General features: G+C 74.2%; 54 protein-coding genes and 2 tRNA genes (1 of these 56 running past the window's edge). 34 read left to right on the top strand and 22 right to left on the bottom strand.

Going from position 1 to position 57,671, the window contains the following annotated elements:
* Window positions 1–125: 125 nt before the first annotated feature.
* The 7 genes from ACI795_RS04460 to rpsF all read right to left on the bottom strand — a co-directional run bounded on the left by ACI795_RS04460 (window position 126) and on the right by rpsF (window position 5,116).
* Window positions 126–734, bottom strand: coding sequence for a hypothetical protein (locus tag ACI795_RS04460; protein WP_457074014.1), 609 nt, complete (start codon window positions 732–734; stop codon window positions 126–128).
* An 86-nt stretch (window positions 735–820) separates the two neighbouring features.
* A complete protein-coding gene (locus ACI795_RS04465; protein ID WP_457074015.1) occupies window positions 821–1,369 on the bottom strand; it encodes a GNAT family N-acetyltransferase in 549 nt (182 codons plus the stop codon).
* Between the two features lie 5 nt (window positions 1,370–1,374).
* Window positions 1,375–2,745, bottom strand: a complete 1,371-nt coding sequence (gene dnaB, locus ACI795_RS04470; protein WP_457074016.1) for a replicative DNA helicase — start codon at window positions 2,743–2,745, stop codon at window positions 1,375–1,377.
* A gap of 802 nt (window positions 2,746–3,547) precedes the next feature.
* The gene (gene rplI / locus ACI795_RS04475; RefSeq protein ID WP_457074017.1) at window positions 3,548–3,994 is read right to left on the bottom strand and encodes a 50S ribosomal protein L9; all 447 of its coding nucleotides are present in this window, start codon (window positions 3,992–3,994) and stop codon (window positions 3,548–3,550) included.
* Between the two features lie 11 nt (window positions 3,995–4,005).
* On the bottom strand, window positions 4,006–4,242 hold the full coding sequence (gene rpsR / locus ACI795_RS04480) for a 30S ribosomal protein S18 (protein WP_089305905.1): 237 nt from the start codon (window positions 4,240–4,242) through the stop codon (window positions 4,006–4,008).
* Between the two features lie 98 nt (window positions 4,243–4,340).
* Complete coding sequence (locus ACI795_RS04485) at window positions 4,341–4,826, bottom strand: single-stranded DNA-binding protein (protein ID WP_457074018.1); 486 nt, start codon at window positions 4,824–4,826, stop codon at window positions 4,341–4,343.
* Between the two features lie 2 nt (window positions 4,827–4,828).
* Window positions 4,829–5,116 (bottom strand): 30S ribosomal protein S6, encoded by a 288-nt coding sequence (gene rpsF / locus ACI795_RS04490; RefSeq protein ID WP_457074019.1) that lies wholly within the window; start codon window positions 5,114–5,116, stop codon window positions 4,829–4,831.
* A gap of 168 nt (window positions 5,117–5,284) precedes the next feature.
* Here rpsF and ACI795_RS04495 point away from each other — a divergent pair, with 168 nt between their 5' ends.
* Window positions 5,285–6,097 carry a deoxyribonuclease IV gene (locus ACI795_RS04495; RefSeq protein ID WP_457074020.1) on the top strand — a complete coding sequence of 271 codons (813 nt, stop codon included), beginning with the start codon at window positions 5,285–5,287 and terminating at the stop codon, window positions 6,095–6,097.
* A gap of 47 nt (window positions 6,098–6,144) precedes the next feature.
* On the opposite strand, the gene ACI795_RS04500 is transcribed toward ACI795_RS04495, so the two are convergent.
* The 3 genes from ACI795_RS04500 to ACI795_RS04510 all read right to left on the bottom strand — a co-directional run bounded on the left by ACI795_RS04500 (window position 6,145) and on the right by ACI795_RS04510 (window position 10,804).
* The gene (locus ACI795_RS04500) at window positions 6,145–7,665 is read right to left on the bottom strand and encodes a glycosyltransferase family 87 protein (protein ID WP_457074021.1); all 1,521 of its coding nucleotides are present in this window, start codon (window positions 7,663–7,665) and stop codon (window positions 6,145–6,147) included.
* A 22-nt stretch (window positions 7,666–7,687) separates the two neighbouring features.
* On the bottom strand, window positions 7,688–10,258 hold the full coding sequence (locus ACI795_RS04505) for a transglycosylase domain-containing protein (RefSeq protein WP_457074022.1): 2,571 nt from the start codon (window positions 10,256–10,258) through the stop codon (window positions 7,688–7,690).
* A gap of 132 nt (window positions 10,259–10,390) precedes the next feature.
* The gene (locus tag ACI795_RS04510; RefSeq protein WP_457074023.1) at window positions 10,391–10,804 is read right to left on the bottom strand and encodes a DUF5318 family protein; all 414 of its coding nucleotides are present in this window, start codon (window positions 10,802–10,804) and stop codon (window positions 10,391–10,393) included.
* Between the two features lie 158 nt (window positions 10,805–10,962).
* On the opposite strand from ACI795_RS04510, the gene ACI795_RS04515 reads away from it, so the two are divergent.
* The 3 genes from ACI795_RS04515 (at window position 10,963) to ACI795_RS04525 (ending at window position 13,624) form a co-directional block, all read left to right on the top strand.
* Window positions 10,963–11,580, top strand: a complete 618-nt coding sequence (locus ACI795_RS04515) for a PadR family transcriptional regulator (protein ID WP_457074024.1) — start codon at window positions 10,963–10,965, stop codon at window positions 11,578–11,580.
* Between the two features lie 71 nt (window positions 11,581–11,651).
* A complete protein-coding gene (locus ACI795_RS04520) occupies window positions 11,652–12,722 on the top strand; it encodes an inositol-3-phosphate synthase (protein ID WP_457074025.1) in 1,071 nt (356 codons plus the stop codon).
* A 122-nt stretch (window positions 12,723–12,844) separates the two neighbouring features.
* The gene (locus ACI795_RS04525) at window positions 12,845–13,624 is read left to right on the top strand and encodes a hypothetical protein (protein ID WP_457074026.1); all 780 of its coding nucleotides are present in this window, start codon (window positions 12,845–12,847) and stop codon (window positions 13,622–13,624) included.
* Between the two features lie 119 nt (window positions 13,625–13,743).
* On the opposite strand, the gene ACI795_RS04530 is transcribed toward ACI795_RS04525, so the two are convergent.
* Window positions 13,744–14,415, bottom strand: a complete 672-nt coding sequence (locus ACI795_RS04530; RefSeq protein ID WP_457074027.1) for a YqgE/AlgH family protein — start codon at window positions 14,413–14,415, stop codon at window positions 13,744–13,746.
* Between the two features lie 74 nt (window positions 14,416–14,489).
* Here ACI795_RS04530 and ACI795_RS04535 point away from each other — a divergent pair, with 74 nt between their 5' ends.
* Window positions 14,490–15,875, top strand: a complete 1,386-nt coding sequence (locus ACI795_RS04535; protein ID WP_457074028.1) for an MFS transporter — start codon at window positions 14,490–14,492, stop codon at window positions 15,873–15,875.
* On the opposite strand, the gene ACI795_RS04540 is transcribed toward ACI795_RS04535, so the two are convergent.
* Window positions 15,850–17,334 (bottom strand): CCA tRNA nucleotidyltransferase, encoded by a 1,485-nt coding sequence (locus ACI795_RS04540; RefSeq protein ID WP_457074029.1) that lies wholly within the window; start codon window positions 17,332–17,334, stop codon window positions 15,850–15,852. The two genes, ACI795_RS04535 and ACI795_RS04540, sit on opposite strands and share 26 nt — an antisense overlap.
* A 57-nt stretch (window positions 17,335–17,391) precedes the next feature.
* Here ACI795_RS04540 and ACI795_RS04545 point away from each other — a divergent pair, with 57 nt between their 5' ends.
* From ACI795_RS04545 to ACI795_RS04585, 9 genes are all read left to right on the top strand, one after another.
* On the top strand, window positions 17,392–17,868 hold the full coding sequence (locus ACI795_RS04545; RefSeq protein WP_457074030.1) for an NUDIX hydrolase: 477 nt from the start codon (window positions 17,392–17,394) through the stop codon (window positions 17,866–17,868).
* Complete coding sequence (locus tag ACI795_RS04550) at window positions 17,865–20,252, top strand: DUF6049 family protein (RefSeq protein ID WP_457074031.1); 2,388 nt, start codon at window positions 17,865–17,867, stop codon at window positions 20,250–20,252. Before ACI795_RS04545 ends, ACI795_RS04550 begins: the two co-directional genes overlap by 4 nt.
* On the top strand, window positions 20,249–22,330 hold the full coding sequence (gene murJ, locus ACI795_RS04555; protein WP_457074032.1) for a murein biosynthesis integral membrane protein MurJ: 2,082 nt from the start codon (window positions 20,249–20,251) through the stop codon (window positions 22,328–22,330). Before ACI795_RS04550 ends, murJ begins: the two co-directional genes overlap by 4 nt.
* Window positions 22,331–22,381: 51 nt before the next feature.
* Entirely contained in the window at window positions 22,382–24,025 is a 1,644-nt protein-coding gene (locus ACI795_RS04560; RefSeq protein WP_457074033.1) for a hypothetical protein, read from the top strand.
* Window positions 24,026–24,101: 76 nt separating this feature from the next.
* Entirely contained in the window at window positions 24,102–25,121 is a 1,020-nt protein-coding gene (gene trxB, locus ACI795_RS04565) for a thioredoxin-disulfide reductase (RefSeq protein WP_457074034.1), read from the top strand.
* A 74-nt stretch (window positions 25,122–25,195) separates the two neighbouring features.
* A complete protein-coding gene (gene trxA, locus ACI795_RS04570; RefSeq protein WP_222195707.1) occupies window positions 25,196–25,525 on the top strand; it encodes a thioredoxin in 330 nt (109 codons plus the stop codon).
* A gap of 248 nt (window positions 25,526–25,773) precedes the next feature.
* A complete protein-coding gene (locus ACI795_RS04575; RefSeq protein ID WP_457074035.1) occupies window positions 25,774–26,886 on the top strand; it encodes an N-acetylmuramoyl-L-alanine amidase in 1,113 nt (370 codons plus the stop codon).
* A 46-nt stretch (window positions 26,887–26,932) separates the two neighbouring features.
* Complete coding sequence (locus ACI795_RS04580; protein ID WP_457074036.1) at window positions 26,933–28,333, top strand: aminotransferase-like domain-containing protein; 1,401 nt, start codon at window positions 26,933–26,935, stop codon at window positions 28,331–28,333.
* Window positions 28,330–29,322 (top strand): D-alanine--D-alanine ligase family protein, encoded by a 993-nt coding sequence (locus ACI795_RS04585; RefSeq protein WP_457074037.1) that lies wholly within the window; start codon window positions 28,330–28,332, stop codon window positions 29,320–29,322. Before ACI795_RS04580 ends, ACI795_RS04585 begins: the two co-directional genes overlap by 4 nt.
* A gap of 98 nt (window positions 29,323–29,420) precedes the next feature.
* On the opposite strand, the gene ACI795_RS04590 is transcribed toward ACI795_RS04585, so the two are convergent.
* From ACI795_RS04590 to rpmH, 8 genes are all read right to left on the bottom strand, one after another.
* Window positions 29,421–30,461 (bottom strand): ParB/RepB/Spo0J family partition protein, encoded by a 1,041-nt coding sequence (locus ACI795_RS04590; protein ID WP_457074038.1) that lies wholly within the window; start codon window positions 30,459–30,461, stop codon window positions 29,421–29,423.
* A 106-nt stretch (window positions 30,462–30,567) separates the two neighbouring features.
* The gene (locus tag ACI795_RS04595; protein WP_457074039.1) at window positions 30,568–31,659 is read right to left on the bottom strand and encodes a ParA family protein; all 1,092 of its coding nucleotides are present in this window, start codon (window positions 31,657–31,659) and stop codon (window positions 30,568–30,570) included.
* A gap of 85 nt (window positions 31,660–31,744) precedes the next feature.
* The gene (rsmG, locus tag ACI795_RS04600) at window positions 31,745–32,374 is read right to left on the bottom strand and encodes a 16S rRNA (guanine(527)-N(7))-methyltransferase RsmG (protein WP_457074040.1); all 630 of its coding nucleotides are present in this window, start codon (window positions 32,372–32,374) and stop codon (window positions 31,745–31,747) included.
* A gap of 65 nt (window positions 32,375–32,439) precedes the next feature.
* Window positions 32,440–33,093, bottom strand: a complete 654-nt coding sequence (locus ACI795_RS04605; protein WP_457074041.1) for a Jag family protein — start codon at window positions 33,091–33,093, stop codon at window positions 32,440–32,442.
* Between the two features lie 94 nt (window positions 33,094–33,187).
* Complete coding sequence (gene yidC, locus ACI795_RS04610) at window positions 33,188–34,291, bottom strand: membrane protein insertase YidC (RefSeq protein ID WP_457074042.1); 1,104 nt, start codon at window positions 34,289–34,291, stop codon at window positions 33,188–33,190.
* Window positions 34,284–34,670, bottom strand: a complete 387-nt coding sequence (gene yidD / locus ACI795_RS04615; protein WP_457074043.1) for a membrane protein insertion efficiency factor YidD — start codon at window positions 34,668–34,670, stop codon at window positions 34,284–34,286. Before yidD ends, yidC begins: the two co-directional genes overlap by 8 nt.
* Window positions 34,667–35,044 (bottom strand): ribonuclease P protein component, encoded by a 378-nt coding sequence (rnpA, locus tag ACI795_RS04620; protein ID WP_457074044.1) that lies wholly within the window; start codon window positions 35,042–35,044, stop codon window positions 34,667–34,669. Before rnpA ends, yidD begins: the two co-directional genes overlap by 4 nt.
* Before the next feature lies 1 nt (window position 35,045).
* On the bottom strand, window positions 35,046–35,183 hold the full coding sequence (gene rpmH / locus ACI795_RS04625; RefSeq protein ID WP_056296149.1) for a 50S ribosomal protein L34: 138 nt from the start codon (window positions 35,181–35,183) through the stop codon (window positions 35,046–35,048).
* A 620-nt stretch (window positions 35,184–35,803) separates the two neighbouring features.
* Between rpmH and dnaA the strand changes: the two genes are divergently transcribed.
* The 15 genes from dnaA (at window position 35,804) to ACI795_RS04700 (ending at window position 53,260) form a co-directional block, all read left to right on the top strand.
* The gene (dnaA, locus tag ACI795_RS04630) at window positions 35,804–37,648 is read left to right on the top strand and encodes a chromosomal replication initiator protein DnaA (RefSeq protein WP_457074045.1); all 1,845 of its coding nucleotides are present in this window, start codon (window positions 35,804–35,806) and stop codon (window positions 37,646–37,648) included.
* A gap of 767 nt (window positions 37,649–38,415) precedes the next feature.
* Complete coding sequence (gene dnaN / locus ACI795_RS04635; protein ID WP_457074046.1) at window positions 38,416–39,576, top strand: DNA polymerase III subunit beta; 1,161 nt, start codon at window positions 38,416–38,418, stop codon at window positions 39,574–39,576.
* A 171-nt stretch (window positions 39,577–39,747) separates the two neighbouring features.
* On the top strand, window positions 39,748–40,671 hold the full coding sequence (gene gnd, locus ACI795_RS04640) for a phosphogluconate dehydrogenase (NAD(+)-dependent, decarboxylating) (protein ID WP_457074047.1): 924 nt from the start codon (window positions 39,748–39,750) through the stop codon (window positions 40,669–40,671).
* A gap of 148 nt (window positions 40,672–40,819) precedes the next feature.
* Window positions 40,820–42,004 carry a DNA replication/repair protein RecF gene (gene recF / locus ACI795_RS04645; protein ID WP_457074048.1) on the top strand — a complete coding sequence of 395 codons (1,185 nt, stop codon included), beginning with the start codon at window positions 40,820–40,822 and terminating at the stop codon, window positions 42,002–42,004.
* The gene (locus tag ACI795_RS04650) at window positions 41,997–42,509 is read left to right on the top strand and encodes a DUF721 domain-containing protein (protein WP_457074049.1); all 513 of its coding nucleotides are present in this window, start codon (window positions 41,997–41,999) and stop codon (window positions 42,507–42,509) included. Before recF ends, ACI795_RS04650 begins: the two co-directional genes overlap by 8 nt.
* Before the next feature lie 47 nt (window positions 42,510–42,556).
* Window positions 42,557–43,561, top strand: coding sequence for a hypothetical protein (locus ACI795_RS04655; protein ID WP_457074050.1), 1,005 nt, complete (start codon window positions 42,557–42,559; stop codon window positions 43,559–43,561).
* Between the two features lie 20 nt (window positions 43,562–43,581).
* Entirely contained in the window at window positions 43,582–45,366 is a 1,785-nt protein-coding gene (locus ACI795_RS04660; protein ID WP_457074051.1) for an ABC transporter ATP-binding protein, read from the top strand.
* A gap of 265 nt (window positions 45,367–45,631) precedes the next feature.
* Window positions 45,632–47,665: a DNA topoisomerase (ATP-hydrolyzing) subunit B gene (gene gyrB / locus ACI795_RS04665; RefSeq protein WP_457074052.1), complete on the top strand. Its 2,034-nt coding sequence runs from the start codon at window positions 45,632–45,634 to the stop codon at window positions 47,663–47,665.
* Window positions 47,666–47,765: 100 nt separating this feature from the next.
* The gene (gene gyrA, locus ACI795_RS04670) at window positions 47,766–50,234 is read left to right on the top strand and encodes a DNA gyrase subunit A (protein WP_457074053.1); all 2,469 of its coding nucleotides are present in this window, start codon (window positions 47,766–47,768) and stop codon (window positions 50,232–50,234) included.
* A 155-nt stretch (window positions 50,235–50,389) separates the two neighbouring features.
* Window positions 50,390–51,205: a DUF3566 domain-containing protein gene (locus tag ACI795_RS04675; RefSeq protein ID WP_457074054.1), complete on the top strand. Its 816-nt coding sequence runs from the start codon at window positions 50,390–50,392 to the stop codon at window positions 51,203–51,205.
* Window positions 51,206–51,318: 113 nt separating this feature from the next.
* Window positions 51,319–51,392: transfer RNA gene (locus ACI795_RS04680), tRNA-Ile, on the top strand.
* A 102-nt stretch (window positions 51,393–51,494) separates the two neighbouring features.
* Window positions 51,495–51,638 carry a DLW-39 family protein gene (locus tag ACI795_RS04685; RefSeq protein ID WP_457074055.1) on the top strand — a complete coding sequence of 48 codons (144 nt, stop codon included), beginning with the start codon at window positions 51,495–51,497 and terminating at the stop codon, window positions 51,636–51,638.
* A gap of 27 nt (window positions 51,639–51,665) precedes the next feature.
* Window positions 51,666–51,738, top strand: a tRNA-Ala gene (locus tag ACI795_RS04690).
* A gap of 104 nt (window positions 51,739–51,842) precedes the next feature.
* On the top strand, window positions 51,843–52,379 hold the full coding sequence (locus ACI795_RS04695; protein ID WP_457074056.1) for a peptidylprolyl isomerase: 537 nt from the start codon (window positions 51,843–51,845) through the stop codon (window positions 52,377–52,379).
* A gap of 137 nt (window positions 52,380–52,516) precedes the next feature.
* The gene (locus ACI795_RS04700; RefSeq protein WP_457074057.1) at window positions 52,517–53,260 is read left to right on the top strand and encodes a rhomboid family intramembrane serine protease; all 744 of its coding nucleotides are present in this window, start codon (window positions 52,517–52,519) and stop codon (window positions 53,258–53,260) included.
* On the opposite strand, the gene ACI795_RS04705 is transcribed toward ACI795_RS04700, so the two are convergent.
* Window positions 53,257–53,658, bottom strand: coding sequence for a PH domain-containing protein (locus ACI795_RS04705; protein ID WP_457074058.1), 402 nt, complete (start codon window positions 53,656–53,658; stop codon window positions 53,257–53,259). The genes ACI795_RS04700 and ACI795_RS04705 overlap by 4 nt on opposite strands.
* Before the next feature lie 121 nt (window positions 53,659–53,779).
* Here ACI795_RS04705 and ACI795_RS04710 point away from each other — a divergent pair, with 121 nt between their 5' ends.
* Window positions 53,780–54,940, top strand: coding sequence for a thiolase family protein (locus ACI795_RS04710; RefSeq protein ID WP_457074059.1), 1,161 nt, complete (start codon window positions 53,780–53,782; stop codon window positions 54,938–54,940).
* Window positions 54,941–55,488: 548 nt separating this feature from the next.
* Here the strand turns inward: ACI795_RS04710 and crgA are convergent.
* Complete coding sequence (gene crgA, locus ACI795_RS04715) at window positions 55,489–55,761, bottom strand: cell division protein CrgA (RefSeq protein ID WP_457074060.1); 273 nt, start codon at window positions 55,759–55,761, stop codon at window positions 55,489–55,491.
* Window positions 55,762–55,904: 143 nt separating this feature from the next.
* Here crgA and ACI795_RS04720 point away from each other — a divergent pair, with 143 nt between their 5' ends.
* The 4 genes in view from ACI795_RS04720 to ACI795_RS04735 are tightly spaced (at most 20 nt apart) and all read left to right on the top strand, a layout consistent with a single transcriptional unit that may run on beyond the window.
* Window positions 55,905–56,648 (top strand): DUF881 domain-containing protein, encoded by a 744-nt coding sequence (locus ACI795_RS04720; protein WP_457074061.1) that lies wholly within the window; start codon window positions 55,905–55,907, stop codon window positions 56,646–56,648.
* Window positions 56,648–57,409, top strand: coding sequence for a class E sortase (locus ACI795_RS04725; protein WP_457074062.1), 762 nt, complete (start codon window positions 56,648–56,650; stop codon window positions 57,407–57,409). The genes ACI795_RS04720 and ACI795_RS04725 overlap by 1 nt, the downstream gene beginning before the upstream one ends.
* A 20-nt stretch (window positions 57,410–57,429) precedes the next feature.
* Window positions 57,430–57,609, top strand: a complete 180-nt coding sequence (locus ACI795_RS04730; protein WP_457074063.1) for a hypothetical protein — start codon at window positions 57,430–57,432, stop codon at window positions 57,607–57,609.
* A protein-coding gene (locus ACI795_RS04735; RefSeq protein ID WP_457074064.1) for an aminodeoxychorismate/anthranilate synthase component II crosses the window boundary here: on the top strand, window positions 57,606–57,671 show its beginning. 618 nt of this gene lie beyond the right edge of the window; the window shows 66 of its 684 coding nt (coding positions 1–66); its start codon is at window positions 57,606–57,608; its stop codon lies beyond the right edge, outside the window. Before ACI795_RS04730 ends, ACI795_RS04735 begins: the two co-directional genes overlap by 4 nt.

Consider the following 57,671-nt stretch of genomic DNA (forward strand, 5'->3'; position numbering starts at 1 on the left):
CGCGCCCCCGCCCGCCGCGCGGCCGGCCGCGCGGGCGCGCGGGGGGGGGGCGGCGCCGCGCCGCCCCCCCCCCCCCCCCCCCCCCCCCCCCCCCCCCCCCCCCCCCCCCCCCCCCCCGCGGCGGGTCAGCCCTGGCGGCCGCGCCCGTTGCCGTTGCCGTTGCCGGCCTGGTCGACGGTGGCCGGCTGCGGAGCCACCTCCGCGGTGTCCTCGCCGGCTGCCGGTGCCGGTGCGGGGGCCGGAGCAGGGGCCGGGTTCTTCGTGCCGGCGTGCTGCCGGGCGGCAGAGGAGACCGCCTGGCCGTGCTCGCGTCCGGACTCGAAGCTCTGGCGGGCGACCTCGGAGACCGCCTCGCCGTGGTTCCGCGGAGCCGGCGCGACCGCATCGTCGGAGGGCACCGTCTCCTCGGTGGCCTCCGGCTCCTCGGTGGCCGGCTCCTCGGTGGCGGGCTCCTCGGTGGCGGGTTCCTCGGCGGCCGGCTCCTCGGTGGCCGGCTCCTCGGTGAGGTCCACCGGCGTGGTCGGCGCCTCCTCGGTCGGCTCCGGGGCGGTGGACGGCACGGGGGCATCGGACACCGGAGCGGGCTGCTCCACGGCGGCCGGCGACTCGAGCGCCTGCGCGGTGACCGCGGTGCCGCCGCCGGCGACGACGACCGCGGCCGCACCCGCCGTCAGCTTCACGCCCAGGCCGGCCGAGGCGACCTTGGCGAGCAGGGCAGGAACCAGTTCGAGCATGCGGGCACTCCTCATCGAGAACGGACGTTCTCGGAAGTGATCGGCAGCCCGGTTCGCTCCTTGAGGCAGGTCACCCGATCGGCTGGTCAGTCCGCCGCGCCGTCCGACGGCACCGTGGGGACCCAGTACCGGCGGGTGCGGCCCAGTTCGGTGTCCCGGACGTCGTCCAGCACGCCGCCGGCCCCCTCGATGACCCGGGCCGAGGCGACGTTCCCGTCGGCGCAGGTGATCAGCACCCGGTCAAACCCCAGCCGGGCAGCCCGGGTCAGCACCTCGCGCAGCGCCCACGTCGCCAGACCGCGCCGGCGGGCCGAGGGGCGGATGCCGTACCCGATGTGGCCGCCGGCCCGGAGCAGGAAGTCGTTGAGCTGGTGGCGCAGCGCGATGGCCCCCAGCACGGTGTCGTCCTCGACGATCCACCAGCAGGTGCCGTGCACCCGCCCCTCCGCCAGCGGCACCGTGGGGTCGGACTCACCCCGCAGCCGCGCCACCCAGGCCGCGAACCCCGCCGGGGTCTCGACCTCGTCTCCCGGCCGGAGGCCGGCACCGTCCTCGTGGACCCCGGCTCCCCACTCCCGGTGCGCCGCCAGCCAGGCGGAGTGCAGCCGGGTGGTCGGCGCGACGAGCTCGGGCACGGCGGTCAGTTCGCCATGTCCACGAAGCGGGAGTAGTGGCCCTGGAAGGCGACGGTGACGTTGGCGGTCGGGCCGTTGCGGTGCTTGACCAGCATGATGTCGGCCTCGCCGGCCCGCGGGGACTCCTTCTCGTACATGTCCTCGCGGTGGATCATCATCACCATGTCGGCGTCCTGCTCGATCGAGCCGGACTCACGGAGGTCGGACAGCATCGGCTTCTTGTCCTGACGCTGCTCCGAGCCTCGGTTCAGCTGGCTCATCGCGATGACCGGCACCTCGAGCTCCTTGGCCAGCAGCTTGAGCGCACGCGAGAACTCCGAGACCTCCTGCTGACGGCTCTCGACCTTCTTGCCCGACGTCATCAGCTGCAGGTAGTCGATGACCACGAGCTTGAGGTCGTTGCGCTGCTTGAGCCGCCGGGCCTTGGCCCGGATCTCCATCATCGTCATGTTCGGTGAGTCGTCGATGTAGAGCGGTGCGTCGGCGATCTCGCCCATCCGGCGGGCCAGCTTCGACCAGTCCTCGTCGGACAGCGAGCCGGCGCGCATGTGGTGCAGCGGCACCTTCGCCTCCGCCGACAGCAGACGCATGGTGATCTCGTGCTTGCTCATCTCGAGCGAGAAGATCACCGCCGGCATGTGGTGGTGCACCGTGGCCGACCGGGCGATGTCGAGCCCCAGGGTGCTCTTGCCGACACCCGGACGGGCCGCGATGACGACCATCTGCCCGGCCTGCAGCCCGTTGGTCAGCTCGTCGAGGTCGCGGATGCCGGTGGGCACACCGCGGGCCGTTCCGCCCCGTGACGCAATGGCGTCCAGCTCGTCCATCGTCGGCTGCAGGACGTCCTCGAGGCGCGAGTAGTCCTCGCTCATCCGCTTCTCGGTGACGTCGTAGATCTCCTGCTGGGCGCGGTCGACGATGTCGTCGACGTCGCCCTTGCCACCGGCCGCGCCGTAGCCCAGCTGCACGACCCGGGTGCCGGCCTCGACCAGCCGCCGCAGCACCGCCTGCTCGGCGACGATCGCGGCGTAGTAGCCGGCGTTGGCCGCGGTCGGGGTGGAGGCGATCAGCGTGTGCAGGTAGACCGCACCGCCCATCTTGGACAGCTGGTCGGTGCGGTTGAGCTCCGCGGCGACGGTGATCGCGTCGGCCGGCTCGCCGCGCCCGTAGAGGTCGAGGATGACGTCGAAGACGATCTGGTGGGCGGGGCGGTAGAAGTCCGGGCCCGCCAGGACCTCCACGACGTCGGCGATCGCGTCCTTGCTCATCAGCATGCCGCCGAGCACCGACTGCTCGGCGGCGACGTCCTGAGGGGGCTGCCGGTCGTACTCCGGAGCCGTCGGCCTCGGCCTGCTGATGTCGTCGACGACCGCCACGCTGGATCCCCCATCCCGCCGGCCCACGACGGGACCGGCTGCTGCTGTGCACCTGGTGCTGACCGCACGACGGCAGTCACCCGTGGGGTGCCGACCGTCGGGTCGTTGCTACCGCCGGGCACCGACAGTTCCGTGCCCGGCGGCAGCTGGGAGGACGTTAGGGAGCTGCCGCCCCCCGCGTCCAACACCGCTGTGCACGTCGATCTGCACAACTTGTGGACAAATCGGTGGACGACCGTGGTCACCGTGTGGACGGCCCGGGGGACGACGGCCGGTCGCGTCCCGGCAACCCCGCTGTCACCTGCGGCGCAGCCGCACCCAGCCTGTGGACGGGAGAAAGTCCGGCACTTTCCCGGCGCGGCGGCCCCTCGGCGTGTCGTCGGTGTTCCCGCTGGTCACACCCGTACCGCTGGACCACGACGCTGCCCGGCCGCGGCGACCGGCCCGCCCCTCCCGGGCTGCGGCGGCGCGGCCGGCAGGTGAACGGTGCGCGACCCCCACCACGTCGCGGCCGCGACCGGCACGACGGGGACGACGCCGGCGCACGGTCCGGGGAGCGCCTCCCCGGTCACCGGAGGGGGCCCTGGATCCCCACCCGGGGGGACCGTTGTGCACCGTGATGTCCACAGACTGTGGAGAAGTCGACACGGAGCCGCGGTCGGTGGCCCCGCCGCGGCCCCCGCGCGCAGCGGACTTGTGGACGGCGGGTGGACGCGCCGCCCGGCGCCGCCCCGGAGACGCCACGAGGGGCGCCGGACCGGAGTCCGACGCCCCTCGTGGGCAGTGCTGCGAGCTGGCTGGATCAGCCGGCGACGACGTCCAGGGACACCGTGGCGGAGACCTCGGGGTGCACCCGCACCGTGACGGTGTGGGCGCCCGTCGTCTTGATGCTGCTGGGGATCTCGATCCGGCGGCGGTCGAGCTCCGGGCCACCGGCGGCGGTGACCGCGGCAGCGACGTCGGCGGTGGTGATCCGGCCGAAGAGCCGACCACCCTCGCCGGCGCGGGCCGGCAGCGTGACGGTCAGGCCGCCCAGCCGCGCGGCGATCGACTGCGCGTCTTCCAGCGACGCGACGTCGCGGGCGGCACGCGCCCGGCGCAGGCTGTCGACCTGCTTCTCGGCACCCCGGGTGGCGACGATGGCCAGCCCGCGGGGCAGGAGGTAGTTGCGACCGTAGCCGCCCTTGACCTCGACGGTGTCGCCGGAGGACCCGAGACCGGTGACCTCCTGCGTCAGGATCAGCTTCATCGTGCTCATGATCAGCGCGCCGTGGAGGTGTAGGGCAGCAGGGCCATCTCGCGGCTGTTCTTCACGGCCACGGCGACGTCACGCTGGTGCTGGCTGCAGTTGCCGCTGACGCGGCGGGCACGGATCTTGCCGCGGTCGGAGATGAACTTCCGCAGCAGGGTCGTGTCCTTGTAGTCGATGTAGGTCGCCTTGTCCTTGCAGAACTGGCAGACCTTCTTCTTGGGCTTGCGCACAGGGGGCTTGGGCACTTGGGGTTCTCCTGGGAGATCAGTACTGGAGTTGTCGGCCCCGCTGCAGGGGCCCGCCGCGAGCGTGCGAGCGGTGGGGGGCAGCGGGGTCCTTCACATCAGAAGGGCGGTTCGTCGGAGGACGCCGGCGGGGTCGACCAGGGGTCGCTCGCGCCGCCGCCGGAGAAGCCACCGCCACCGCCGCCGCCACCGAATCCACCGCCGCCGCCACCCTCGCTGCGTGCAGCGCGGGTGACCTTGGCCGTGGCGTAGCGGAGGCTCGGGCCGATCTCGTCGACCTCGAGCTCGACGACGGTGCGCTTCTCGCCTTCCTTCGTCTCGAACGAGCGCTGCTTCAGGCGCCCCGAGACGATGACCCGCGAACCGCGGGTGAGCGACTCAGCGACGTTCTCCGCCGCCTGACGCCAGACGTTGCACCGCAGGAACAGGGCCTCGCCGTCCTTCCACTCCTGCGACTGACGGTCGAAGGTGCGGGGCGTCGAGGCGACGGTGAAGTTGGCGACGGCGGCGCCGGACGGCGTGAACCGCAGCTCCGGGTCGGCCGTCAGGTTCCCGATGACGGTGATGACGGTCTCGCCGGCCATGCTCAGTGGACCTCGGGCCGCATCAGCTTCGTGCGGAGCACCGACTCGTTGAGGTTCAGCTGCCGGTCGAGCTCGGCGACGGCAGCCGGCTCGGCCTGGATCTCGACGATGGCGTAGATGCCCTCGACGTTCTTCTTGATCTCGTAGGACAGCCGGCGGCGGCCCCAGATCTCGGTCTTGACGGTGCCACCGGAGTTGGTGACGACGGTCAGGAAACGGTCCAGGCTGGGAGCGATGGTCCGCTCCTCGAGCTCAGGGTCGAGGATGATCATCAGTTCGTAGTGACGCACGGAGAACCCCACCTCCTCTGGTCTCAGCGGCTGCAGGGCATCTGCAGCAGGAGGGTCGTACACGCGTCGCGCGCCGGACCTGCAGGCAGCAGGACAGACGCGCACCGGCCACAGTACCAGCGCACCGGACCCGACCCGGCCGTCGGACCGGCGATCTACGCTCCCCGGGTGGCTGAGCAGCTGATCGGCGTGCACGTCGGACCGGGCCTGACCGAGGCGGGGGAGCTGGACGACGGCGGCCCGCTGGCCCGGGCGGCCGAGCTGGACGCCGACGCCGTCCAGGTCTTCCTCGCCGACCCGCAGGGCTGGCAGGCCCCGACGCCGCGCCCGGACGCCGACGCGCTGCTCGCCGGCGACGTCGCGGTCTTCGTGCACGCCCCCTACGTGCTCAACGTCGCCTCCACCAACAACCGGATCCGCATCCCCAGCCGCAAGCTGCTCGGCCAGCACGCCGCGGCGTCGGCGGCGATCGGCGCGGCCGGCATGGTGGTGCACGGCGGGCACGTGCTGGCGAAGGACGATCCGGCCGCCGGCTTCGACAACTGGCGCAAGACGTTCGCCCGGCAGGCCGACGACGGCGGGTTCGGGGTGCCGGTGCTGATCGAGAACACCGCCGGCGGCGAGCACGCGATGGCCCGCGAGCTGGCCGCGGTGGAGCGGCTGTGGGATGCGGTCGGCGAGTTCGGCGCCGGCTTCGTGCTCGACACCTGCCACGCCTGGGCGGCGGGCTGGGACCTGTCCACCGTCGTCGCCGACGTGCGGGCGGTGACCGGGCGGATCGACCTCGTGCACCTGAACAACAGCCGGGACGCCGCCGGCTCCGGCCGCGACCGGCACGCGCCGTTGGCGTCCGGCGAGATCCCGGTCGAGCTGCTGCTGCACGTGGCCCGGGAGGCGGGCTGCCCGGTGGTGCTGGAGACCCCCGGGGACACCGCGTCGCACGCGGCGGAGATCAGCCGGCTGCGGGCTGCCCTGTCGTGAGGAGTGGGCCCGGCGGGTCCCGCGGGCGAACGACGACACGGCTCGGCTCACCCGGGGGGCGGCACCTGGACGCGATGTGATCCGGTGGACCGCCGACGGCGCAGCACGACCCGGTCGACGGCGCCGTCCAGCACCCCACCGGTCGGGTCGTCGACCCCGGACCAGCTGCGCCGCACCAGGTCCCGGTCCGGCTGCCACACCTCCCGGACGACGAGCACCATCAGGGCGACGATCGCGGCGTCCCGCAGCACCACAGCGGTGTAGAACCACTCGACGCCCACACCGTGCTGGTCGGAGCCGAGGTAGTAGAGCATCGTCATCGCCCACACCAGCGCCTCGGTGACCTGCCACGCCAGCAGCGAGCGCCACCGCGGCCGGGCCAGCACCGCCAGCGGCAGGAGCCACAGCGCGTACTGCGGGCTGTACACCTTGTTGAGCAGCAGGAAGGCGGCGACCAGCAGGAACGCCAGCTGGGGCAGCCGCGGCCGCAGCGGGGCGGCCAGCGCCAGCCAGCAGACGCCGGCAGCGGCCAGCAGCAGCACGACGGCCACCACGGTGTTCAGCTGCTCCGGTGCCTGCCCCTCGGCCAGCGGGCCGTCGAGGAAGCTGCCCCCGGACCAGTCGATGAGCAACGCCCAGACCGACTCCGGGTTGGCCGGGCGGGTGTCGCTGAGGGTGAAGAAGCGGGCCCAGTTCTCCGGTGCCGCCAGCGCCACCGGCACGTTGACCAGCAGCCAGGCGACCCCGGCGGCGACGACGGTCACCAGCCAGGCGCGCAGCCGGCCGGCCCGCAGGCACAGGGCGAACAGCACCCCCAGCACGATCAGCGGGTAGAACTTCGCCGCCACCGCCAGCCCCAGCAGCACGCCGGCCACCACCGGGCGCTGCCGGGCCCACGCCCACATGCCCAGGGTGGTGAGCGCGACGGCCAGCAGGTCCCAGTTGGTGAAGGCGTGGACGAGCAGCACGGGGGAGAGCGCGACCATCGCCGCGTCCCAGGGCCGGCGGCCGCTGAGCGCCAGGACCGCCCGGGTCACCACCAGCGCGAGCACCGACAGCAGCAAGCAGGTGACGATGTAGAAGGTGAGCACCGGGGCCGGGGCGGGCAGCAGCCCGGAGCCGGTGGCCAGCGCGTCGTAGCCCCGGCCGACGACGGCGGCCAGCTGCATCATCCCGCCGGTGAGGACCGGGTACTCGACGGCGGAGTCCAGGTAGGGGACCTGCCCCTCGGACAGCCCGCGGGTGCCGAACAGCGGGACGGCGTCGCTGTAGCAGAGGTGCGTGTACTGCCGGGAGCCGCTCCAGTTCCCGTCGGCACACGGCGCCTGCTTGGCCCAGGCCAGGGCGAGCACCACGACGGTGAACAGCAGGCAGACCCGCAACGGGGTCCAGAAGCGTGCCCGGCCGGTGGTGGCGTGCCGGCCCCAGGGGCCGCCGACCGCCTCGCTGGCCTGGATCGCCACCGGGTCGGTCCAGGTGGGCACCACGCGGTCCGGCCGGGGAACGACCGCGGGCCCGCCCGCCGGCTGGTCGGCCGGGACGGACGGGCCCGTGGAGGGGGTGTTCACGCGGTCAGTCTGCCCGGGTGGGTCAGTTGCCCGTGGTCGGGATCGACGCCCCGAGGGCGCACTCGGGCCGGGAGGGCTGCTGGGCGCAGAGTTCCTGCAGCCTCGCTCGCTCCGCCGCTGCCTCCTCCTCCTGCTGCCGGACCCGCTCCGCCTCCTGCCGGGCCCGCTCGGCCTCCTGCGCCGCCCGCTCGGCCTCCTGCCGGGCCCGCTCCCGCGCGCGTGCCTCGGCGGCGCCGGTGGCCTGCGCGGTCGGCGAGGGAGCCGGGGCCTGGGTGCTCTCCACCGGAGGCTGCGACGTCTCGGTCTCGGTCTGCGTCGGCGTCGGCGTCGGCGTCGGCTCCGGCACGCCCTCGCCGGTGTCGCCCTTGATCAGCGGCCGGGTGGGCAGCTGCTCCACCGGCGTGCCCGCGAGCGCGGCGTTCATGAACTCCTGCCAGATCTCGCCCGGCAGCCCGGAGCCGTAGATGATCCGGCCCTGCACGTTCCTGATCGCCTTGGTCGAGCCGGTGCCGATCCACACCGCCGCCGAGAGCGACGGGGTGTAGCCGACCATCCAGGCGTCGGAGTTGTCCTCGTCGTCCAGCCCCTGCGTGCCGGTCTTGCTGGCCACCGGCCGGTTGCCGTCCAGCGGCAGCCGGGAGGCGCCGGCGACGTCCTCGAGGGCGAAGGTGACGTCGCTGGCCACGTTGGGCTCCACAGCCTGGTAGGCGCTCGCCGACCCGTCGTTCGCCTTCAGCACCGCGCCGGTGCTGTCCCGGACCTCCGCGACGAAGTGCGGGTCGTGCCGCACACCGCCGGCGGCGAAGGTGGCGAAGCCGACCGCCTGGTCGATCGGGCGCATGTCGTACTGGCCGATGCCGATCGCGCCACCGGTGTTGCCGTTGCCGTCGGCGAGCACCGGCTGGCCGTCCAGGGCGCCACCGCTCCACACCTCGGGCAGGCCCGTCGCGTCGAGCGCGGTCTGGCGCACCTCGGTGGGGCCGGTCTCCAGCGCGAGGCCGTAGTAGGTGGTGTTCAGCGACTTGGTCATCGCCTCCTTGAGCGTGCAGGCCGCGCACTGGGCGTTGCCCGAGTTGCGCACCGGCTGGGTGCGGTCCTGCGGGAAGACCTGCGGCGACGTCCCGTCGCGGCGGGCCTCGACGCCGATCCCCTGCTCCAGGGCGGTGGCCAGCACGTAGGGCTTCATCGACGAGCCCGGCGGTCGCTGCGCCTGGGCGTAGTCGATGATCGCCTTGCCGTCCTCGCCGGGCGTGCCCCGTTCGTTGCCGTAGTAGGCGACGATCCCGCCGGTCCGCGGGTCGACGGCGACCAGCGCCTCCTGCAGTTCGTCCGGCTCGCCGGCCATCACCTCGTTGACCGCGGCCACGGCGGCGTCCTGCTTGCCCTTGTCCAGGGTGGTGACGATCCGCAGCCCGGAGGACTCGACCGAGTCGTAGCCCATGTTCGCCACCTCGCGCACGGCGGCCCGGGCCACCAGCCCCTCCGGCCCCTCCGGGTAGCCCAGGTTGGAGCCGGTGTTGGGCCGCACCGCGGGGTACTGCGCCGCCGCGCGGGCGGCGGCGTCCAGCCAGCCCTCCTCGACCATGCCGTCGAGCACCCGGCCCCAGCGGTCCTGCGCGGCCTCGGGGTCGGCCTCGGGGTCGTAGGAGCTGGGGCTGCGCACCTGGACGGCGAGCACGGCACCCTGCTCGGCGGTGAGGTCGGCGGCCTTGACCCCGAAGAAGGTGTTCGCCGCCGCCTCGATGCCGTAGGCGCCGCGGCCGAAGTAGATGGTGTTGAGGTAGTTCTCCAGGATCTCTTCCTTGGAGTACTCGTTGTCCAGCTTGACGGCGAGGAAGAGCTCCTTGAACTTCCGGCTGAAGGTCTGCTCGGAGCTCAGGAACGCGTTCTTCACGTACTGCTGGGTGATCGTGGAACCACCCTGGGTGGAGCCTCCGGTCAGGTTGTTCCAGGCCGCCCGCATGATCCCGGTGAAGGAGATGCCCGGGTCGGTGTAGAAGCTCCGGTTCTCCGCGGCCAGGATCGCGTTCTGGGCCGCCTCCGAGATCTGGTCCAGCCCGACGTTGGTGCGGTTACCGCCCGCCTCGGCCAACCGGGCCATCTCGGTGACGCCGTCGGAGTAGTAGACGACCGTCGTCTGCGCGTTCTGCACCGACTCGGGCGAGGGCACCTCGGTGGTGGCGTAGACCACCCCGACGAAGACCCCGAGCAGCACGAGCATGCTCAGGAAGGCCCCGGCGATGACCTTGTACCAGCGGCGACGGCGCTGCTTGGGGGTGCGCTTCCGCTTGCCGCCCCCACCGCCGGGACCGCCCTTGGCCGTCGGGGGCCGGTTGCCCGGCGGGCGGCCCCCGCCGCCACCGGAGGCAGGGCGGGCACCCGCGGGGCGGCCCGGGGTGCCGGACCGCGGGGCGCTGGTGCCCCCGCGGGAGGAGCTGGCGCCCCCACGGGAGGAGCTCGCCCCGCCCCGGGAAGAGCCGGTCCCGCCGCGGGCGGACGTGGTGCGGCCGCCGCTGGCGGCGGTGGCGCGGGCGGCCGGCGGACGGCGGACCGGGCCCGATGAGACGCGGGCGGTCTCGTCGTGGGGAGGCACGCGCAGGCCCCTTCCTCGAGTGTGGTGGGCGGCGACGGGTACGCCGGCAGCCCAAGGATGACGTCTTCAGCTGTGCGCCGGTGGTGTCTCGCACCACAGGTGGGGCCCGACGGGCAGGGCGGGCTGGTGTGACTACTCGGTCGCGGCCCGGCGCCGGGCGCGCCGGGGCGCCCGGCCGGGGACCGGCTCGGCACCGAGCACGTACGAGGTCACCAGGTGGTTCCAGCCGCACCCGCGGCAGACCTCCACGGTGTACACCGAGAACTCGTCCTGGGCGGCGTCCATCCGGGCCAGCTCGCGCCCGGTCTTCGCCTGCCCGGACACCGGGCCGAGCCCGTCGCCGTACACGTAGCTGACCTGGGCCAGCTGCCCGCGGCGGCAGACGGGGCAGGGCTCCCCGGTCGGTTCGCCGTGGTACTTCGCCGCCCGCGACAGGTAGGGCGTCGCGTCGCACACCTCGAACAGGCCGGTCCGCCCGGCGGCGACCGCGGCGAGGACCGCACGCCGTTGCAACGCGTAGTCCACCACCGACCGTCGTCCGGGCACGGCGCCAATGTACGCATCGCCGGCCTCCGCGCGAGGTCTCCGCGCGGCCCGAGCAGTGCCGTCCCGCGACCCGCCTCGAGTTGCGGACGTCACCACCACCCGATGTATCGTCCCGATACATCGATCCGGTGAACGACCGGCGACGACGAGGAGGCGACGTGCTCGAGCTCGCCATCCTCGGGTTGCTCCACCAGTCCCCCATGCACGGCTACGAGCTGCGCAAGGAGCTCGCCGCGGTGCTCGGCGGACGGCGGAGCATCTCCTACGGATCGCTGTACCCGGCGCTGAAGCGGATGGCCGCCGTCGGGCTCATCGCCAGCGACGACCCGACCCCGCGGGCGCTGCTGCCCGCCGACGCCCCGGCCCTCACCGGCCGGCGCGGCAAGGTCGTCTACTCCATCACCGGCGAGGGCGAGGAGCGGTTCGCCGAGCTGCTCAGCTCCGCGGGCCCGGAGTCCTACGACGACGAGGGCCGGTTCGGCGTCCACCTGGCCTTCTTCCGGCACACCGCCGCCGACGTGCGGCTGCGGATCCTGGAGGGCCGGCGCCGCACGGTCGAGCGGCAGCGCGACCGGCTGATGGAGTCGCTGCGCCGCACCCAGCAGCGACTGGACCGCTACACCCTCGAGCTGCAGCGGCACGGCCTGGACTCCGTCGACCGCGAGGTCCGCTGGCTCACCGAGCTCATCGACAGCGAGCGGGACGACAACGCCCGCGCCGCCGCCGCCCGGGCTGGGCAACCACCCACCCCACCGCCCGACGTTCCCACCACCTGAACGGCACCACCCGCACATCGTCAGCACACATCGCCCGGGCCCGGATCGGGTCCACCGGAGGGAGACAGTCCATGGCCACGGTCAAGGTCGCCATCGTCGGCGTCGGCAACTGCGCCGCCTCGCTCGTCCAGGGGGTGGAGTACTACAAGGACGCGGACGAGACCGCCTCGGTCCCCGGCCTCATGCACGTCCGGTTCGGCGAGTACCACGTCTCCGACGTCCAGTTCGTCGCCGCGTTCGACGTCGACGCCAAGAAGGTCGGCCGCGACCTCTCCGAGGCCGTCTTCGCCAGCGAGAACAACACCATCAAGATCTGCGACGTCCCGCCGCTGGGCGTGACCGTGCAGCGCGGCACCACCCTCGACGGCCTGGGCAAGTACTACCGGGAGACCATCGAGGAGTCCGACGACTCGCCGGTCGACGTCGTCGCCGCGCTGCGCGAGTCCGGCGCCGACGTGCTGGTCTGCTACCTCCCCGTCGGCTCCCAGCAGGCCGCGGAGTTCTACGCCCAGGCCGCGATCGACGCCGGCGTCGCCTTCGTCAACGCGCTGCCGGTCTTCATCGCCGGGACCAAGGAGTGGGCGGACAAGTTCACCGCCGCCGGGGTGCCGATCGTGGGTGACGACATCAAGAGCCAGGTCGGCGCCACCATCACCCACCGGGTGCTGGCCAAGCTGTTCGAGGACCGCGGCGTGCAGCTGGACCGCACCATGCAGCTCAACGTGGGCGGCAACATGGACTTCAAGAACATGCTCGAGCGCGAGCGCCTGGAGTCCAAGAAGATCTCCAAGACCCAGGCCGTCACCAGCCAGGTCGACCGGGACATGGGCAAGGACAACGTGCACATCGGCCCCTCGGACCACGTGCCGTGGCTGTCGGACCGCAAGTGGGCCTACGTCCGGCTCGAGGGCCGCGCGTTCGGCGACGTCCCGCTGAACCTGGAGTACAAGCTCGAGGTCTGGGACTCCCCGAACTCCGCCGGGATCATCATCGACGCCGTCCGCGCGGCGAAGATCGCCAAGGACCGCGGCATCGGCGGCCCGATCCTGTCCGCGTCGTCCTACTTCATGAAGAGCCCGCCGGTGCAGTACAGCGACAGCGAGGCCCGCGACGCGGTCGAGGCCTTCATCCGCGGCGACTGAGAGGACCCCGTCCCTCTCACCCCTCGCAAGCTCGGGGCGAGCCTCCGGACGGGGCCAGGCGTCCCGAGGGGCCCGGACCTGATGGTCCGGGCCCCTCGGTCGTTCCTCCTACCCTGTGGTCCATGCCCTCCCCCCGCCGTCCGGCGCTCGCGCTGCGGGCGCTCGTCCTGGGCCTGCTGCTGGCCCTGCTCGCCGGGTGCTCGTCGGACTCCGACACCCCCCGGTCGCCCGGCGACCCGGTGACCGACGCCGAGTCCGAGGTCCTCGCCCAGCTGCTGGCCCGCAACGTCGAGGAGGGCGGCGCGGACTTCGTGGTGACCGCGCCCTACGCCGACGGCGCGGTGCTGACCCTCACCGGCGAGGTCGACTTCCGCGAGCCCGCCGGGCGGGCCCAGGCGGTCACGACCTTCGACGACGGCCGGCCGGACGACACCCGCACCCTGTTCTTCACCGAGGAGTCGATCTGGTTCGGTGACGTCCCCGGCCTGGCCGATGCGGTCACCGGCGCGGGCCTGCCCGAGGCCTCGTACGTGCGCCGGCCGCTGGCCGCCGCGGCCACCGGCGGCAACGCCTCGCTGATCGACGTCCTGCTGACCATGGTGCTGCGGCTGGGCAGCGACCAGGAGCAGGACCCGCGGTCGTTCTCCGGGTACACCTGGCAGAGCAGCCAGCTCATCGACGGCGAACTGGCCGCCACGTTCAGCAACGGCCAGGGGACGACGGTCGCGGTGGCCGCCGACAGCGAGCTGCTGGTGCAGTACGTCGGCCGGATCACCGACCAGGAGTTCGACGTCACGATCACGCTGTCCGACCACGGGCCGCGGGAGATCGGGCTGCCCTCCGACGAGGAGACCCTCAGCGCGACCGAGCACCCGGAGATCGCCGCCGAGCTGGGCGTCTAGACGGGGCCCACCGCAGACAGAACGGGAGGGGGCGGCCTCTTCCCCAGGCCGCCCCCTCCCGCAGCACCCTTCCTACCAGGATCCCGCCGACTCCGGCAGGCGACACGCGGGCGCGTCGGTCAGTTGGCCGACGGATCGGCCGGTGCGGTGGAGAGCACCGCCAGCCGGCCCGTCTGCCGCCGTAGCACGGCGCGCCAGAGCTCCGGCCCCGTCGACCCGGTGAGCACGTCGGCCGGGCTGCCGGCGACGCACGCCCAGGCGCCCTCGGCCAGCTCGGTGGCCAGCTGCCCCGACGACCAGCCGGCGTAACCGGCGAAGACCCGCAGCCCGTCCAGCTGCCCCGCCAGCGGCTCGGGGTCCGCGTCCAGGTCGACCAGGTGCACCGCACCGGCCACCGGCCGCAGCCCGCTGCCCTCGGCCGGCGGGGTGTCCCCGGACCAGCTGCCCAGGCACAGCGCGGTGTCGGTCTCGCAGGGGCCCCCGACGTGGAAGACCCCCGGCTCCACCGCCAGCTCCGACCAGCCGGGCAGCACGTCGCGGATGCGCACCTCGCTGGGCCGGCCGAGCACGACGCCGAGCGTGCCGGTGTCGGAGTGGTCGAGCACGTAGACGACCGCGCCGGCGAACGTCGGGTCGGTCAGCGCCGGCATCGCCACCAGCAGCGACCCCGGGCGGACGTCGTCGAGACACCCGACCGACAGGGCCGGCACAGCAGCTCCCCGGCGGCGTCCGGCGGCCGGGGTGCCGGCGGGACGGCGCTCGGGATCGGGGGAGGTGGGCACCGGGTTCATCGCGTTCCAGTGTGCATCAGCTGAGGACCTGAGGGGTGGGCTGTCGTTGCGGCGGGCGACGTACCGTGGGGAACGTGGGACAGGGGGCGGGGACCGTGCGTGCCCTGCTCAGCCGTCCCGACTTCCGCCGGCTGCTGCTGACCCGGCTGTCCGGCCAGTTCGGCGACGGGGTGTTCCAGGCAGCGCTGGCCGGCACCGTGCTGTTCAACCCCTCCCGCGCGGCCGACCCGGTCGACGTCGCCGCCGGGTTCGCCGTCCTCCTCCTGCCGTACTCGCTGGTCGGCCCCTTCGCCGGCGTCTGGCTGGACCGCTGGAGCCGGCGGCAGGTGCTGCTGCTGGCGAACGCGGTGCGAGCCGGGCTGGTGGCCGTCGTGGCCGGGCTGATCCTCACCGGGGTGACCGGGCCCGCCTTCTACGCGGCGGGCCTGCTGGTCGTCTCGGTCAACCGGTTCGTGCTGTCCGCGCTGTCGGCGGGGCTGCCGCACACCGCCGACGAGCCCACGCTGGTGTCGGCCAACGCGCTGTCGACCACCGCCGGCGCGGTCGCCGCGGTGCTCGGCGGCGGCTCGGCGATCGTGGCGACCGCACTGGCCGGCTCCGGCGACGGCGGGTACGCGCTGCTCGCCGCCGGCGCCGCGCTGCCCTACCTGCTCGCCTCGGGCGTGGTCGCCGGCTTCGCCCGCGGGCACCTGGGGCCCGACCACGAGACCCTGCAGGCCCGCGCCGGCGCGCGGGACGTGCTGCACGGGATGGTCGCCGGGGCGCGGCACGTGGTCGCCCACCCGCCGGCGGCCGCGGTGCTGGCCGTGATGGCCGTGCACCGGTTCTTCTACGGCCTGCTCACGCTGGTCGTCCTGCTGCTGTACCGGAACACCTTCACCGGCGGCAGCCGGCTGTTCCCCGGCGGGCTGGCCGGGTTGGGGCAGGTGCTGGCCCTGGGCGCGGTGGGCACGCTGCTCGCTGCGGTGGTCACGCCGATCGCGGTGCGCCGGATGGGCAAGGCGCGGTGGATCGTCCTGATGCTCGTCGTCGGCGGCACCGGGCAGCTCGTGCTCGGCGGGCTCTTCCTGCCCGCCACGACGGTCGCGGCGGTCTTCACCCTGGGCTTCGTCGCCCAGGCGGTGAAGATCTGCGCGGACACCACCCTGCAGGAGTCGATCGACGACGACTTCCGCGGCCGGGTCTTCTCCGTCTACGACACCCTGTTCAACGTCACCTTCGTGCTGTCCCTGCTGGCCGGCGCCGTCCTGCTGCCCGCCTCCGGGGTCAGCTGGGCGGCCCTGGCCGCGGTGGGGGCCGGGTACCTGCTCACCGCAGCTGCGTTCGCCCGCTGGTGGGCCGTCCGTCAGCGCCGCTTCCCCGACAGCCTGCACCCGCAGCCGTCGGCGGCCGGTGCCCGAGGGCGGCCCGAGCTCGGCCGGGAGCCCCGGCCGGCTACGAGCGGGAACGCCACCAGCTGAGCAGCTCGGCTTCGGCGTCGGCGGGGTCCAGCGGGCCGCGCTCCAGGCGCAGCTCCTTGAGGAACCGCCAGGCCTGGCCGACCTCCGGACCCGGCTCGATGCCCAGCAGCGCCATGATGCGGTTGCCGTCCAGATCCGGCCGGACCCGCGCCAGGTCCTCCTGCTCGGCCAGCTCCGCGATCCGCGCCTCGAGCGAGTCGTAGGTCCCCGACAGGGCCGCGGCGCGCCGCCGGTTGCGCGTGGTGCAGTCCGATCGCACGAGCTTGTGCAGCCGGGGGAGCAGGTCCCCGGCGTCGGTGACGTACCGCCGGACCGCGGAGTCGGTCCACTCCCCGCGGCCGTAGCCGTGGAAGCGCAGGTGCAGGAACGTGAGCCGGGAGACCGCCTCGATGACGTCCTTGGGGTACTTCAGCGCGGTCAGCCGCTTGCGCACCAGCTTGGCCCCGACCACCTCGTGGTGGTGGAAGGAGACCCGCCCGCCCGGTTCGTGGCGGCGGGTCGCCGGCTTGCCGATGTCGTGCAGCAGCGCCGCCAGCCGCAGCACCAGGTCCGGCCCCGGCACCGCGGGGTCGGCCTTCTCCAGCGCGATCGCCTGGTCCAGCACGGTCAGCGAGTGGGCGTAGACGTCCTTGTGCTGGTGGTGCTCGTCGATCTCCATCCGCAGCGCGGAGAGCTCCGGCAGCACGACGTCGGCCAGGCCGGTGGAGACGAAGAGGTCGAGCGCCGCCGACGGGGAGTCGTTGAGCAGCGTCCGGGAGAGCTCGTGCTGCACCCGCTCGGCGGTGATCCGGCCCAGCTCCCGGTGCATCTCGGTCATCGCGCCCACGACCTCGTCGTCCGGGGTGAGCCCGAGCTGGGCGACGAACCGCACCGCACGCAGCATCCGCAGCGGGTCGTCGGCGAAGGAGTCCGCCGCCGCGCCCGGGGTGCGCAGCCGGCGGGCCAGCAGGTCACCCAGCCCGCCGAAGGGGTCGGTGACGGTGCGGTCGGGGCCCAGCGAGACCGCCATCGCGTTCACCGTGAAGTCCCGCCGGGCGAGGTCGTCGACCAGCGACGACCCCCAGGCGACCTCGGGGTTGCGGGACTCCCGGTCGTACCGGTCGGCCCGGAAGGTGGTGATCTCCACCCGCTGCCCGCGGATCTCCGCGCCGACCGTGCCGAAGGCGATCCCGGCGTTCCACGTGGAACCGGCCCAGCCGCGGAGCAGCTCGAGCGTCTGCTCGGGACGGGCGTCGGTGGTCACGTCCAGGTCGCCGGGCGGGACCGGGGCGCCCGTCCCGGCGGCGAGCAGCGCGTCCCGGACAGACCCGCCCACCAGGTGCACGGAGAAGCCGGCGGCGGTGAACCGGCGGCCCAGTTCGGCCAGCACCGGCGTGACGTCGACCAGCGCGCGCACGGTCTCCTGGACCGCCGCGGGCACGGGCTCGCTCGGACGACGGGGTGGGGGCTGCGCGGACACGACGGTCGAGGGTAGTGCTGACCGGGCGGGGACCGGCGCGCGCGCTACCCTCCTGACATGGCTGGGACGGGCGGGCGACAGCGCCCCGGCCGCCGGCTGCGCCGGGTCGACGAGACCTCGGCAGGGGGTCTGGTGGTCGCGGACGACGACGTCACCGGCCCGCGCGCGGCCCTGATCGGCCGTACCGACCGCCGTGGCCGCCTGCTCTGGTCGCTGCCCAAGGGGCACATCGAGGAGGGCGAGACGCCGGCCGACACCGCCGTCCGCGAGGTCGCCGAGGAGACCGGCATCCTCGGTGAGGTGGTCGCCCCGCTGGGCATCATCGACTTCTGGTTCGTCGCCGACGGGCGGCGCGTGCACAAGACCGTCCACCACTTCCTGCTGCGGGCCGTCGGCGGCGCGCTGTCCGACGCCGACGTGGAGGTCACCGAGGTCGCCTGGGTGCCCCTGACCGAGCTGCGGAGCCGGCTGGCCTACGCCGACGAGCGGGCCCTCGTCGAGCGGGCCCCGGGCCTGCTGGCCGACAGCGCGTGAGCCGGCGGGCCGCCGGCCGCGCCGACGGCCACCGCCAGCCCCGCACCGCGCGCCCCCTCCGGCGCGCCGGCGCCCGGGCCGGCGTGGTCACCGGGCTGCTCGGAGTGCTCGGCGGGCTCCTCGCGCCCCCCGCGGTCGCCGCCCCGGCGGCGGACCCGGCGACGGACCCGGCCACCGAGCGGCCGGTCGTGGTGGACGTCGACCGGATCGAGCCCCGCACGGTGGTCCCCGGGGCCGCGGTCGAGGTCAGCGGCACGCTGGAGAACACCGGTGAGGAGACCTGGTCGGACCTGACGGTGCGGCTGCAGCGTGGTGAGGTGCTCACCAGCCGGGCCGAGCTGGCCGAGGCCGCCGACGACCCGGACGACGTCACCAACGTCGTCGCCCCCTTCCAGCCGGTCGACGGGGAGCTGGCGCCGGGGCAGACCCTGGCCTTCTCCTTCACCACCCCGGCCGAGGAGCTCCGGCTGGACGCCGACGGCGTCTACCGCGTGCTGGTCAACGTCAACGCCACCAGCGCGGACGGCTTCACCGAACGGGTCGGGGACCTGTCCACCTGGCTGGTGGCCCAGCCGGCCGAGCCGGTCACCCGCACGACCGTCGCCTGGCTGTGGCCGCTGACCGACCGCCCGCACCGCGGCCCCGCCGGCACGTTCACCGACGACGAGCTGGCCGACCAGGTCGCCTCCGGTGGCCGCCTCGACCGGGCGCTCGCCACCCTCGAGCAGCTCGAGCGCGTGCCGGCCGCCGCCCCGGGCGACAGCGCGCCGGCGGTGCCGGTCACCCTCGCCGTCGACCCGGCGCTGCTGGAGGAGCTCGCGACGATGGCCGCCGGCGACTACACGGTCGACCCGCCGGACGCCGAGCCGCGCGCCGGCACCGGCAGCGCCGACGCCGCCGCGCTGCTCCAGCGGCTGCGACGGCTGGCCGACGACCACCCGGTGGTCGCCCTGCCCTACGCCGACGTGGACGCCCAGGCGCTGGTCACCGCCGGCCGGCCGGCCGCGGTGCTCCGCACCCTGCCGGGAACCCCCGCGGGCACCGCCCGGCAGCCGCCGGACGACGGGGCCGGCGACCTCACCGACGGCTCCGCGGGCGCACCGGCCAGCGCGACCGGCAGCACCGCCGACGAGGCGGCCGGCACCGGGTCCGGGGCCGGGGCCGCGATCGTCCGCGAGGTGCTCGACGTGGCCCCGCGCACCGATCTCGCCTGGCCGGCCGGCGGTGCGGCCGGCGCGGACACCCTCGCGGTCCTCCGCCAGGGCGGGGCCGGGACGGTCGTGCTCGCCGAGGGTGCGCTCACCGAGGGCGACCGGGCGACCGGGGCCGTCGGCCGGGCCGCCGGCGCCGCCGCGACCGTCAGCACGCCCGAGGGCCCGCTGCCCGCGCTGGTCGCCGACGGCCGGCTCGCCGAGGTGGTCGCCGGGGCGGCCACCGACCCGGACCCGTCCGGCGGCCGGCTGGCGGAGCAGCGCTTCCTGGCCGAGCTGGGCGCCCTCACCACGCAGCTGGGCGGCGCGGGGGACCAGAGCGTCCTCGTCGTCCCGCCCCGCCGGGTCGACCCCGACCCGGCCACGATGACGGCGATGATGACCGACACGGCGAGGCTGCCCTGGCTGGCCGCGGGGTCGGTGTCCTCGCTGGCGGTCGGCCCGCCGGTCGAGGTCGGCGAGCCCGCCGTCCCCCGGGACGCCGAGCGGCTCTCCCCGACCGGGGTGGCCGAGCTCGCCCGCGCGGTCGCCGTGCGCGACGACGTCGCCGCCGCCGTCTCCGGTGAGCCGGCGACCGCCCTCGCCGGCTACGACGCGGCGATCGCCCGCGCCGGCTCCGCGGCCTGGCGCGGCGACGCCGCGGCCTTCGTCCGCCACGCCGCGCGCGTGCACGAGACCCTCCTCCGGCTGCAGGACCAGGTCACCCTCGTCTCCCCGGCCGAGGGCACCTACAGCCTCGCCTCCAGCAGTGCGCCGCTGGTGCTCACCGTGCAGAACGACCTGCCCTTCGCCGTCGCCGTGCGGCTGGAGCTGAGTGCCCGCGGCAACGTCGGCCTGACCACCGAGGACATCGGGGTGCAGGTCCTCCAGCCGCGGTCCCGGACCCCCCTGGAGGTACCGGCCGAGGTGCAGCAGTCCGGCGGCTTCCAGGTCACCGCCCAGCTGACCACCCCCAGCGGGGCGCCGCTGGGCGATGCGGTCCAGCTGCAGGTGAAGAGCACCGCCTACGGGCCGGTGACCCTGGCGATCACGGTGGGGGCGGCCGCGCTGCTGGCGCTGCTCTTCCTGCGCCGGCTGGTGCGCTTCCTGCTGGCCCGTCGCCGGAGCTCGGCCGAGGAGGCCCCCGGCGCGGGCGACCCGGCGACCCCCGCACCGGCCCGGAGCCCGGTGTGACCGGCCGGAACCCCGCCGACGCCCCGCAGCAGGACCAACCGGACGCCCCGCGCCCCCCGCTGCCCCCGCCGCCGTACCGGAACGTGCCGACGCCGCCGTCGACCGCCGGGGCGGCCGACGGCGTGGCCGACGGCGCGCGGCCCCCGCTGCCCGCGGTGCCGCCGCGGCAGCTGCCCCCGCCGCCCGGGGCCCGCGCCACGCCGGCCGGTCACCTGCCGCCGGTGCCCCCGCCGGCCCCGCCCCGGCGACAGCCCGAGCCTGCCCGGGAGCAGGTGACGGAGGTGGTGCCGCTGCGGCGCACCGCGCTGCCCCCCGTGCCGCCGCCGCGGGCGCGCCGCTTCGTCCCCGGGCCCGACGACACCCAGCTCATCCCGGCCTTCCCGGCGATGCGCCCGCTGGACGACGCCGACGAGGAGACCGAGAGCCGCGAGGGCGTCTCCGGCGGCAGCAGCAGCATCCTGCGCGCCGCGGGCACGATGGCCGTGGCCACCCTGGTCAGCCGGCTGACCGGGCTGCTCCGCACCGTGGTCATCGCCGCGGCCCTGGGGGTCGGGCTGGTCAGCGACGCCTACAACACCGCGAACATCCTGCCCAACCTCGTGTACGAGCTGCTGCTCGGCGGCGTGCTGACGTCGGTGATCGTGCCGCTGCTGGTGCAGGCCCAGGAGCGGGACCGCGACGGCGGCACCCGGTACGCGCAACGCCTGATCACCATGGCGACCGTCGGCCTGCTCGGGATGACCGTCGTGGCGGTGCTCGCCGCCCCGCTGCTCACCCGGCTGGCCGACATCTCCGGGAACGCCGAACAAGTGGCGCTGGCCAACTGGCTCGCCCGGCTGCTGCTGGTCGAGATCGTCTTCTACGGCCTCGGTGCCCTGGCCACCGCGGTGCTGAACGCCCGCGGGGTCTTCGGCCCACCCGCCTGGGCGCCGGTGCTGAACAACGTGGTCGTCATCCTCACCGGCGTCCTGTTCATCGCCGCCAGCGGGCCCGGGGAGCTGTCCCCGGCCACCATCACCGACCTGCAGGTCTGGCTGCTGGGCATCGGCACCACGGCCGGGATCGCCGTCCAGGCGGTCGTGCTGCTGCCGCTGCTGCGCAAGGTCGGCGTGCCGCTCCGCCCGCAGTTCGGCCTGCGCGGCACCGGCCTGGCCGAGGTCGGCTCGCTGGGCCTGTGGGTCGTCGCCTACGCCGCGATCAGCCAGGTCGGCGTCTTCGTCGCGGTGCGGGTGGCCAACGCCGCCGGCCGCAGCGAGGACGGCCTGGGCTCCGCGGCCTTCGCCATCGCCAGCCTGCTGTTCCAGATGCCCTACGGGATCATCGGCGTCGCCCTGCTCACCGCGCTGCTGCCGCGGATGAGCCGGGCGGCCGCCCGGCACGACCTGGACGGTGTGGTCGCCGACCTGACGCTCGGCACCCGCCTGTCGGCGACCGGCCTGCTGCCGGTGACCGCGCTGCTGATCGTCCTGGGCCCGGCGGTCGCCACGGTCGTGTTCAGCTACGGCAACACCGGCGTCGAGGAGGCGCGGGCCATCGGCGTCGCCCTGGCCTACGGCGCGTTCGGCCTGCTGCCCATGGCGATCACCCTGCTGCAGCTGCGCGTCTTCTACGCCATGAAGGACGCCCGGACCCCCACCTTCATCCAGCTCGCCATGGTCGCCGTCCGGGTGCCGCTGCTGCTGCTCGTGCCGGTGCTGGTCGAGCCGGAGGACGTGGTGGCCGGCCTGATGGTGGCCACCAGCGTCACCTACCTGGCCGGCTGGGTCGCCGGCAGCGTCGCGCTGCAGCGCAAGCTGGGCGTCCGCGCCGGTCGCGAGGCTGGGGTCACGGTGGCCCGGATGGCCCTGGTATCCGCGGTCGGCGGGGCCCTGGGCTGGGTGGTCGTCTCCCTCGCCGGGCGGGGCCTGGGGACGTCGGTCCCGGGCTCGCTCGCCACCGTCGTGCTCGGTACCGTGGTCATCGGCATCGCGGTCGTCGCGGGTGCCGTGGTGGTCGGCGTCCCCGAGCTCAGGGAGGCGTGGGCCGGCGTCCGAGCCAGGCTCGGCGGACCACGGCGGTCCGGCCGCCCGGGTGCCTGACCGGGGACGCCGTCCCCGGCGGGGGAGTGGTCCAGGGGGTCGGCACCGTCCGTGACGTCGACGATCACCGGTCTGCCCGACCGCTACCGCCCGCTGGACCAGGTCGCCCCCGACGAGCAGACGCCCACCGGCGTCATCCGGTCCTGGCGCGCCCGTGACCGGGTGCTCAACCGCGACGTCGCCCTGCGCGTGCACAGCCCCGGCGGGCCGGCCGCCCGGGAGTGGATCACCCGGGCGCTGACCGCCGGCGGGCTGGCCACCCCGGCGCTGGCGATGGTCTACGACGCGGCGGAGGGCACCGGGGGCACCGAGCCCGGCGGCGCCGCCTACGTGGTCAACGAGTGGATCGACGGGGTCCGGCTGGCCGACCGGCTGGCCACCGACGGACCACTGCCCGAGCGGGAGGCCCGTGCGGTCGTCCGCCGGCTGGCCGAGGGCGTGGCCGAGGCCCACCGGGCCGGCCTGGCCGTCGGCGGGCTGACCGCCGAGCACGTCGTGCTGCGCCCCGGCGGCCTGGTGGGGCTGCTGTCGGTCCCCGCGGCGACCGGCACGGTGCGCGACGACATCGCCGCCCTGGGCGCGCTGCTCGAGCTCTGCCTGACCGGCCACCGTGCCGGCCCGGCCGGCAGCCGGCCCGCGCCCATCGCCGCCCCGGACCTGGCCGCGCTGGTCCGGCGGGCCCGGTCGACCGACCCCGGCACCGGGCTGTCCAGCGCCGCGGCGATGGCCGCGCTGCTGACCGACCGCGGCCGGGCGAGCACCGGCCCGCAGGAGGCCGCACGCCCGGACCCGGTCAGCGACAGCGGGTGGATGCGCCGGCTGCGTGACCGCCGCGACCTCGCCGGGGCCGAGGACCGGGACGACGCCGACGGCCCCGACGCCGGTGGCCGGGCGGACCAGCCCCCCGTCCGGCTGCGCGCTGCCGGGCTCCCCCCGGTCCCGGGTGCGCCGCGGGGTGCGACCGCGTCCCGCGGGCAGGTGGACGCGGAGGAGGAGCTGGACTGGCCGGACTCCCTCCCGGAGAGCGACGCCGGTGACGAGCCACCGCCCGCCCGTCGCCGACTGGCGATGGTCGGCCTGCCGCTGCTCGCGCTGGCGCTGGTCGTGGCGATCGGCTGGTGGTTCGGCTCGAACGTGCTCTCGGTCGCCAGCAGCGTCGACACCGGGGCCGCCACCACCTCCGTCCCCAGCGCGCCGGCCGGGGACGCCGACCCGGATGCGGGCGAGCAGCCGGCCGCCGAGCCCGGCGCCGCGCTGCCGATCACCGGCGCCTCGGTGTTCGACCCGTTCGGCGACGGTGAGCCCGAGAACGACGACGCCGTCCCCCGGACCACCGACGGCGACCCGGCCACCGCGTGGTCCACGCTGACCTACCGGGGCTCCGCCGGCTTCGGGAACCTGAAGCCGGGCGTGGGCGTCGTCTACGACCTGGGCGGCGAGCAGTCCGTCGCCGGTGTGCAGCTGCGCACGACCACCCCCGGCGCCACGGTCGAGGTCCGCACCGGCGGCACCCCGCAGGGCGGCCTGGAGGCCTTCGACGTCGCCGCCACCACCGAGCTGACCGGGGACGACCAGGTCACCTTCGAGGAGCCGGCCACCACCCGGTACGTGCTGGTGTGGATCACCTCGCTGGTGCCCGCCGGCGACGGGTTCGCCGCCGAACTGGCCGAGGTCACCGTCTCCGCGGCGTCCTGAGCGACGCCGCACTGCGGTTTCCGCCTCGTGGGTGGCGGGCCTGGCACCGGGGAATGGCGGCCCTACGCTGTCCGTTGTGCGCCCCGTGACGAGTGACCAGCCCACCCCCGGCCCCGCCGTCTCCACCGACCCGGCCCACCCGGCCATCCCGCCGGCGGAGCACGACGGGGTCCGTGACCTGATCATCATCGGGTCCGGCCCGGCCGGGTACACCGCAGCCACCTACGCAGCCCGGGCGAACCTGCACCCGCTGGTGTTCGAGGGCTCGCAGTTCGGCGGCGCGCTGATGACCACCACCGAGGTGGAGAACTTCCCCGGGTTCCCCGAGGGCATCCAGGGCCCCCAGCTGATGGACGACATGCGCACCCAGGCCGAGCGCTTCGGCGCCGAACTGGTGCCTGCCGACGTGACCGAGGTCGACCTCACGGCCAGCCCGAAGATCGTCAAGGTCGGCTCCACGGAGCACCGCGCGCACGCGGTCATCGTGGCCACCGGGTCCAAGTACCGGTACCTGGGTCTGGACAACGAGCAGCGACTGCTCGGCCACGGCGTCTCGGCGTGTGCCACCTGCGACGGCTTCTTCTTCCGCGACCAGGACATCGTCGTGGTCGGCGGTGGCGACTCCGCGATGGAGGAGGCGACCTTCCTCACCCGCTTCGCCAAGTCGGTCACCGTGGTGCACCGCCGCACCGAGCTGCGTGCCTCCAAGATCATGCAGAAGCGCGCCCAGGACAACGAGAAGATCCGCTGGGCGCTGGGCAAGCAGGTCACCGACGTGCACGGCGACAACGCCGTCTCCGCCGTCGAGCTGACCGACGTCGAGACCGGCAGCACCGAGCAGCTCCCGGTCACCGGCCTGTTCGTGGCCATCGGCCACGACCCGCGCACCGAGCTGTTCGCGGGCCAGCTCAAGCTGGACGACGAGGGCTACATCGTCGCCGAGCACCCGACCACGCGGACCAACATCGACGGCGTCTTCGCCTGCGGTGACGTCGTGGACAAGATCTACCGGCAGGCGATCACCTCCGCCGCCACCGGCGCCAAGGCGGCGATCGACGCCGAGCGCTGGCTCGCCGAGACCTTCGACGAGCGCTGAGCGGCGGCGGGCATAGACCAACCCGTCCGCCTGTTGACCAGACGGACACCCGAGCTACCCCAGGGAGCAGCACCATGGCAGGCAAGAACACCGTGACCGTGACCGACGCCAGCTTCGCCAGTGACGTGCTGGGCAGCGACAAGCCCGTGCTGGTCGACTTCTGGGCCGAGTGGTGCGGCCCGTGCAAGATGGTCGCGCCGGTGCTCGAGGAGATCGCCGCCGAGCACGCCGACAAGCTCACGATCGCCAAGCTCAACATCGACGAGAACCCGCAGATCGCGCGCGACTACCAGGTCATGTCGATCCCCACGATGACGGTCTTCCAGGGCGGCAAGCCGGTGAAGAGCATCATCGGCGCCAAGCCCAAGGGCGCCATCCTGTCGGACCTGTCCGACTACATCTGAGCCACCCGCCGGCCACCGTGCCGGCACCCGAGCACCACCTCGGTGAGGCCCGCCCGTCCCCGGACCGGCGGGCCTCGTCGTCTCCCCGGTTGGACTCCGGCCGGTCACCCGTTCGGTGTCCGCCCGTCACCGGATCGCGGGCCCCCGGTCACCCGGTGCGCGCGCCGCGGAGCTCCACCAGCCACAATCGACGGTGCCCGCCATCCCCGGCGAGCGGCCGACCCGCGAACAGGAGAGACGACTCCCGCATGGACGTCCTGCGACCCGGCAGCTCAGGCCCGGCAGTGGCGGAGGTGCAGGCGGTGCTCCGCACCCTGGACCTGTTGGCCAGCCAGCCGGCCGCGGGGGAGTACGACGACGTCACCGAGCTCGCGGTCCGGCACTTCCAGCAGGTCCGCGGCCTGTCCGTCGACGGCCGGGTCGGCGAGGAGACCTACCGGGCGCTGACCGAGGCGCGCTGGTCGCTGGGCGACCGACTGCTCCGCCACGACCCCGAGCACCCCGCCCGCGGCGACGACGTGCGCCGGCTGCAGGAGCTGCTGCTCGAACTCGGGTACGACGCGGGCCGCGCTGACGGCATCCTCGGCCCGGAGACCGAGACCGGGCTGCGCTCCTTCCAGCGCGACTACGGCCTGACCGCCGACGGCACCTGCGGACCGGCCACGCTGCGCGCCCTCAAGCAGCTGGGCCGCCGGGTCACCGGCGGCCGGCCGCAGCTGCTGCGGCAGAGCGCGTCCCTGGTGGAGTCCGGGCCGCACCTGATCGGCCGGGTCATCGTCATCGACCCGGGCCACGGCGGCCAGGACACCGGCTTCACCGCCGGGGAGACGACGGAGGCCGACCTGGTGTTCGACCTCGCCTCCCGGATCGAGGGGCGGCTGGCCGCGGCCGGCGCCACGGTCTACCTCAGCCGCGGCCGCACCGGCGACCCCAGCGCCACCGAGCGGACCGCGTTCGCCAACGACGCCCGCGCCGACCTGTTCCTCTCCCTGCACATGGAGGCGCACGGCTCTGCGCACGCCCGCGGCGTGGCCAGCTACTACTACGGCACCGGCTCCGGGGCGAGCTCCACCGTGGGCGAGCAGTTCGCCAACCTGGTGCGCCGCGAGATCATCGCCCGCACCGGGATGCTGGACTGCGGCTCGCACCCCAAGACCTGGGACATCCTGCGGATGACCCGGATGCCCGCCGTCCGCGTCGACTGCGGCTACCTCTCCCACCCGGTCGACCGGTTGCTGCTGCTCGACGCCCGGCTGCGCAGCACGGTGGCCCAGGCCGTCGTGGCCGCCGTCCAGCGGCTGTTCCTGCCGGCCGAGGCCGATCCGCCGACCGGCACGTTCCTGCTCCCCGCCCGGGCATGACCCCGAGGGCCCGACGCGGCCACGGGTACGGCTTACACTGCCAAAGGTGACCCCACCTGTGCCCGGATCCGGTCAGGCCGGGGCGCACTCCACCGGTGCGTCCCCGCACGTCCACCCCCGCCACCCGCGGCTGGACCCGCTGGCAGACCGGTACGCAGCACGCACCCACGGGATGAAGAGCTCGGAGATCCGCGCGCTGTTCTCCGTGGTCAGCCGCCCGGAGGTGGTCTCGCTGGCCGGCGGCATGCCCGCGGTGAGCGCACTCCCGCTGGACGCCGTCGGTTCGATGATCGGCGAGCTGGTCTCCGGCATGGGCGCGCAGACGCTGCAGTACGGCTCCGGCCAGGGCGACCCGCGCCTGCGCGAGCGGATCTGCGACGTCATGGCGCTGGAGGGGATCACCGACGCCTCACCCAGCGAGGTCGTGGTCACCGTCGGCTCGCAGCAGGGGCTGGACCTGGTCACCCGGGTGTTCATCGACCCGGGCGACGTCATCCTCGCCGAGGCGCCGTCCTACGTCGGCGCGCTCGGGGTGTTCCAGGCCGCCCAGGCCCAGGTGCGGCACGTCGCGATGGACGACGACGGGCTGATCCCGGAGGCCCTGGAGCAGGCGCTGCTGGAGTGCCGCGCCCGCGGTGACCGGGTCAAGTTCCTCTACACGGTGCCCAACTTCCACAACCCGGCCGGCGTCACGCTGAGCGAGCCCCGCCGCGAGCAGGTCATCGCCATCGCCGAGCAGTACGACCTGCTGGTGATCGAGGACAACCCGTACGGCCTGCTGGGCTTCGAGCGTGAGCCGATGCGCGCGCTGCGGGCCCGCGACGACGAGCGGGTCATCTACCTCGGGTCCTTCTCCAAGACCTTCTCGCCCGGCCTGCGGGTGGGCTGGGTGCTGGCGCCGCTGGCGGTGCGCGAGAAGCTCGTGCTGGCCACCGAGGCGCAGGTGCTCTGCCCTCCCTCGCTCACCCAGTACGCCGTCGCCCGGTACCTCGACACCCAGCCCTGGCGCGAGCAGATCAAGGTGTTCACCGAGCTGTACCGCGAGCGCCGCGACGCCACCCTGGAGTCGCTGAGCGCCCTCATGCCGGCCGGCACGACCTGGACGCGGCCCGAAGGTGGCTTCTACGTCTGGCTGAAGCTGCCGCACGGCCTGGACGCCAAGCTCATGCAGCCCCGCGCGGTGGCCGCCCACGTGGCGTACGTGCCCGGGATCGGCTTCTACGCCGACGGCGGGGGCACCGAGTACATGCGACTGTCCTACTGCTACCCCGAGCCCGACCAGATCCGTGAGGGCGTCCGCCGCCTCGCCCGGGTGATCGAGGCCGAGCTCGACCTGCACTCGACGTTCGACGGCGTCGACACCGGCACCTTCCGCGCGGTGCGGGCCGACACACCCCCCGTCATCGGTCCGTCCAACAGCGACCAGAGTGGAGACCGTCAGCCATGACCGAGCCGGCCGCCGCACCGGTGGAGGCCACCGGCGCCGACCAGCACCCCCTGCGCGCCCTGGTGCTCGCCGGCGGGCTGACCTTCGAGCGCGAGGTCAGCCTCTCCTCGGGCAGTCAGGTCGTCGAGGCCCTGACCCGCGCCGGCGTGGACGCCGAGCTGCACGACGCCGACGCGGAGCTGCTCCCCGGGCTCGCCGCAGCGCCGGTCGACGCGGTGTTCATCGCCCTGCACGGTGCCACCGGTGAGGACGGCGCCCTGCGCGCGGTGCTGGACCTGGCGGGGGTGCCCTACGTCGGCTCCCCGGCGGCGGCGTGCCGGCTCGCCTGGGACAAGCCGGCCGCGAAGTCCGTGGTGGGCTCGGCCGGCGTGGCGACGCCGGACTGGGTGGCCCTGCCGCACAGCACCTTCCGCGAGCTGGGCGCCGGTGCGGTGCTCGACCTCATCGTGGCCCGCCTGGGGCTCCCGCTGATGGTCAAGCCCGCCACCGGCGGATCGTCCCTGGGCGTGCAGAAGGTCAGCCGGGTGGAGGACCTCCCGGCCGCGATGGTGAGCTGCTTCGCCTACGGCGACACGGTGATGGTCGAGCGGTTCGTCGACGGGGTCGAGCTGGCGCTGTCCGTGGTCGACCTCGGCAACGGGCCGCAGGCGCTGCCGGCGGTGGAGATCGCCCCCGAGTCCGGCGTCTTCGACTACACCTCCCGGTACACGCCCGGGCTCACCGAGTACCACGCCCCGGCGCGCGTCGACGACGCGGTCGCGGCCCGGGCGGCCGAAGTGGCGCTGCAGGTGCACCGGGTGCTGGGGCTGGCCGACCTGTCTCGCACCGACGCGATCGTCTCCCCCGACGGCACGGTGCACTTCCTCGAGGTCAACGTCTCCCCGGGCCTGACCGAGACCTCGATGTTCCCGATGGCCGTCGAGGCCGCCGGGCACCGGCTGGGCGACGTGCTCGGCCACCTGCTGACCCGCGCCGCGAGCCGAGGCTGAGCGCCAGCTGGTTGCGTCAGTGACGCAACCAGCTGGCGGACCCGCTTGCCGGCCCCCGCGGCGAGCGGGTGAGCCCTGGCGGGCAGCGGGGCCCTTCGTCAGTCTGCGGTGCTGCGCCCGGTGATGTCCGGCGCCATCATGCCGACGATCCGCTGCAGGTCGTCCACCGAGCCGAACTCGACGACGATGCGCCCCTTGGCGCGGCCGATCTGCACCTTGACCTTGGTCTCGAAGACGTCGGACAGGCGACCGGCGAGGTCCTCGACGCCGGGGGCGCTGATCTTGCGCTGCGATCGCCGGGCGGCCGTGGGGCTCTCGGCGACGGCCAGCGCGACGGCCTCCTCGGTGGCCCGCACCGACATGCCCTCGGCGACGATCCGAGTGGCGAGGGCGTCCTGCGCCTCGGCGTCCGGGAGTCCCAGCAGCGCCCGGGCGTGGCCGGCGGAGATGACGCCCGCGGCAACGCGGGTCTGCACCTTCACCGGCAGCTTCATCAGCCGGATGGTGTTGGTGACCTGCGAGCGGCTGCGGCCGATGCGGGCCGCCAGCTCCTCGTGCGTGGCGCCGAACTCCTCCAGCAGCTGCTGGTAGGCGGCAGCCTCCTCGAGCGGGTTGAGCTGGACGCGGTGGATGTTCTCCAGCAGCGCATCGCGCAGCATGGCGTCGTCGGTGGTGTCCCGGACGATCGCCGGCACCGCCTCCAGACCCGCGGCACGGGCGGCGCGCAGCCGGCGCTCGCCCATGATCAGCTCGAATCGGCCCTCGCCTGCCTCACGCACGACGATGGGCTGGAGCAGGCCGAACTCACGGACGGAGTGGGCCAGCTCCTCCAACGCCTCGTCGTCGAAGACCTGGCGGGGCTGCTTGGGGTTGGGGACGACGTCGCCCACCGGCACCTCACGCAGCTGAGCGCCGGGCACCCCGGCGACCGGCTCCACCGCCACAGCCGCGTCGCGGGCCGCGGCGCGCTCGGTCAGCGAGGTGGGCGGGGGAGGAGCGTCCTGGTCCGGGGCGCCGACGTTCGCCGCCTCTGCCTCGGCCGCTTCCGCAGCGCGGGCCGCGGGCGTCGCCGTGGGCGCCGGGGCGCTGGTGGGGATCAGGGCCGCGAGGCCCCGGCCGAGTCCGCCGCGCTTGGTCACTGGTTCTCCTCGCTGCTGCCCGGCCGCCGGTGCGGCGCGGGGGTGGAACAACCGATGCCGGAGCGCCGCAGCGGCGCCCAGGTGGGGCTCGTGGGGCGGACGGTGCTCATGTGGCATGCCGTCCACCCGGGGCAGGGCCGGCGACCGGCTCACCCAGCACCAGAGCGGCCACCGCCGGCGGCGGCGGGGGAGGTGGGGGCACGGGGCGGACGGCAGGCTGGGCCGCCGTCTGCGGTTGCGCCGGTGGCTGCTCGGCGGGGGCCAGCCGGGCGCCGCGCATGGCGAGCTCCCGGGCGGCCTCCACGTAGCTCGTCGAGCCCCGCGACCCCGGGTCGTAGGTGAGCACCGACTGCCCGTAGCCCGGCGCCTCGCTCACCCGGACGTTGCGGGGGATGACGGCGGTCAGCACCAGGTCCCCGAAGTGGTTGCGCACCTCGTCGGCCACCTGGTCGGCGAGCTTGGTCCGGCCGTCGTACATGGTGAGCAGGATGGTGCTCACCGAGATCCCGGGGTTGAGGTGTGCCCGCACCAGATCGATGTTGGAGAGGAGCTGCCCCAACCCCTCCAGCGCGTAGTACTCGCACTGGATGGGGATGAGCACCTCGTCGCCGGCCACCAGCGCGTTGAGGGTGAGCAGACCCAGCGACGGCGGGCAGTCGATCAGCACGTAGTGCGGCCGCTCCTCCGCGGGCAGCCCGTCGAGGTATCCCTCGATCGAGCGGCGCAGGCGGTGTTCACGGGCGACCACGGAGACCAGTTCGATCTCCGCACCGGCCAGGTCGATGGTGGCCGGGACACAGTGCAGGTTCGGGCTGGCGGTCGTCGGGTGGGTCACCTCGGCGAGGGTGGCGTCGCTGACCAGGGCGTCGTAGATGGACGGCGTCCCGACGGTGTGCTCGACACCGAGGGCGGTGCTGGTGTTCCCCTGCGGGTCGAGGTCGATCACCAGGGTCCGCAGCCCGTACATCGCCAGCGCGACCCCGAGGTTGACCGTCGAGGTGGTCTTCCCGACGCCACCCTTCTGGTTGGCCACGGTGATCACCCGGATCCGGCCAGGCCGGGGGAAGGGGTCCTGGTCGGCCGCGTGCAGCACGCGTGTGGCCCGCATCGCCTCGGCGGCGATCGGGCTGTCGAACTCGGCACCGACTGCCTGATCGGCGGCGAGGCTGGTGCGCAGCCGCTCGCCCGGGTCCGTCATCGGTGCGTCCTCCTCACGGACTGCGTTCCACGTGGAACGGCGAGGTCGTCGCCGTCGTGTTCCACGTGGAACGCGGTTGAGCTGTTCAGCGGGGTGGGCGGGGAGTGCCGGCCCGCGTCATCAGCACCACGGTAGTGGCTGCGGCACCGAGCCCGACACCGACGGCCCGCGTGGAGACGTCGCGCATCCCCGCCGCCTCGAGTTCGGGGACCAGGGCAGGGACCTCCTCGGCCGCGCGCGCACCCACCAGGGCGATCAACTGGGCCCCCGGATGCAACAGCCCACGACACCAGCCGACCAGTCGGGGCAGCGGCGCCACGGCCCGGGCGGTGACGACGTCGACCGGCCCCACGGCCCGGACCACAGCCCGCTCCTCCGCGCGGCCACGGACGACCTGCCACGGGCGGTCCAGAGCGGCGACCACCTCGGCGAGGAACTCCACCCGCCGGGCCATCGGCTCCACCAGGGCCAGCTGCAGGTCCGGTCGGGCCAGGCCCAGCGGGATGCCGGGCAGCCCGGCCCCACTGCCGACGTCGACCACGCGAGCTCCCTCGGGGACCACCTCGGCCAGCGCGGCGCTGTTCAGCACGTGCCGCTCCCAGAGCCGTTCGACCTCCCGGGGCCCGATCAGCCCACGGGTCACCCCGTCCCCGGCGAGCTTCGCCACGTAGGCAGCGGCCGCCTGCAGGGCGGGTCCGAAGACCCCTTCGGCCACCGGCGGCGGATCCGGAACTAGGACGTCTCGGTTCTCGGACCCCCCGCCCGCCGGGTCGACCTCGCTCACGCGTCGGGCAGGACCACGACGCGGCGGTTCGGCTCCTCGCCCTCCGACTCGCTGCGCACCCCGGCGGCCGCGGCGACGACGTCGTGCACGACCTTGCGCTCGAACGGGTTCATCGGGGCGAGCCGCTCGGGCTGCCGGCTCTGCGCGACCCGCTCGGCAGCCGCAGCCGCCAGGCTGGTGAGGTCTGCGCGCCGCTTGGCGCGGAACCCGCCGATGTCCAGCATCAGCCGGCTACGGACGCCGGTCGACTGGGCAACGGCCAGCCGGGTCAGCTCCTGCAGCGCCTCGAGGGTGGCGCCGTCGGGGCCGATCAGGGTCTTGAGCTGGCCACCCACCACGGCCACGGACGCGCGGTCGCCCTCGACGTCGAGGTCGATGTCGCCGTCCACGTCGAGGATGTCCAGCAGCCGCTCCAGGTAGTCCCCGGCGACGTCGCCCTCGCGGACGAGCAGGCCGTCTGCGTCGTCGGCGTCGTCGTCCTGGTCGTCGTCATCGCCGTCGTCGATCGTGTCGACGGGCTCGACGACGGCGTCCGCCGAGGCGGGGTCGGCGTCGGGGAGCGCGGGGTCCCCGCTGCCCCCGACCTGGGGGAGCACTGCGTCCGAGGTGGCCTCGGCCGTCGCGGCGGTGTCGCTGTCGGGTGCAGTCACGTTCGGTCCTCCGGTGTCGTGCAGGCGGCCGGGCGTACCCGGTGGTCGGTAGGACGGGCACCGCGCAGGCCGCAGCCCGGGTGCGCCGCCGGCGTCAGCGTCGCTTGCGCTTGCCGCGGTTGGCCGGGCCGCTGCTGCCGCCGCCACCCGCGCGCGGCTTCGCGCCGCCGTTCGGACGGCCGTTGGCGCTGCCGCCGGCCGCCGTGCTCCCACCGCTGGTGGGACCGGTGGGCCCCGAGCCGTTGCCGGAGGTCGGCGGCGCCGGGGGCTGGGCCGTCGAGCCGTCGACGGTGGAGTCGGGCGCGGCGGTGGCGGGGCGGCCGGGCTTGGGGCGCACCGGCTTGGCGCCGGGCTTGGGGGCCAGCGCCTTCGGGTCGACCTTCGGCTTGTCGGCGGCGGCCTTGGCCAGCGCGGCCGGCGAGCCGGGCGGGGGCAGCTTCTTGAGGATGTAGAACTGCTGGCCCATGGTCCACAGGTTGTTCGTGAACCAGTAGATGAGCACACCGACCGGGAAGAAGAAGCCGGTCACGAAGAGGCTGAGCGGCATGCCGTACAGCAGCAGCTTCTGGATCATCGCGGCCTGGCCCTCGACCGGGCCCGAGCGCTTCTGGATCTGCTTCTGGGTGAAGAAGGTCGTCAGGCACATGACGACGATCAGCACGAACGCGACGATCCGGATGCTGGTGTAGGTGACGCCCTCCAGCGCGAGGATCTGGCTGGCCTTGGGCTCGGCCATGTTGAACGAGCTGGAGATCGGCGCACCGAAGAGGTCCGCCTTGGCGGCCTGGTCGGTGAGCGGGTCGTCCCAGCTGTAGAGACCGTCCTTGCCCGGGGCGAGCCGGCGCAGCACGTGGAACAGCGAGATGAAGACCGGGATCTGCGGCAGGATCGGCAGGCAGCTGGCCAGCGGGTTGACCCCGCGCTCCTTCTGCAGCGCCATCATCGCCTGGCTGAAGCCCTGCTTGTCACTGCCGTACTGCTTGCGCAGCTTCTGGATCTCCGGCTGGATCTCCTGCATCGCGCGCTGGGACTTCACCTGCTTCACGAACAGGCGGAACAGCAGCAGCCGGATCGTGATGACCAGGAAGACGATCGACAGCGCCCAGGTGATGCCACCGGCCGGGTCCAGGAACGTGGAGAACAGTGCGTGCCACTGCTTCATCACCCACGCGATCGCGGTGTACAGCCAGTCAAGCAACGCCAGCCTCCTGCTGCGCAGACCGGCGGGGAGCCGGCGGGGGTGCACTGTCGGGTCGGCGCGCCTCGGCGGTGCCTGGGGCCTCGGGCTCCCCGGACTGCTCGAACGGCTGCGCCGCAGTGCACGACGAGTGGGTGGTCTCTCCGGTTCCGCGCCGCTCGGGGACGAAGTCGGCCCCGCCCGGGTGCCAGGAGGCGCAGCGGCCCAGCCGGCGCAGCGCCAACCAGGTGCCGCGCCCGGCGCCGTGCACCTCGAGCGCCTCGACCGCGTAGGCGCTGCAGCTGGGGTGGAAGCGGCAGCGCGGCGGGAAGACCGGGCTGATCGCCCGCTGGTAGAAGCGCACCGCGGCCAGCAGGGCCCGGGCGGGGGAGCCGCTCATGACGAGCGGGACCCGAGCAGCCGGTCCAGGCCCTTGTCCAGGTCGCGCCCGAGTGCGGTGGAGTCGGCACCGGCCGCCTCCGGCCGGGCGCGGACCACCAGGTCGGCGGTCGCCGGGAGGCGGTCCAGCCGCGCGGCGACCAGGTGCCGCAGCTGGCGGGTCACCCGGTGCCGACAGACGGAGTTGCCCACGGTCTTGCCGACCACGAAACCGGCCCGTGGCCCGGAGTCCGGGGCAGCGGGGCCCCCGACCCGGGCGACGGGCCGTTCGGAGAGGTAGTGCAGCACCAGGGTCGGGCGGCCGGCACGCCGGCCGGACCGCATGACCACGGTGAACTCCGGCCGCCGGCGCAGGCGTGCCTGCGCGGGCAGCACCTCAGGCGGAGAGCTTGTCGCGACCCTTGCGGCGACGGCCGGCGAGGATCGCGCGACCGGCCCGGGTGCGCATCCGCAGCCGGAAGCCGTGGGTCTTGGACCGGCGGCGGTTGTTCGGCTGGAACGTGCGCTTGCTCACGAGGTACTCCCACTGCTGACGACATCGATGCGGCACGGACCCGGTCGGGCGCCGCTGCCACGCTGGTGCTGGCACTTGCTGCTACTTGCTGCTGGCGCTGTGCGGGCCCACCTTGCGCAGGGCGCCGTCCACAGCTGTCGAACCAGCATAGCCGAGAGCCCGAGGGGTCTGCGGTGCTGGCCCGACCCGCCATGGTGCACCGGTGACCGGCGGAGTGGGGCCGGACACGCCGCCGCGGGCGCGGTCGGCGCCCCGGCATCCGGGTCGCCGTCGTTGCCCGGCTGTGGACGGGGCTGTTAGCGTCGCCGTCGCTCCGCGTTGGACGACAGGGTCCCGGGTCGACCACCCGCCCCGCCGGCCAGCCGCTCGCCAGCTCTCCCCGGGACCCCTCGTCCGGGCGCCGACCAGCGAGGACGCCGCGTCCGACCGCCGGCCCCGGTGGCTGCCGGGCCACGCGTCGCCGGGCGTGCACAGACTGTGGACACTCATGTGGAACACCACCGCCCCGCGTCCACACCTGGGGACCGTACGGGGGGACCGACAGGCTCCTCCGGGCACGGACCGGCCTGTGGACGACGGATGCGGAGCGAGGACCTGAGGAACGGGAAGGGACACAGACGATGGCCGACTCCCCGGTCGACCTGGCCACGGTCTGGGACCAGATCCGCGAGCGGCTCTCCAGCAGCCTGTCCCCCCAGCAGAAGGCCATGCTCGAACTGACCCGCCCGCTGGGCCTGGTCGAGGACACCGCGGTGCTGGCCGCCCCCAACGAGTTCACCCAGACGGTGCTCGAGTCCCGGATGCGGATGCAGTTGGCCGAGGCGCTGTCGGCGGAGTTCGGCCGGGCCATCCGGGTCGCCGTGCAGTTGGAGGACACGCCGGCCCAGTCAGCGCCGGCCGCCTCGCGCCAGGGCGCGGACCACGACGACCGGCGCTGGCCCCCGACCGAGCGCGAGCGACCGGTCGCGGAGCAGCCGGTCGCGGAGTGGCCGCCCGCCGAGCGCACCGCCGCCGAGCGCGAGCGCGCCGCCCAGGACCGCGCCGCCGAGGACCGGGCCGACCGGGACCGGGTGGACGACGGCCGCAGCGCCTTCGGGGTGCGCGCCGACGCCATCCGAGGTGAGGGCGACCGGGTGGACACCGGGCGGGCCGGCCCCGGAGAGCGCGGCGTGTGGCTGCCGGAGTCCGGCGACGGCCGGGACTGGTCCCGCGGCGCGCCGCGGGAGGACGTCGGCCCCGAGTGGTCGCCCACCGGCGCGGAGACGGGCATCGGAGTGGGCGTGCAGGGCCGGCTGGCCCCGTGGGACCGGGACTCCGGTGACGACGCCGAGCAGCTGGCCGGACGCGGCCCGGCCGACGACCGGGGCGGGGAGCGCCGCCGTGGCGGGGGCGCCGTCCCGCTGTTCGCCGACCGGCGTCCGGCGGGGCTGGACCCGGGCCTGAACCCCAAGTACGTCTTCGACAGCTTCGTCATCGGCAACAGCAACCGGTTCGCGCACGCAGCCGCCGTCGCCGTCGCCGAGGCGCCGGCCCGGGCCTACAACCCGCTGTTCATCTACGGCGACTCCGGGCTGGGCAAGACCCACCTGCTGCACGCCATCGGCCACTACGCGGCCCGGATGTTCCCCAACGTGCGGGTGCGCTACGTCAGCACCGAGGAGTTCACCAACGAGTTCATCAACCTGGTGCACTCCGGCCGGGCCGAGGACTTCCGCCGCCGCTACCGGGACATCGACTTCCTGCTGATCGACGACATCCAGTTCCTGGAACGCGCCGAGCGGACGCAGGAGGAGTTCTTCCACACCTTCAACACGCTGCACAACGCCAGCAAGCAGATCGTCATCACCTCCGACCGGGCCCCCAAGAAGCTGACGACGCTGGAGGACCGGCTGCGCACCCGCTTCGAGTGGGGGCTGATCACCGACGTCCAGGCGCCGGACCTGGAGACCCGCATCGCGATCCTGCGGAAGAAGGCGTGGGGCGAGCGGCTGCAGGCCCCCGACGCGGTGCTGGAGTTCATCGCGAGCAAGGTGCAGACCAACATCCGCGAGCTCGAGGGCGCGCTGATCCGGGTCACCGCCTTCGCCAGCCTGAACAAGCAGCCGGTCGACCTCGCGCTGGCCGAGCTGGTGCTCAAGGACCTGATCAGCGACGAGCAGGGTCCGCAGATCACCGCGGCGATCATCATGGCCGCGACGGCGGAGTACTTCAGCGTGACGATGGAGGAGCTGCAGGGGGCCAACCGCAGCCGCACGCTGGTCAACGCCCGGCAGATCGCGATGTACCTGTGCCGGGAGCTCACCGAGTTGTCGCTGCCGCGCATCGGCGCCTCCTTCGGCGGCAAGGACCACACCACGGTCATGCACGCGGTCAAGAAGATCACCGGCCTGATGAGCGAGCGCCGCGCCACCTACACGCAGGTCACCGAGCTCACCGCCCGGATCAAGAGCCGCGCCCGGCAGTGACGTCCCGGCGGGTCCGCACCGGTCCCGTCGTCCCCCGCAGCAGCCCGGACCAGGTCGACGACCCGGTCCGGGCCGTCGTGCTGCCCTGCGTCAGCCGCCACGCGGCGGAGTGCCCTCGTCACCCACCGACGTCGTTTGTCGCCTTGTCCCCAGATCTGTGCACAGGTTGGGGAGATCGGGTCCCCAGCGCTCCACCGCAGGTGGACGGCGGGCGGCCCGCAGCCGCCCGCGGCACGGGGACGGCCTCCGGGGGCCCGGTCCGGTCGTCGTCCCCGTTCTGTCCACAAGTCGTCAACCGGCACCGGTGGACGGCGGAGGTCGGCACGGTGGTCCGGGCACGACCTGGGCACGACCTGGGGACGACACTGCGGGCGGGCAGGGGACGCGGGGTGGACGGGGGACGGCGACGGTGCACAACCGTCGAGTTGTCCACGTGTCGACACAGGACGGCGGTCATCGGCCCACAGCGGGCCAACAGGCCCGTTCCCGGGCTGACGTGCACGAACAGGCCGAGTCCCCAGGATCCACACGCGTGATGACGAGGATGAAGGAGTTATCTCGAGGAGTTCTCGAACCACACTCTGGGTGGGGACGGCCCGGACCGGGGCCGGTCGGCCCGCGTTCCGGGGCCTCCGGCCGCAACGGGAAGAGCCGCTGAGGGACCGACCGCACGGGGGACTGGTCAGACAGGGGGCCGGTCAGGAGAGGATGGGCGCCGCACACCCCGCCGCACGAGCGGGCGGACGACAGCAGGGATGGGTTTCCACATGAAGTTCCGGGTGGCACGTGAGGTGCTCGCCGAGGCCGTCGCCTGGACCGCGCGCAGCCTGCCGCCTCGGCCGTCGGTGCCGGTCCTGGCCGGGATCCTGCTCGAGGTCGAGGGCAACCAGCTGTCGGTCTCCGGCTTCGACTACGAGGTCTCTGCGCGTTCCGAGGTCGACGTCCAGTCCACGGAGAGCGGTCGCACCCTGGTCCCCGGCCGACTGCTGGCCGAGATCACCCGTGCCCTGCCGCCGCACCCGGTCGACGTCGTCGCCGAGGGCGCCCGGCTGGCGATCTCCTGCGGCAACGCCCGGTTCAGCCTGCCGACGCTGCCGGTGGAGGACTACCCGTCGCTGCCCTCCCTGCCGTCCACGGCCGGCGTCGTCGACAGCGACGCCTTCGCCGAGGCCGTCGGCCAGGTCGCGGTCGCCGCGGGACGCGACGACACCCTGCCGATGCTCACCGGTGTCCGGCTGGAGATCGAGGACGACATGGTCACCCTCGCCGCCACCGACCGCTACCGCCTGGCGGTGCGGGAGTTCGCCTGGCGCCCGGAGACCCCGGGTCTCTCCGCCGCCGTCCTGGTGCCCGCGCGCACCCTGGCCGACGCCGCCAAGACGCTGACCAGCGGGCCCGAGGTGGTCCTGTCGCTGAGCTCCAGCGGGTCCGGCGAGGGCATCCTCGGCCTGTCCGGCAAGGACCGGCAGACCACCACCCGGCTGCTGGACGCCGAGTTCGTGAAGTACCGGGCGATCATGCCGACCGAGTCCGCCTCCTACGCCACGCTGCCGGTCGGGTTGTTCACCGACGCCGCCAAGCGCGTCGCGCTGGTCGCCGAGCGGGGCACCCCGCTGCGCTGTGAGTTCACCCCCGGCCAGGTCACCCTGCGGGCCGGCGGCACCGACGACGAGGGCCAGGCGGAGGAACGCTGCGACGTCGAGTTCGACGGCGAGCCGCTGACCATCGGCTTCAACCCGACGTTCCTGCTCGACGGGCTGGCCGCGGTGCACACCGAGCGGGCGCGGATGGACTTCACCACCGCGCTCAAGCCGGCCGTGCTCTCCGGCGTGCCGGAGCCCGCTGCCGAGGACGGCGAGGCGTCCCGGCCGGCCGAGCGACCGGGCAGCTACCGCTACCTGATCATGCCGGTGCGCCTGCCGGGCTGACGGAGGTCGAGGGCCCCGCAGCGGGGCCGGGCGTGCGTGCCCCGGGCGGGGCGAGCACGATGGAGCAGGAAGATCCCGGACCGAACCGGGAGCTGGGCCCGCAGCGTCGCGTGCGCCCACCGAGACCACCCGCGGGACCCCGCGGGAGACGAGCGTGGAGGAGGACCGGACGTGCAGCTGGGGCTGGTCGGGCTGGGCAAGATGGGCGCCAACATGGCGGAGCGGGTGCGCCGCGCGGGGATCGAGGTGGTCGGGTACGACCGCTCGCCCGGCAAGCGGGACGTCGACTCCCTGGAGGCGCTGGTCGCGGCCCTCGAGGGGCCGCGCATCGTGTGGGTGATGGTCCCCGCCGGGGAGCCCACCCGGGCCACGGTCCGGGAGCTGGGCGAGCTGCTGAGCCCCGGCGACGTGGTCATCGACGGCGGCAACTCGAAGTTCACCGACGACAAGCTGCACGCCGAGGAGCTGGGGCCGAAGGGCATCGGCTACATCGACGCCGGGGTCTCCGGCGGGGTCTGGGGCCTGGAGAACGGCTACGCGCTGATGGTCGGCGGCAGCGCCGAGGACGTCGCCAAGGCACAGCCGGTGTTCGACGCCCTGAAGCCGCCGACGCCGCACGACGAGTCCGGCGACGCGATCCCCGGCGCCGGCTTCGTGCACGCCGGCCCCTGCGGTGCCGGCCACTTCGCCAAGATGGTCCACAACGGCATCGAGTACGCGATGATGCAGGCCTACGGCGAGGGCTACGAGCTGCTGGCCGCCGCCGACCTGATCGAGGACGTCCCCGGCGTCGTCGCCTCGTGGACCCAGGGCACGGTCATCCGCTCCTGGCTGCTGGACCTGCTGGTCCGCGCCCTGCAGGAGGACCCGGCGCTGGACAGGATCACCGGCTACGCGGAGGACTCCGGCGAGGGCCGGTGGACCGTGGAGCAGGCGATCGAGCACGCCGTGCCGATGCCGGCGATCTCCGCCTCGCTGTTCGCCCGCTTCGCCTCCCGGCAGGAGGACTCGCCGACCATGAAGGCCGTCGCCGCCCTGCGCAACCAGTTCGGTGGCCACGCGGTCCAGGCCCGGGAGGCCGAGAAGCCCGCGTGAGGAAGGACCTCGTTGCCCCCCACGCCTCGCTGACGCTCGGCGCGGGCCCCTGCAACGAGGCCGTTCCAGCACCTCACGCTCCCCGCGCCGGGCAGCCTCGGCGCGGGGAGCACGGGGGCCGTTCCGCCACCTCACCGAGGATCTGACCGTGTACGTCCGGCACCTGCAGGTCGCCCAGTTCCGCAGCTGGGAGGCGGCCGACCTGCCGCTGACCCCGGGGCCGACCGTGCTGGTGGGGCGCAACGGGCAGGGCAAGACCAACCTGGTCGAGGCGGTGGGCTACCTGGCCACCCTGGGCAGCCACCGGGTCTCCGCGGACGCACCGCTCGTCCGGCACGGCGCCGACCAGGCGATCGTCCGGGCCGCGCTGCGCCGCGAGGACCGGGAGCTGCTGGTCGAGGTGGAGATCAACCCCGGCCGGGCCAACCGGGTCCGGGTCAACCGGGCCCCGCTGCCCCGCCCGCGGGAGCTGCTCGGGCTGGTCAAGACGGTGCTGTTCGCGCCGGAGGACCTGTCCCTGGTCCGCGGCGACCCGGCCGAGCGCCGTCGCTTCCTCGACGACCTGCTGGTCAGCCGCACCCCGCGGCTGGCCGGCGTCCGCAGTGACTACGACCGGGTGCTCAAGCAGCGCAACGCGCTGCTGAAGACGGCGAGGCTGGCGCGCGGCAACGCGCTGGCGACCCTGGACGTCTGGGACGGCCACCTCACCGAGCTGGGTGGCCAGCTGCTGGCCGCCCGGCTGCGCCTGGTCGCCGAGCTGGCGCCGCACGTGGCCGCCGCCTACGCCGGCGTCGCCGGGTCCGGCGCCGACCGGGCCGCGCTCGGCTACAGCAGCACCGTGCCCCTGGCCGGGGACGGCTCCCCGGTCGACCCGGACCGGGTGCTGCCCGGCCCGGAGGAGCTGGCCGCCGCGCTGCGCGACCGGGTGGGCGAGCGGCGCCAGGAGGAGGTCGACCGCGGGGTCACCCTGGTCGGCCCCCACCGCGACGACCTGGTGCTGCACCTGGGCCCGGCGCCGGCCAAGGGCTACGCCAGCCACGGGGAGTCCTGGTCGTTCGCGCTGGCGGTGAAGCTGGCCTGCTTCGCCCTGCTGCGCGAGGACGGCGATGACCCGGTGCTGGTGCTCGACGACGTCTTCGCCGAGCTGGACGCCGACCGCCGGTCCGCGCTGGCCGAGGTGGCGGTCACCGCCGAGCAGACGCTGATCACCGCGGCGGTCGCCGAGGACGTGCCCGCGGCGCTGCGCGGGACCCGGGTCGAGATCGCCGACGGGCAGGCCCGCGTGGTCCGGCCCGAGCAGGGACTGCCGCTGGAGGAGGTCACCGGTGTCTGAGCAGCCGCCCCCCGGCCGGCCGGCGCGCCCGTCGGACATCGCCCGGGCCGCCCTGGACGCCGCCCGGGCCGCGTCGGCGTCCCGGCCCCGGCCCACCCGGCGCCGCGTCGCCGGTCCGCGCCGCTCCTGGACCGGGCCCGGCCCGGGAGCGGACGATCCGCAGCCGCTGGGGTCGCTGGTCGACTCGCTGGTCGGCCAGCAGGACTGGACCGCGCGCACGAAGGTGGGTGCGGTGTTCGGCCGGTGGGACGCCCTGGTCGGGCCGGACATCGCCGCGCACTGCCGGCCGGAGTCGCTCAACGAGGGCGAGCTGCTGGTGGTCGCGGAGTCCACCGCGTGGGCCACCCAGCTGCGCCTGCTGGCACCTTCCATCCTGGGCCGGCTGCGGGCGGGGGTCGGCGGGGACGTCGTGACGAAGTTGCGCGTTGTCGGTCCGACGGCGCCGAACTGGAAGAAGGGACCGCGCACCGTCCGGGGGCGCGGCCCGCGCGACACCTACGGCTGAGCCGTCGGCCCGACCCCGCCGACGCAGCACCCACGAGGAGCACGCAGATGAGCAGCCCGCGCGACCGCGACGCCTTCGACGAGGGCGGCCCGGAGGGCTGGCGGGAGCCGGCGCACCTGGGCCGGGAGTCCGACGGCGACCAGCCGGCGGACACCCCCGGGTCCTCCGCCGAGCCGCCGCGCCCCGACGACCGCACCGACGACGACCGCACCGACGACGGGCCGGCCGGCTGGCAGCCCCCGGGCTGGGACCTCCCGGCGGTGGAGCCCGAACGCCCCCGGGCCCAGCCGCCCGCGCCTCCGCAGGCCCCCACCCCGTACCCGGGCGCCCAGCAGGACCAGCCCTGGCAGCCGCCGGCGGCCGATCCGCGCGAGACCGGGGCTCCCGCACCCGAGGAGCGCCGCGGTGGCGGTCTCTTCGGCGGCCGGCCGAGACGGGAACGCCGTCCCGGCGCCTACGAGCAGGCGTTCGCGCCGCAGGGCGACCCGTGGGGCACCCAGGCGTGGGCGGCGGCGGTCGGCTGGACGGCGTCGGACGGCACCGGGCCGGAGGACGCCGCCCTGGCGCAGCTGGTGGCCAGTGCCCCGGTGCGCCCGGGCAAGGAGGACCGCCCGGGCAACGTGGTGCGGGGCCGGGGCAACGGCCTGGACCTGGTCGCCTGCGACGTCCTGTCCCCGCTGGGCCGGGACCGGTGGGCCAGCACCCACGCCATCACCGCGGCTCCGGTGCTGGGCGCCGTCCCGGCCTTCCGCCTCACCCCGGCGAGGTTCTGGCGGCACGGCACCGGCGGGCTGCTGCACATCCCCAGCCCCGACGCCGAGTTCGACCGGCGCTGGGTGCTGCTGGCCGCCGAGGACGGTCCGCAGCTGCGCCGGCTGGTCGAGGACCCCCTGGTGCGCCAGCTGCTGCTGGGCAGTGACGACGGCGACGAGCTGTGGTCCGCGGCCGGGTACGTGGCGGCGATCCGTCCGGACGGCCAGCGCCCGCAGCTGATCGAGCACCACGCCCGGCTGCTCGCCGCCGTCGTCGGCGCCCTGGCCGCGGCGGCCTGAGCGGCACCCCGCTGAGCGAGGTGGGCGGCGGCGCGGGGCAGCAGCCCGGGCCCAGCGCCGGGTTCCGCGACCTGCTGCCGCTGCTGCAGCCGCACCGGCGCGCGCTTGCTGCCGCCGCGGGGCTGTCCCTGGTGGCGGCCGCCGGGGCGCTGGCCCAGCCGGCGCTGGTCGGCCGGGTCATCGCCGCGGTCGGTGCGGGGGAGCCGGTGCTGCCGGTGGTCGTCCTCCTGGTGGTCGTGCTGGTGGCCGCCGCGCTGCTCGGCGCGGGCCAGCAGTACCTGCTCCAGCGCACCGCCGAGGGCGTCGTGCTGACCACGCGGCGTCGGCTGGTCGACCGCCTGCTGCGGCTGCCGGTCGCCGAGTACGACCGGCGGCGCACCGGTGACCTGATGTCCCGGGTCGGCTCGGACACCACGTTGCTGCGCGCCGCGGTCACCAGCGGGGTCGTCGAGCTCGCCGGCTCGCTGGTCGTCGGGGTGGGCGCGCTGATCGCGATGGCGCTGGTCGACGGGTGGCTGCTGCTGGTCACCGTGGTCGCCGTCTCGATCGGCGTGGCCACCGCGGTGCTGGCCGCCCGCCGGGTGCGGGCGCTCTCCCGCCAGGCGCAGGAAGAGGTCGGGGCGATGAGCGCGGCCGTGGAGCGGGTGCTCTCGGCGGTGCGCACGATCCGGGCCAGCGGCGCCACCACCCGTGAGGTGGCCGGGGTGTCCGAGAGCGCGGAACGGGCGTTCCGGGCCGGCGTCGCGGTGGCCCGGCTCGAGGCGCTGGTCTCCCCGGCCGGGTCGATCGCCGTCCAGGGCGCCTTCCTCGCCGTGCTGGGCCTGGGCGGCTGGCGGGTGGCCACCGGCTCGATCGCCGTCGCCGACCTGGTCGCCTTCATCCTGTACCTGTTCCTGCTGGTCATGCCGCTCGGCCAGCTCATCGGCTCCTGGACCCAGCTGCAGGCCGGCCTCGGGGCGCTCGCCCGCGTCCAGGAGGTGCTGGCGCTCGACCCCGAGCACGACGAGGTGCCCGAGCGACGGTCCGCCGGTGGCGCCGCGGCCGTGCTGCGGGTGCCGGCGGCCGGTGACCCGGTCCCGCTGCTGGAGCTGGACGGCGTCGACTTCGCCTATCCGGGCAGTGGCGACCCGGTGCTGCGCGGGGTCTCCCTCACCGTCCCCGCCGGCAGCCGGACGGCGCTGGTCGGCCCGTCCGGGGCGGGGAAGTCGACGATCCTCGCGCTGGTGGAGGGCTTCTACCCGCTGACCGGCGGGGTGGTCCGCTGGGCCGGCACCGACGTCCGGGAGCTGCCGCGTGCGGCGCTGCGGTCGCGGATCGGCTACGTGGAGCAGGAGGCCCCGGTGCTGGCCGGCACGGTGCGGGAGAACCTGCTGCTCGCCGCGCCGGACACGGCCGAGCCGGAGCTGTGGCGGGCGCTCGCCGACGTCGGGCTCACCGGCGTGGTGCAGCGCTCCCCGCTGGGCCTGGACGTGCCGGTCGGGGACGACGGCGTGCTGCTCTCCGGTGGTGAGCGGCAGCGCTTGGCGATCGCCCGTTCACTGCTCTCCCGCCCGGCCCTGCTGCTCCTCGACGAGCCGACCGCCAGCCTGGACGCCCGCAACGAGGGCCTGCTGCGGGACACCCTGGCCGCGGCCGGGTCGGAACGCGCCCTCCTGGTGGTCGCCCACCGGCTGTCCACCGTGCTGGACAGCGACCGGATCGTCGTGCTGGACGCGGGGCGGGTGGTCGCCACGGGCACGCACGAGGAGCTGCTCGACGTCAGCCCGCTCTACCGCGAGCTCGCCACCGCTCAGCTGCTGGCCTGACGCCGACGGTTCCACGTGGAACCGTCGGCGCCCCCAGCCGCTGCGAGACGGCGTGTCGACACGGGGGCTGACACGGGTGGTGGTGCGCCTGCCGGGAGAGGCTCTGGAAGCGCGTCAGGGCGTGGACGGCGCACCTGGGGTGACAGGACCCGGTACTCTGGAGGGGACACACCGCCAGCAGCCCGCTGAGCGCCGTCCTGCGCCCTCGACACCGTCGTCGCCTGCGCGCGGACGGCTGCGAGGCTGCGCGAGAGAAGGGCCCCCCGTGGTCGCTGCGCCCCAGAACGAGACCGCCTACTCCGGCAGCTCCATCACCGTCCTCGAGGGACTCGAGGCGGTCCGCAAGCGTCCCGGCATGTACATCGGCTCGACCGGCGAGCGAGGCCTGCACCACATGGTGTGGGAGGTCGTGGACAACGCCGTCGACGAGGCGCTGGCCGGCTACTGCGACACCGTCAAGGTCACGCTGCTGGCCGACGGTGGCGTCCGGGTCGAGGACAACGGCCGTGGCATCCCGGTCGACATGCACCCGGTGGAGAAGCGGCCGACCGTCGAGGTCGTCCTGACCATCCTGCACGCGGGCGGGAAGTTCGACGGCAAGAGCTACGGCGTCTCCGGTGGTCTGCACGGCGTCGGCGTCACCGTGGTCAACGCGCTGTCCACCCGGCTGGACGTGACCGTCTGGACCAAGGGCAAGGAGTGGCGCCAGCACTACACCGACGCCAAGCCCGGCCCCCTGGAGGAGGTCGGCCCGACCGACAGGCGCGGCACCTCGATCACCTTCTGGGCCGACGGCTCGATCTTCGAGACGACGACCTACTCCTACGACACGATCAACCGCCGGCTGCAGGAGATGGCCTTCCTCAACAAGGGCCTGACCATCGTGCTGCGCGACGAGCGCCCCGGGCACGGCAAGGCCGAGACCGGCATCGGCGAGGACTCGCTGGCCGAGGCGGCCGTCCCGGTCGAGGCCGCCGACGAGGCGTTCGAGCCCACCGAGGTCACCTACCGCTACGAGCACGGCCTGGTCGACTACGTCGCCCACCTGAACCGGCGCAAGGCGCCCATCCACCGGTCGGTCATCGGCTTCTCCGCCGACGGGGTCGGCAAGAACGACACGGCGATGTCGGTCGAGGTCGCGATGCAGTGGTCCGACGCCTACTCCGAGTCGGTGCACACCTTCGCCAACATCATCAACACCCACGAGGGCGGCACCCACGAGGAGGGCTTCCGCGCGGCGCTGACCTCGATCGTCAACCGCTACGCGGAGGAGAAGAAGCTCCTCAAGGGCAAGGACGACAAGCTCACCGGCGACGACATCCGCGAGGGCCTCGCGGCGATCGTCTCGGTCAAGCTCGGCGACCCGCAGTTCGAGGGCCAGACGAAGACCAAGCTCGGCAACACCGAGGTCAAGGGCTTCGTGCAGCGGGTGTGCAACGAGCAGATCGGCCACTGGTTCGAGGCCAACCCGACCGAGGCGAAGACCATCATCACCAAGGCCGCCTCCGCCGCGCGGGCCCGCCGGGCCGCGCAGGACGCCCGCAAGCTGGCCCGCAAGAACCTGCTCAGCGTCAGCGGCCTGCCGGGCAAGCTCTCCGACTGCCGGTCCACCGACCCGCGGAACTCCGAGATCTACATCGTCGAGGGCGACTCCGCCGGCGGCTCGGCCAAGTCCGGCCGCGACTCGATGTTCCAGGCGATCCTGCCCATCCGCGGCAAGATCATCAACGTCGAGAAGGCGCGCATCGACCGGGTGCTGAAGAACACCGAGGTCCAGTCGATGATCACCGCCTTCGGCACCGGCATCCACGACGAGTTCGACCTGGGCAAGCTGCGCTACCACAAGGTCGTGCTGATGGCCGACGCCGACGTCGACGGCCAGCACATCTGCACCCTGCTGCTGACCCTGCTCTTCCGCTTCATGCGGCCGCTGGTCGAGGCCGGCCACGTCTACCTGGCCCGCCCGCCGCTGTACAAGATCAAGTGGGGCGGCAAGACCGGCGACGAGTACGCCTACTCCGACCGTGAGCGCGACGCGCTGCTCAAGGCGGGTGCCGACGCCGGCCGGAAGGTGCCCAAGGACGACGGCATCCAGCGCTACAAGGGTCTCGGCGAGATGAACGCCAGCGAGCTGTGGGAGACCACGATGAACCCGGAGACCCGACTGCTCGGCCAGGTCACCCTGGAGGACGCCGCGGCCGCCGACGAGCTGTTCAGCATCCTGATGGGCGAGGACGTCGTCGCCCGCCGCAGCTTCATCACCCGCAACGCCAAGGACGTCCGCTTCCTCGACGTGTAGCCGGACGACCCCCTGCCGGCGCTCGCCGGCCCCGGCAGGGGGTCTGCACTGACCAGGGCACTTGTCCCCCGCTGTGTATCGACTTGTGGAGAACCTGACCGTGACCGAAACACCCAGCCGCGACCGCGTCGAAGCGGTCGATCTCCAGCAGGAGATGCAGCGCAGCTACATCGACTACGCGATGAGCGTGATCGTGGGCCGCGCGCTCCCCGAGGTCCGCGACGGTCTCAAGCCCGTGCACCGCCGCGTGCTGTTCGCGATGTACGACCAGGGCTTCCGCCCCGACCGCGGGTACGTCAAGTGCGCGCGCCCGGTCGCGGAGGTCATGGGCAACTACCACCCCCACGGCGACTCGGCGATCTACGACGCCCTGGTGCGGCTGGCCCAGCCCTGGTCGATGCGCTACCCGCTGATCGACGGCCAGGGCAACTTCGGCTCGCCGGGCAACGACCCGCCGGCCGCCATGCGCTACACCGAGTGCCGGCTGACCCCGCTGGCCATGGAGATGCTCTCCGGGATCGACGAGGAGACCGTCGACTTCCAGGCCAACTACGACGGCCGCACGCAGGAGCCGGTGGTGCTCCCGTCCCGGGTGCCCAACCTGCTCATCAACGGGTCCGCGGGCATCGCCGTCGGCATGGCGACCAACATGCCGCCGCACAACCTGCGCGAGGTCGCCGAGGCGGCGTACTGGGTGCTCGACCACCCCGACGCCGAGGCCGAGGAGATGCTCACCGCCTGCATGGAGCGGATCAAGGGCCCGGACTTCCCGACCCACGGCCTGATCGTGGGCCGGGAGGGGATCGAGGACGCCTACCGCACCGGTCGCGGCTCGGTGCGCATGCGCGCCGTCGTCACCGTCGAGGAGGACAGCCGGGGCCGGGTGCAGCTCGTGGTCACCGAGCTGCCCTACCAGGTGAACCCGGACAACCTGGCCGAGTCGATCGCCGAGGCGGTCAAGGAGGGCCGGCTCCAGGGGATCAGCGAGATCGCCGACGAGTCCAGCGACCGGGTCGGCCGCCGGCTGGTCATCACGCTGCGCCGGGACGCGGTCGCCAAGGTCGTGCTGAACAACCTCTACAAGCACACCCAGCTGCAGACCACCTTCGGCTGCAACATGCTCTCCATCGTCGACGGGGTGCCCCGCACCCTGCGGCTGGACGAGCTGGTCAAGCACTGGGTGACGCACCAGGTCGAGGTCATCGTCCGGCGCACCCGCTACCGGCTGCGCAAGGCCGAGGAGCGGGCGCACATCCTGCGCGGCTACGCCAAGGCCCTCGACCAGCTCGACGCCGTCATCGCCCTGATCCGCCGCAGCGAGTCGGCCGAGGCGGCGCGCACCGGCCTGATGGAGCTGCTGGACGTCGACGAGATCCAGGCCGTCGCGATCCTGGACCTGCAGCTGCGCCGGCTGGCCGCGCTGGAGCGGCAGCGGATCCTGGACGAGCTGGCCGAGATCGAGGCCCGGATCGCCGACCTGCAGGCGATCCTCGACTCGCCCGAGCGGCAGCGGCAGATCGTCCGCGACGAGCTGCGGGAGATCGTCGACAAGTACGGCGACGACCGGCGCACCCAGTTCGTGGCCAACGACGGTGACGTGTCCATGGAGGACCTCATCGCCGAGGAGCAGGTGGTCGTCACGATCACCCGCACCGGCTACGCCAAGCGCACCAAGGCCGACCTCTACCGCTCACAGCGGCGCGGCGGCAAGGGCGTGATGGGCGCGCAGCTCAAGCAGGACGACCTGGTGCAGCAGTTCTTCGTGGGCTCCACCCACGACTGGATCCTGTTCTTCACCAACAAGGGCCGGGTCTACCGGGCCAAGGCCTACGAGCTGCCCGAGGCGGCGCGCACGGCCCGCGGCGCGCACGTGGCGAACATCCTGGCCTTCCAGCCGGACGAGAAGATCGCCCAGGTCATCCAGATCAAGGACTACACGGTCGCGCCGTACCTGGTGCTGGCCACTGCCAAGGGCCAGGTGAAGAAGACCCGGCTGACCGACTTCGACTCCCCGCGCAGCGGCGGCGTCATCGCGATCAACCTGCGCGAGGGCGACGAGCTGGTGGGGGCGGCCATGATCAGCCCGGACCAGAACCTGTTGCTCGTGACCCGCAAGGCGATGTCGATCTGCTTCAGCGCCGACGACGCCCAGCTGCGTCCGATGGGCCGGGCGACCGAGGGCGTGCGGGGCATCTCGCTGTCCGAGGACGACCGGCTGCTGTCCATGATCGTCGTCCAGGAGGGGGTCGACGTCCTCGTCGCCACCGAGGGCGGCTACGCCAAGCGCACCGGGATCGAGCACTACCCGCTGCAGGGCCGGGGCGGCAAGGGCGTGCTCACCGCCGACCCGAAGGCCCGCAAGGGCGCCCTGGTCGGCGCGCTGGCGGTCGTCCTCGGCGACGAGCTCTACGCGATCACCTCCGGCGGCGGCGTCATCCGGACGCCGGTCAACGGGGTGCGGCACACCCGGGACCGGGCCACCATGGGCGTCAAGCTCATGAACTTGCCCGACGACGTCTCGATCGTGGCGATCGCGCGTACGACGGACAACGACGAGCCCGAAGCCTAGGCTGGAACGGATGCCAGCCCGGGGACGGGACGACGCGGTCCCCTCCCCGGGCTGGATGACGAACCCGGCACTGACCGGTGGGCGACACCCCAGGGTGCCGATCCGCCGGGAGGTGCCTCGACGCGGTGACTGCCGCTGGTGGACAGGAGACTGGGATGAGCGACCGGACCCGCAGTTCGGTGCGTACCGACTCCCGTGAGGAGACCGGCACGCCGGACGCGGGGACGCCGCCCACCGCCGACTCCGGGTCTCCCGGCGGGAGCACGGCCCCGGCGTCCGGTGCGAGTGGTGCCGGGGCCGGCCGTCCCGGGTTCGACGACGCCGGCCGTGCCGAGGCGAAGGGCCCCGAGGCGAAGGGCCCCGAGGCGAAGCGTCCCGAGGCCGTCCGGCCCGAGGGCACCCGCCCGGCCGGCGCCGGCCGCGGCACGGCACCGACGGGCCCGCCACCGGTCGACGCCACCCAGGCGGTGACCCTGCCGCCGGCCGGCGTCACGCCGCCGCCGGGTGCCCGCCCGGCCGAGCCCGCTGGGACCGGTCAGGCCACCGGGACCGGTCAGGCCACCGGGAGGGGGCGGGCCACCGGGACGGGGCAGGCGGCCGGCAAGGGGCGCGGTCCGCGCCGGGCCCGGCTGCAGCTTCGGCACATCGACACCTGGTCGGCGCTGAAGATCTCGCTGGTCGTCTCCATCGCGCTGTTCTTCGTCTGGATGGTCGCGGTCGGCATCCTGTACGGCGTGCTGGGCAGCCTCGACGTGTTCGACACCCTCAACGACGTCTTCAGCCAGCTGCGCACCTCCGACGAGGGCGGCGGCGACGTCATCACCGCCGGGATCGTCTTCGGCGGCGCCGCGGTGATCGGGGCGATCAACATCCTGCTCCTGACGGCGCTGTGCACCGTGGCGGCGTTCATCTACAACCTCTGCTCGGACCTCGTCGGTGGCCTCGAGGTCACCCTCGCCGAGCGGGACTGAACAAGGACCCCCGTGCCCCCCACCACTCGCACGCTCGCGGCGGGGCCCTGCACGGGGGCCGACCCCGCCTGCCGACGCGCTCCCGGGGCCAGGTAAGCTTCTCCCCGGTCCACGGGCCTGTAGCTCAGGCGGTTAGAGCGCATCCCTGATAAGGATGAGGCCGGAGGTTCAAGTCCTCCCAGGCCCACCCGTGCACCAGGATCCGGCCGGCTCGTACGAGCCGGCCGGGCCCGGTCACCCGCAGCGGTCGCCGGGTCGCGGTGACCACGCCGTCCGAGGAGGTCACCGCGTGCTGAAGAAGCTGGCGGTCGCAGCGATCGCTGCCAGTGCCGTCGTCGCCGTCCGCAAGCGCTCCGCCGGCAGGGGCGAGGCCGACCTCTGGGCGGAGGCCACGCGCGGACCGGGTTCGGTCAGCACCCCCCGCTCCTCCTGATCCACCGCACGGCCCAGCCGTGCTCCCGGGGACGTAGCTCAATTGGCAGAGCACCGCCTTTGCAAGGCGGGGGTTAGGGGTTCGATTCCCCTCGTCTCCACAACACCGTCTCCACACCAGCGTCTCCACACCAGCGGACGCCCGCGAGGGCCCGTGACCCGGGTGCCCGGGCGGGCCCGCCGACAGCAGTGGGAGAGTGTGGTCGTGACCGAACAGACCCCCGCCGCACGGCGCGCCGTCCTGCACACCAACCACGGCGACATCACCGTCGACCTGTTCCCCGACCACGCCCCGAAGACGGTCGCCAACTTCGCCGACCTGGCCGAGGGCGCCCGCGAGTGGACGCACCCGGCCACCCGGGAGAAGACCACCGACAAGCTGTACGACGGCACGATCTTCCACCGCGTCATCAGCGGCTTCATGATCCAGGGTGGCGACCCCCTGGGTCAGGGCTTCGGTGGCCCGGGCTACCAGTTCGGCGACGAGTTCCACCCGGAGCTGTCGTTCGACCGCCCCTACCTGCTGGCCATGGCCAACGCGGGCCCGGGCACCAACGGCTCGCAGTTCTTCATCACCGTCGGCCCGACGCCGCACCTCAACCGCAAGCACACCATCTTCGGTGAGGTGGCCGACCAGGCCGGCCGGGACGTCGTCGACCGGATCGCCGCCGTGCGCACCGGCCGCAACGACCGCCCCGTGGACGACGTGGTGATCGAGTCGGTCGAGGTGCAGCGCAGCTGACCACCCCCGACGGGACCGGGGGCACCGGCGGGGTCGACCCGCAGCCGGTGCCCCCGGCCGCCACCTGTTACCGGCACCCGGACCGGCCCACCGGGGTGCGTTGCACCCGCTGCGGCCGGCCGATCTGCCCGGAGTGCATGATCCCGGCGTCGGTGGGCTTCCAGTGCCCGGACGACGTCCGCGCCGGAGCCGCCGAGGTCCGGCAGCCGCGCCGGACGACCGGGGTCCGGCTGGCCGGCCGTCGCTGGGGCCTGGTCACCGTCGTGCTGATCGCGCTGAACGTCGCCGTCGCCGTCGCGACGGCCGTCTCCGCGGCCACCGAGGGCGTCAACCCGTTCGAGAGCTTCTCCTCCCCGCTGCAGAACGCCTTCGCGACCAGCCCCTACGCGGTCGACGCCGGTGAGTGGTGGCGGGTGGTCACCAGCGCCTTCACCCACGTGGGCCTCGTCCACCTCGCGCTGAACATGCTGGCGCTGCTGCTGTTCGGCTCGGAGCTGGAACGGATGCTGGGTCGCTGGCGGTTCCTCACCGTCTACCTGGTCTCCGCGCTCGGCGGGGCTGCGGCGCTCCAGTTGTTCGGGACGTACTTCGGTGGCGTGGTGGGCGCCTCCGCCGCCATCTACGGCCTGCTGGGCGCCCTCGGCGTGGTCCTGGTGCACCGGAAGCAGGACCTCCGCGGCCTCCTCACGTTGCTGGCCATCAACCTGTTCATCAGCCTCCTGCCCGGGGTGTCGCTGCTGGGCCACCTCGGTGGGCTGGTCACCGGTGCGGTCACCGCCGCCGTCCTCGTCGGCGCCCGGCGCCACCGCGCCCTGCAGGTCGCCGGTGTCGCGGCGGTCGTCGTCGTCCTGCTGGTGCTGGTGTTCGGCGGGCTGCGCTAGCGCGTCGCCCCGGGGTCGAGCAGCGCCTCGGCCACCACCGCCGGGTCCGCGCCGAGGTCACGCCGGCCCAGCACCACCAGGACGGCGTCGTCGCGACGGTCCTCCAGCTCCAGGGTGCGGCCCCGCACCCCCCAGCGGCGCTGCTCGCGCAACCGCACCCGCAGCGCCGGCCAGGTGATCGTGGTTGCCCGGCCGAGGCCGCGCACCGTCACGCCCTCCGGGCCGGCGTGCAACCTGGGCCGCAGCAGCGCGTCGCGGAGGGCGATGCCGGCCAGCAGGAGGGCGGCGGCGCCGAGCAGCGCCCGCCCCGCCGGGTCGGAGAACGCGGCGCCCACCGCCAGGGCGGCTCCGACGACGGCCACGGCGACCGTCTCGCCGACGTGAGGGGACCACTGCACGGACCCAGCTTGTCAGCCCTCCGTGATCTGCTCACCGGAGCAGCTGCCCCGGCCCGTGCGGCCTAGCATCGCGGCACCGGGTCCCGCCCGGCCGGGTCAGCGTCGACACGAGGAGAGCTCCATGCGCGATGCCGTCATCTGCGCCGCGGTCCGCACGCCGGTCGGCCGGCGCCGGGGAGGTCTCGCCGGTGTCCACGCCGTCGACCTGTCGGCGACCGTGCTCACCGCCCTCGTACAGCGCACGGGGATCGACCCGGCGGTGGTCGACGACGTGATCTGGGGGTGCGTCACCCAGGTCGGCGAGCAGACCGCCAACGTCGGCCGGGTCGCGGTGCTGGCCGCCGGCTGGCCGGAGTCGGTGCCCGGCACCACCGTCGACCGGCAGTGCGGCTCCTCGCAGCAGGCCGTCGCCTTCGCCGCCGCCGCGGTGGTGAGCGGGCAGGCCGACGTGGTCGTCGCCGGCGGGGTGGAGTCGATGAGCCGGGTGCCGATGGGCTCCTCGGCCGGCGACGGCCCGGCCGGGAGCCCGCTGGGCCCGGCGTTCCTGGCCCGGTACGGCGGCGTGGCGCCGCACCAGGGCGTGGGCGCGGAGCTGATCGCCGCCCGATGGGGGCTGAGCCGCACGGAGCTCGACGAGTACGCCCTGCGCTCGCACGAACGAGCCGGCAAGGCCCGGGCCGACGGCGCGTTCGACGAGGAGCTGGTCGCCGTCGCCACCCCCGAGGGGACGTCGGTCACCGCCGACGAGGGCATCCGCAGCGGCGGCACGCTGGAGCGGCTGGCCGGGCTGCCCACCCCGTTCCAGGCCGACGGCGTGGTCAGCGCGGGCAACGCCAGCCAGATCTCCGACGGTGCCGCCGCCCTGCTGGTCACGACTTCCGACCGGGCCACCGAGTTGGGGCTGACGCCGATGGTCCGGGTGCACACCACGGTGGTGGCCGGCGACGATCCGGTGCTGATGCTGACCGCGCCGATCCCGGCCACCCGGAAGCTGCTGGAGCGTGCCGGGGTGGGGCTGGCGGAGATCGGGCTGGTCGAGGTGAACGAGGCGTTCGCCTCGGTGCCGCTGGCCTGGCTGGCCGAGACCGGCGCGGACCCGGCGCGGGTCAACGTGCGTGGCGGGGCGATCGCGCTCGGGCACCCGCTCGGCGCCTCCGGTGCCCGGATCATGACCACCCTGGTGCACGCGATGCGGGCGACCGGCACCCGGTACGGGCTGCAGACGATGTGCGAGGGCGGCGGGATGGCGAACGCCACCCTGCTGGAGCTCGTGACGGACTGACCTCTCCGGTCCCCTGCGTGGTCCACAGCCGGCCGGCGCTGAGGCGGGCGGTCGGGGCCCTCCCGCCGGTCGTCCACAGGGCGGGGAAGTCGACAACACGCCCGGGAACGACCCGTCACGCTCCCCGTTTGCCATCCCGGCGATCGGGTAGTAGGGGCCTGGCAGGCGCCGAGTGGTGTCGTGGACGCCGCGCGAAGTCCACAGGTGTGTACACAGCTGGGGACGGAGTTCCACGGGTGTAGTTACCCCCGTGCCGTTTCCGCCCCACCAGTCACACGACCCACGTCTGCGCAGGTCAGCGCCGCACCACCGGGTCCCGGGACTCCACATGTGGTGGACAACCCGGTGGACATCGCCGTCGACCGCCTGTGGACGGAGCCGCCCGCTGTGCACAGTCGGACGCCGCGTCGTCCCCCGGTCACGCCGCTGACCTGCACAGAGACGCCAAGTCGACCGTGCGGGCCGGTCGTCGGCGACCATCCCGGCCCCGGAGACGACGAAGGCCCCCGTCCCCAGGGGGACGAGGGCCTCTCGGCGTGGGCGACCGGTCAGCGCCAGCGCATCGACATCACCAGGCCGGCGACCATGGCGCCGAACCCGATCGCGAAGTTCCAGGCACCCAGGGAGACCATGATGCCCAGCTGGTCGCCGGCCACGTAGTAGACGACGATCCACAGCAGCCCGATCAGCATCAGCGCGATCATGACCACCGCGTACCAGCGGGGGCTCGGCTCGGCCGCCTGCGCCCGGGCCGCCGAGGACGGGAGGACGCCCTCGGGCGGCGTGTAGACCGACTTCTTGCGCACCTTCGACTTCGGCACCTGAGCGGACTCCCTCCCGGGCCGGAGCACTGTCGCCCCGGCGTGACGTCCTCCCAGCCTAAGCTGCTGGAGAGAGCAGACCGACCCGCGGCGCGGGTCAGGTCCCCTGTCCGGGTACCCGGACCGATGCGGAGGAGGTGCCGGTGGCCCGCTGGTCACGTCCCTCGGTCTGGACCGCGCTGGTCCCCGTCGTCGCCCTGGCGGCCGGGCTGCTGTTCGCCACCTCCGGCCAGACCGCGCTCGGCACCGATCTGCGGGCCGGGGACATCACCGAGCTCTCCGGGCTGATCCGCCAGCGCGACGCCGTCGCCGCACGGCAGCAGGAGGAGCTCGCCCGGCTGCAGGCGCAGGTGCAGGCGCTCACCGACCAGGCGGCCACCCGCGACAGCGAGGTGGCCGCGGTGCAGGCCCGGTCCGAGACCGGCCTGGACGCGGCGGGGCTCACCCCGGTGCGCGGGTCCGGTGTGCAGATCGTGCTGGACGACGCCCCGCGGCCGGCCGGTGGCGGGCTGCCCACCGGCGCCACGCCGGACGACGTCGTCATCCACCAGTCCGACGTGCAGGGCGTGGTCAACGCGCTGTGGGCCGCCGGCGCCGACGGGGTGGCCATCATGGGCCAGCGGCTGATCGCCACCAGCGCCGTCCGCTGCGTCGGCAACACCCTGCTGCTGCAGGGCCGCACCTACTCCCCGCCGTTCGTCATTACCGCCGTCGGCGACTCGAGCGAGATGCGCAGCGAGCTGGCTGCCTCCCGTGAGGTCACGGTGCTGCGCCAGGCCGCCGACGCGTTCGGGCTCACCTATCGGGTGTCCGACGAGCGGCAGCTGACGCTGCCGGCCTACGAGGGCCCGCTGGACATCCGGTACGCCCAGGTCGACGCGGGCTGATGAGCCGCGGGGGTGACCTCGTCCGCACCGCGGTGCGCGGCGTCGGGCAGACCCTGGTCACCGCCGGCCTGGTGGTCCTCCTCTTCGTCGTCTACGAGCTGTGGGTGACCGACCTGCTCACCGCCCGGGAGCAGGACCGGCTGGGCGACACGCTGACCCAGGAGTGGGCCGAGGACCCGACCGTCGCCGACCCGGCGGCCGCCGCCGCCGTGCCGACGGTGCCGACGCCGGAGGTGGGGGAGCCGTTCGCGGTGCTGCACGTGCCCCGGCTGGGCGAGGACTGGGCCCGCGTGGTCGTCGAGGGCACCGGGACCGAGGAGCTCGCCCAGGGGCCGGGGCACTACGTGGGCACCGCCATGCCCGGGCAGCCGGGCAACGTGGGGATCGCCGGGCACCGGGTGGGCCGGGGGTCACCGTTCCTCGACCTGGACCGGATGCGCCCGGGGGACGCCGTGGTGGTCGAGACCGAGGACAGCTGGTTCGTCTACCGGGTGCTGGGCGACCGGGCGAGCGGGGACCCGGCGGCCGACCCGAGCGGCATCCCCGGGCAGCACGTGGTGCGCCCCAGCGACGTCGCCGTGCTCTCCCCCACCCCGAACGCCGCTGCCGACGCCCCGCCCACCGGGGCGTACCTGACCATCACGACCTGCCACCCCCGGTACTCCGCGCAGCAGCGGCTGATCGTGCACGCAGCGCTGGACGGCGAGCCGATCAGCAAGGCGGTCGACCCCGACGGCCCGCCCGCGCTGGACGAGAGCTGACGCCTGCGGGGGACCCGCAGGTGACGGGAGGGGAACCGGACGTGTACACCTGGGTCTGGCGGCACCTGCCCGGGGGCACCGCCAGCAGGGCGGCCGCCTCGCTGGTGCTGGTCCTGGCGGTCTGCGCGCTGCTCCTGTTCGTCGTCTTCCCGTGGATCGAGCCCGCCTTGCCCTTCACCGACGTGACGGTCGACCAGTGACCGCCTCCGCTCCCTCCGCAGCACCCGTGGTGCGGCGGCCGGTGCTGGTCGTCGACAACTTC

The sequence above is a fragment of the Modestobacter sp. SYSU DS0290 genome, from assembly GCF_054050955.1.

Excerpts from the sequence above, each read along its gene's own strand:
- ACI795_RS04545 (WP_457074030.1), top strand. The coding sequence starts at position 17,392 with ATGGCTGGGACGGGCGGGCGACAGCGCCCCGGCCGCCGGCTGCGCCGG.
- rplI (WP_457074017.1), bottom strand. The coding sequence starts at position 3,994 with ATGAAGCTGATCCTGACGCAGGAGGTCACCGGTCTCGGGTCCTCCGGC.
- ACI795_RS04460 (WP_457074014.1), bottom strand. The coding sequence starts at position 734 with ATGCTCGAACTGGTTCCTGCCCTGCTCGCCAAGGTCGCCTCGGCCGGC.
- dnaA (WP_457074045.1), top strand. The coding sequence starts at position 35,804 with ATGGCCGACTCCCCGGTCGACCTGGCCACGGTCTGGGACCAGATCCGC.
- ACI795_RS04725 (WP_457074062.1), top strand. The coding sequence starts at position 56,648 with ATGAGCCGCGGGGGTGACCTCGTCCGCACCGCGGTGCGCGGCGTCGGG.
- trxA (WP_222195707.1), top strand. The coding sequence starts at position 25,196 with ATGGCAGGCAAGAACACCGTGACCGTGACCGACGCCAGCTTCGCCAGT.
- ACI795_RS04700 (WP_457074057.1), top strand. The coding sequence starts at position 52,517 with ATGATCCCGGCGTCGGTGGGCTTCCAGTGCCCGGACGACGTCCGCGCC.
- ACI795_RS04575 (WP_457074035.1), top strand. The coding sequence starts at position 25,774 with ATGGACGTCCTGCGACCCGGCAGCTCAGGCCCGGCAGTGGCGGAGGTG.
- ACI795_RS04595 (WP_457074039.1), bottom strand. The coding sequence starts at position 31,659 with ATGACGGACCCGGGCGAGCGGCTGCGCACCAGCCTCGCCGCCGATCAG.
- ACI795_RS04530 (WP_457074027.1), bottom strand. The coding sequence starts at position 14,415 with ATGAACCCGGTGCCCACCTCCCCCGATCCCGAGCGCCGTCCCGCCGGC.
- ACI795_RS04525 (WP_457074026.1), top strand. The coding sequence starts at position 12,845 with ATGCCCTCCCCCCGCCGTCCGGCGCTCGCGCTGCGGGCGCTCGTCCTG.
- ACI795_RS04520 (WP_457074025.1), top strand. The coding sequence starts at position 11,652 with ATGGCCACGGTCAAGGTCGCCATCGTCGGCGTCGGCAACTGCGCCGCC.
- ACI795_RS04585 (WP_457074037.1), top strand. The coding sequence starts at position 28,330 with ATGACCGAGCCGGCCGCCGCACCGGTGGAGGCCACCGGCGCCGACCAG.
- ACI795_RS04485 (WP_457074018.1), bottom strand. The coding sequence starts at position 4,826 with ATGGCCGGCGAGACCGTCATCACCGTCATCGGGAACCTGACGGCCGAC.
- yidD (WP_457074043.1), bottom strand. The coding sequence starts at position 34,670 with ATGAGCGGCTCCCCCGCCCGGGCCCTGCTGGCCGCGGTGCGCTTCTAC.
- ACI795_RS04675 (WP_457074054.1), top strand. The coding sequence starts at position 50,390 with ATGAGCGACCGGACCCGCAGTTCGGTGCGTACCGACTCCCGTGAGGAG.
- ACI795_RS04655 (WP_457074050.1), top strand. The coding sequence starts at position 42,557 with ATGAGCAGCCCGCGCGACCGCGACGCCTTCGACGAGGGCGGCCCGGAG.
- ACI795_RS04710 (WP_457074059.1), top strand. The coding sequence starts at position 53,780 with ATGCGCGATGCCGTCATCTGCGCCGCGGTCCGCACGCCGGTCGGCCGG.
- dnaN (WP_457074046.1), top strand. The coding sequence starts at position 38,416 with ATGAAGTTCCGGGTGGCACGTGAGGTGCTCGCCGAGGCCGTCGCCTGG.